Raw genomic sequence first — 57,671 nt, 5'->3', positions numbered from 1 at the left:
CTTTTAAGGATTTTAATTGCGGAATGGATTTCGCTTTTTCAATAAAATATGCTGACACTTCTTTAGTGTTTTCCAGTAACTGTTCTTCTTTTAGCACTTTAATCACAGCTAATGATGCTGCACACGCTAAGTGATTACCACCAAATGTTGTTCCTAATAAACCATAAGAAGCCTCTATGTTATTATTGATTAAAATGCCTCCAATAGGGAATCCGTTTCCCATGCCTTTTGCCATGGAAATGATATTAGGTTTAATACCATGTTTTTGAAAAGCAAAGAAATCACCTGTTCTTCCAAAACCAGATTGCACTTCGTCTGCAATTAGTAATACATGATACTTATTACATAATAATTCCAAAGCTTTATAAAATTGAGTTGTACTTTCATCCAAACCACCAACACCTTGAATACACTCTATAATCACTGCACATACATTTTCGTTTTGCAGTGATTTTTCAATTGCAAATAAATCTCCAAGCTCAATAAATTCTACTTCTTGCTGTGTATTAATTGGAGCAATAATTTTTGGATTATCTGTAGCGGCAACTGCAGCAGATGTTCTTCCGTGAAAAGAATTTTTAAATGCAATCACCTTACTTTTTCCTGTTTCAAAAGAGGCTAGTTTTAATGCATTTTCATTAGCTTCAGCTCCAGAATTACATAAAAATAAATTGTAATTTTCACAATTTGAAAACTCTGTAATTTGCTTTGCTAATTCTACTTGCAAAGGGTTTTGAATGGAGTTACTATAAAAACCTAACTTACTTACCTGATCACTGATGCTTTTTACATATTCTGGATGGGAATGCCCAATAGAAATGACAGCATGACCTCCATACAAGTCTAAATACTTTGTGTTTTTTTCATCAAAAACAAAGACATCTTCAGCCTTTACAGGAGTGATATCGAATAAAGGATACACATTAAATAAATTCATAATACCAATGTTTAAAAAAAGTTTGCTTTTAGCTGTAGTCCTTCAGTTTCTGGAAAACCAAACATTAAATTCATATTCTGAATAGCCTGTCCTGAAGCACCTTTTAAAAGGTTGTCAACAATGCTTGTAATCAATAATTTATTATCGTGCTTGTGCAAATGAATTAAGCATTTGTTTGTATTAACCACTTGTTTTAAATGAATATCTTCATCAGAAATAAAGGTGAAAGCGGCATCATTGTAATACTCTTGACACACTGCTTTTACATCTTCTAATGACCCTTCAAATTTGGTATAAATGGTTGCGAAAATACCTCTTGAAAAATTACCGCGATTAGGCATGAAAATAATATCTGAATTGAAGTCACTTTGCAGTTGTTTAACCGATTGGTTGATTTCTTCCAAATGCTGATGTGTAAAAGGCTTATAGTATGAAAAATTATTATCCCTCCACGTAAACTGTGTCGTTTTTGACAAAGAAGTTCCTGCTCCTGTTGCTCCTGTTACAGCATTAACATGTATGTCATCTTTAATTAATTTTACTTGTGCTAGTGGCAACAATGCCAATTGAATTGCTGTAGCAAAACAACCTGGATTAGCTATATACTTCGCTTTTTTAATCGCTTCTTTTTGCAATTCTGGTAGACCATAAACAAAGACTTTATCTTCAAGTTTTTTATCAACTTCTAATCTGAAATCGTTACTTAAATCAATAATCTTAGTTGAACTCGAAAATGTGTGTGCCTCTAGAAATGCTTTAGAATTTCCATGACCTAAACATAAAAACAAGACATCAACATCTGGATTAATTTCACTAGAAAACATTAAATCTGTAGAGCCAACTAAATCTTGATGTACTTTAGAAACTTTATTACCAGCATTGGATGTACTAAACACAAAATTGATTTCAGTTTCAGAATGATTTAATAACAACCTGATCAACTCTCCTGCTGTATAACCAGCGCCTCCTATTATTCCTACTTGTATCATAATTCTGAATTTACTTGGTGATAAATTTTATTCTGATTGCCAAGAATTTTAATAAATCCTTTAGCTTCATCTGCTGTCCAGCCTTTGTTTTCTTCACCATAACTACCAAACTTAGCATTCATTAAATCGTGATTAGAACTAATTCCGTCAAGCGAGAAATGATATGGTTTTAATGTGACCTTAACATCTCCTGAAACTGTTGCTTGACTACTTTCTAAAAACGCTTCAATATTTCTCATTACAGGGTCTAAATATTGACCTTCATGAAGATGCATTCCGTAGAAACTAGCTAGATATTCTTTATGTTGTAGTTGCCATTTGGTAAGTGTATGCTTTTCTAATAAATGATGTGCTTTGATAATGATTAATGCTGCTGCAGCTTCAAAACCAACACGTCCTTTAATACCAACAATGGTATCTCCAACGTGAATATCTCTGCCAATAGCGTATGCTGAGGCCAGACTATTTAAGACTTCAATATTGACTTCTGGATTATTTTCAACACCATTAACGGCAACCAATTCCCCTTTTAAAAAAGTTAAGGTAACTTTTTCTGGTTCAGCATGCTTTAGTTGAGATGGATAAGCAGAATCTGGTAGAGGTTTTTCAGATGTCAACGTTTCCTCTCCACCAACACTAGTTCCCCAAAGCCCTTTATTAACTGAATATTTTGCTTTTTCCCAAGACATATCAATACCGTTAGCTTTCAAATAATCTATCTCTTCTTGCCTTGACAGTTTATTATCTCTAATTGGTGTAATGATTTCTATTTCGGGTGCTAATGTTTGGAAAATCATATCAAAACGCACTTGATCATTTCCTGCGCCTGTGCTTCCATGAGCTATATATTTGGCGTTTATGCTTTTAGCATATTCTACTATCTCTATAACTTGAATGATTCTTTCAGCACTTACAGACAATGGATAGGTATTGTTTTTTAGCACATTACCAAAAATTAAATACTTAATTACCTTGTTATAATACGATGTAACTGCATCTATATTTTTATAGGTAGAAACACCCATTTTATAAGCATTTGACTCTATGTTGTTAATTTCTTCCTCAGTAAAACCTCCAGTATTTACACTAATTGCATACACTTCGTAACCTGCTTTAGATAGGCTTACTGCACAATAGGAAGTATCTAATCCACCACTGTAGGCAATAACTAGTTTTTTTATTTGACTCATAATTTGTTGTTTTTTAGGAACAAGTTTTGCTTAATACTTTTCAGCCTTAAAAAGACCTTTTCTTTTACTTTTCTAACTTCTTTAATATCTTTTGATTTTGGGTCGTACAACATCCCTGTGCACAAGCACATAGTTTGGTTGGTTCGTTGCAATACATCGTAGTTTTTACAAGTTTGACAACCATTCCAAAACGACTGGTCTTCTGTTAATTCTGAAAAAGGCACAGGTTTATACCCTAGTTGTGTATTTAACTTCATAACAGCTAATCCTGTTGTGATACTAAATATTTTTGCGTCAGGAAATTTATTTCGTGAATGTTCAAAAATTTTCTGCTTTATTTGTTTAGCCAACCCACGATTTCTAAAGTCTGGATGAACTATTAATCCGGAGTTAGCAACAAATTTGCCATGACTCCAAGCCTCTATATAACAAAATCCTGCAAAAACATCACCTTCTAAAGCTATAACTGCGTTACCATTTTCCATTTTAGTAATGACATACTCTGGTTTACGCTTAGCTATTCCTGTACCTCTTTTTTGTGCAGCTTCTTCAATAGTGCTGCAAATAGTATTAGCATAAATGCTATGTGATTTATTAGCAATAACAATTTTCATTGTTTTCTTTATTAAAATTATTTGATGTTAAAAATTCCTCGAAAACTGAACTGGACACACCTAAAGTTCAAAAAATAGTAGTACACCCTTAAGGGCGACGCAATAAAATACGACGCAAAGACCTTTTGTTATTTTTTAAAATAACTATTTTTTGATTTGTCGAAATGAAGTTTGAAGTGTACATGTGTGAATAAATAAAAAATTACGTAATTGATAAGGCGTTAATTGAAATATTAACGGCGACAATTCCTACAGCGCAAAACTGGAGAGGAAATACGTATTCTATTTTCTATTAAATTCATAGTACAAACGTACAAATATTTTTTAATAATTAACACAAAATAAAAATTATTTGTAAAAACATAACTCTCTAATAATCAAAAGGAACATTAAACCAAAAACTGAAACAAATCTGGTTTGTTATTCAGGTAATCACCATAAAAATTATGAAGTTTCATTTTAGTGATTAACGGTTGTAAATCGTTAGGAGATTTCAACTCTAAACCAACCACTGCCACATCATTTTCGCGGTTTACTTTTTTGGTGTATTCAAAATGTGTGATGTCGTCATTTGGTCCTAAAATTTCTACTACAAACTCTCTTAATGCTCCTGCTCGTTGCGGAAATTTTATAATAAAATAGTGTTTTAAATTAGCATGTAATAAAGCGCGTTCTTTTATTTCAGGTGTTCTGGTAATATCGTTATTACTGCCACTAATAAGGCATACTACATTTTTTCCTTTGATTTCATGAGCATATTGGTCTAAAGCAGAAATACTTAAAGCTCCTGCTGGTTCAACCACGATAGCGTCTTTGTTATACAACTCCAAAATGGTTTGACATATTTTACCTTCTGGTACTGTAATGACAGCATCTAAGTTTTGTTTACAAATCTCAAAGGTCTTATTTCCCACTTTACGTACAGCTGCACCATCAACAAAGCGTTCAATATTTTTAAGTTCTACTACTCTATCTTTATGGATAGATACTGACATTGAAGGTGCTCCTTCTGGCTCAACACCTATAATTTTTGTGTTTGGTGACAACTCCTTAAACAAGGTAGATAATCCTGATGCTAAACCTCCTCCTCCAACTGGAACGAACACATAATGAATTAGGTGCTGCGCTTGGTCAATTATTTCCAGTCCAACGGTTGCTTGACCTTCAATGACTTTTTCATCATTAAATGGGTGAATAAAGGTTTTATTCAAACGTTCGCATTCCAATTTTGAAGCTTCATAGGCATCATCAAAGGTATCGCCAACCAAAACCACATTTATAAAATCGCTACCAAACATTTTAACTTGCTCTATCTTTTGACTTGGTGTTGGTTCAGGCATATAAATTGTGCCATGTATTTTTAATAATTTACATGACAATGCCACACCTTGTGCATGATTTCCAGCACTTGCACACACAATACCATTTTCAGCTTCGACGTCGGTTAACGAAGACATTTTATTATAAGCACCTCGTATTTTGTAGGAGCGTACTTGTTGCAAATCTTCTCTTTTAAAAAGCACATTACAACCAAATTGATTTGAGTAACGTTCATTCTTAGATAAAGGCGTCAGTGAAACCACCTCTTTTAACTTTTCGGAGGCGGTTTCAACGTCTTTTATACTTGGGAAATATGTTGTTGTAGTTTGCATAATTTTTAAGCAAATACTTCTTGTTTAGCTTCAGTTTTAATGATTTTCATGTCTGTCATGGCTTGACGCAATACTTTTCCTGTGGCTTCAATTGGATGATTTCTAATGGCATTATTCACCTTAATCAACTCTAAATTATCAACTGCATTTGTTTTATAAAACGACTTACCAATCACATCAGTCTTTACAGTTTTCATAAAATCTACCAATAATGGCTTGCATGCATGGTCAAATAAATAACAGCCATATTCAGCTGTATCAGAAATAATTCTGTTCATCTCGAATAACTTCTTTCTTGCAACTGTATTTGCTATTAGTGGTAATTCGTGTAATGACTCGTAATAAGCCGATTCTTCAATAATTCCTGAAGCAACCATAGTATCAAAAGCCAACTCTACTCCTGCTCTCACAAAAGCAACCATTAATACACCATGGTCAAAATATTCTTGTTCAGAAATATGCTCAGCTGTCGCACTTGTTTTTTCAAAGGCTGTTTCACCAGTTTCAGCTCTCCATTTTAATAAGTTCGTGTCGTCATTAGCCCAATCCTCCATCATGGTTTGTGAGAAATGACCAGACATGATATCGTCCATGTGCTTAACAAACAATGGTTTCATAATCGTTTTAAGCTCTTCTGATAATTCAAAAGCTTTAATTTTTGCAGGATTAGACAATCTGTCCATCATATTAGTAATGCCTCCATGTTTTAGAGCCTCTGTAATTGTTTCCCAACCATACTGAATGAGTTTTGCTGCATAGTTTGCATCAATCCCTTCTTCGACCATTTTATCAAAAGACAAAATAGATGCTGTTTGAAGCACACCACATAAAATGGTTTGCTCTCCCATTAAATCACTTTTTACCTCAGCCACAAACGATGATTCCAGAACACCTGCTTTATGTCCTCCAGTTGCTGCAGCATAGGCCTTAGCTTGAGCCCAACCTTTTCCTTCTGGGTCGTTTTCAGGGTGGACAGCAGTTAATGTTGGAACCCCAAAACCACGTAAATATTCTTCACGAACTTCAGTTCCTGGGCATTTTGGAGCGACCATGATTACTGTCAAATCTTCACGTATTTGTTTACCTTCTTCAACGATATTAAATCCATGAGAATACGATAATGTTGCACCTTGTTTCATCATTGGCATCACAGTATCAACAACATTAGAATGTTGTTTATCAGGTGTTAAATTCAGTACTAAGTCTGCTGTTGGAATTAATTCTTCATAGGTTCCAACATTAAATCCGTTGCTAGTAGCGTTTTTGTACGACTGACGTTTCTCAGCAATGGCTTGTGCACGAAGTGCATAGGAAATATCCAACCCTGAATCTCTCATATTCAATCCTTGATTTAGGCCTTGCGCTCCACATCCAACGATGACTATTTTTTTTCCAATTAATGCGGAAACACCATCTTCAAATTCGGAGGATTCCATAAATCTGCATTTAGATAATTGTTCTAATTTTTGACTTAACGATAATGTGTTAAAATAATTTGCCATTTTAGTTTTTTATTAATTATTAAATGCGGCTAGCATTTCTGTTATTTTCATTTCATCTTTAGTGACTGCAATACGTCCTGAACGCACAAATTGCATAATTCCGAAAGCACTTAATTCTCTATGCAATAATTCTATTTCGTTTCTTCGTCCTGATTTTTCCAACACAAAAAACTCTTTATTTACAGTAACAATACGAGCGTTGCTTTCTTTAATAATATTCTGTATTTGACGTTCGTCAAACAGTAAATCAGACTTAATTTTAAACATACACGACTCTTGATAAATTGTTTCTTCATCTGTATGATAATAGGCTTTAATCACTTCAACTTGCTTTTCAATTTGACCAATAATTTTTTTCATTTGCTCTTCAGTCATGTTTACTAAAATGGTCCAACGAGTTACGCCTTCAATTTCAGAAGCTGATGAATTAATACTTTCAATATTGATATGTCTGCGTTGAAAAATTGCTGAAATTCGATTCAACAATCCTATGTTATTTTCAGTATAAACTGAAACTGTAAATTGTATAATTTCTTTCTCCATAATTACTCTAATCTTATATCTGAAACCGACGCTCCTGAAGGCACCATTGGAAATACATTATCTTCCTTTTCCACACAAACCTCTAAGAAATAGGCATCTTTACTCTGCATCATTTCCTCTACTACAGACGACAATTCCTCACGCTTAGTAACACGTTTTGCATTTACATAATATCCTTTAGCAATGGCTACAAAATCTGGGTTAGTCATTTCAGTTGACGCGTAGCGTTTATCAAAAAACAACTGTTGCCACTGACGAACCATTCCTAAGAAATCATTGTTTAAAACCACAATTTTTACAGGTACTTTGGTTTGAAAAATAGTACCTAACTCCTGAATGGTCATTTGGTAACCACCATCACCAATAACGGCCACAACTTCACGTTCTGGAGCAGCCATTTTTGCCCCAATTGCTGCTGGCAAAGCAAATCCCATGGTTCCTAATCCTCCAGAAGTAATATTGCTTCTACTGACATTGAATTCTGCATAACGACAAGCGATCATTTGATGTTGACCAACATCTGAAACAATGGCAGCCTCACCTTTGCTTTGTGTATTAATTTCATTCAGTACTTCTCCCATAGTCAGTCCTTCTTTAATAGGATGCAAATCATTTTTGATGACTTTTTCAAATTCAACAGCATATAAATCTTTGAATTTTTGCAGCCATTCTGTATGTGAGTTTGCATTTAAAAGAGGAAGTAGCTTCGCTAAACTTTCTTTTGAATCTCCCAATACAGCGACATCAGTTTTCACATTTTTATCTATTTCGGCTGGATCAATTTCAAAGTGAATCACTTTAGCTTGTGTTGCATAGTCGTCTAATTTACCTGTTACACGATCGTCAAAACGCATACCTATGGCAATTAAAACATCGCATTCATTGGTTAACACATTTGGCGCATAGTTTCCATGCATACCGACCATACCAATATTTAATGGATGTGACGTTGGTATTGCTGATGCTCCCATAATGGTCCAAGCCGATGGAATTCCAGCTTTTTCAATCACTGCTTTAAGTTCTTCCTCTGCTTTACCAAGAATAACACCTTGTCCCCAAATTATCATTGGTTTCTTGGCATTGTTTATTAAATCAGCTGCTTCTTCTAATTTAGAATCTTCAACTTTAGGAACAGGATTGTAACTTCTAATACCCTCACATTTTTTATATTGAAAATCAAACTCTTCGAACTGAGCATCTTTGGTAATATCAATTAAAACTGGTCCTGGTCGTCCACTTTTTGCAATGTAAAATGCCTTAGCCATGACTTCAGGAATTTCAGAAGCTTTGGTGATTTGATGATTCCATTTTGTAACAGGAGTAGAAATACCTACTATATCTGTTTCTTGAAACGCATCGCTACCTAATAAATGTGATGGTACTTGTCCTGTAATACAAACGATTGGAGTGGAATCAATTTGTGCATCAGCAATTCCTGTAATTAAATTGGTTGCTCCTGGTCCAGACGTCGCCATAGCCACTCCAACTTTTCCAGAAATACGTGCATAACCTTGAGCAGAATGCGTTGCGCCTTGCTCGTGTCTTGTCAATACATGATGAATTTTATCTTGATATTTATACAACTCATCATAAACTGGCATAATGGCTCCTCCTGGATAACCATATAGTACATCTACTCCTTCAGCCAATAAGCACCTCACAATAGCTTCGCTTCCAGAAATACGTTCTTTTGGTTGCTTTAGATATTGCTTTTGTTTTACCGTTAATGTTTCCATAATCATAATTTAAAATTCATCTGTTACACAACCTTTAGATGCTGATGAAACCGTTCTTGCATACTTATATAATACTCCGCGCTCAACTTTGAGTTTTGGTGCTTTCCTTTGTTGTTTTCTTTGTTGAAGTTCTTGTTCTGAAACTTCAAGTGTTATACTATTTGTTTCGGCGTCAATAGTTATCATGTCACCATCCTTAACCAAAGCAATTGCTCCACCTTCTTGGGCTTCAGGTGTGATGTGTCCTACCACAAAACCATGAGTGCCACCAGAAAAACGTCCATCTGTAATTAACGCGACATCTTTTCCTAAACCTGCTCCCATAATCGCTGCTGTTGGTTTTAACATTTCTGGCATTCCTGGGCCTCCTTTTGGACCTTCATAACGAATGACTACAACATCGCCTTTTTGAACTTTACCATCACGAATGCCATCGTTAGCATCATATTCGCCTTCAAAAACTTTGGCAGTTCCTCTATACTTTAAGCCTTCTTTTCCAGTAATTTTTGCCACACTACCTTCAGGTGCTAAATTGCCATATAACATTCGTAAATGCCCAGAAATTTTAATAGGATCTTCTATAGACTTGATGACTTCTTGACCTTCTGTTAAATCATCGACATCTAATAAATTTTCAGCGATTGTTTTTCCTGTGACTGTTAGACAATCACCATGAAGTAATCCTTTTTTCAATAAGTATTTTAAAACTGCTGGAATCCCTCCAACTGCATGAACATCTTCCATGAGGTATTTTCCACTAGGTTTTAAATCTGCCAAAAATGGTGTGTTGTCACTTATGTTTTGAAAATCACTTAAGGTAAACTCTATTTGTGCTGCTCTTGCAATTGCTAAAAAATGTAACACTGCATTCGTAGAACCTCCTAAAATAGTTACCAATCGAATCGCATTTTCAAGTGATTTTCTCGTAATTATATCTGAAGGTTTTATATCCTTTTCCAATAGCAATCGCATGGCTTCACCAGCTTTAATGGCTTCTACTTGTTTTGCGTCACCTGTAGCAGGATTTGATGAATTGAAAGGTAAAGTCATTCCTAAGGCTTCAATTGCAGAAGCCATAGTATTAGCCGTGTACATTCCACCACAAGCGCCTGCTCCAGGAATTGCTTTTTTTACAATGCATTCAAATTCTTCTTGCTCCATGGTTCCAGCGACTTTACTTCCCCATGCTTCAAACGCAGAAACAACGTCTAGTTTTTTTCCATTGTGACAACCAGAATCTATAGTTCCTCCATATACTAATATGGATGGTCTATTAAGACGAATCATTGCCATTAAAGCTCCAGGCATATTTTTATCGCATCCAACCACAGTTACCAAACCGTCATAACTCATGGCCTGAACTACTGTTTCCATGGAGTCTGCGATAACGTCTCTAGAAGGTAATGAATAACGCATTCCTGGAGTTCCCATTGAAATGCCATCACTTACGCCAATAGTATTAAAAATCAAACCAACAACATCTTCATTTAGCGTACCTTGCTTCACCAATTTTGCCAAATCATTAAGATGCATATTACATGGATTGCCTTCGTAACCTGTACTTGCAATACCAACTAGAGGTTTTTCAAAATCTTCCCTTGTTAAACCAATACCATGCAACATGGCTTGTGCTGCTGGCTGCGTTGGGTCTTGGGTGACTGTTTTACTGTATTTATTTAATTGTTTCATGTTCTGTTTTTGACGCTAAACATTAAAGTTTAGATATGTCGAAATTAGATGTTTACACTTTTTACTGATTAAACTTTTACTAAGTTGGTCTAAAGTCATATTCTATTAATTTTTTGTATTTACTTGATTATCTATTGTTTATATTTGTTTTTATATGATGTTCAGCACTTATAAATTCAATAAAAAAGCCTGAATCAAATTGACACAGGCTTAAATTTTGAATATAGCTTACTGCATCAACTCAACTTGAGTTAATAATGACAATAATTATAATATTAGCTATATATCTCATTTTATAATCCATAAAAAAACCTTCCGAAATAGGAAGGCTTCTAAAATATTATTTGAATTTTAAATACCATTCCTTTTAACGCTGTGAAATAATCACGACGCTAATAATAGAAATGATATGTAATAGTTGCTTTTGCATTTGTTAGTTCAAATATTAGTAAATTATTTTTAATAACCAAATTCAATCATTACAGAAAAATATTCGCCAAATTGATGTTTAAAATTCATATTGTAGATTATTTTTCGGTTTAACATCAATTTATACAAAAACCATTTTTTAGTTACACGATATTATTTACATTTGCCAACGAATTATACGAGGAAAAATTTGTTCTGATTGCAACCTCATTAAAAAATGCTAAAGCAGTAATCAAGATACTTCTCTAGCGACCAAGCAATCACAATTTTTCTTATTTTATTAAACAAAATAGTGATTTATGGCATATTTATTTACTTCGGAAAGTGTTTCTGAAGGACATCCAGATAAAGTAGCAGACCAAATTAGCGATGCTTTAATTGATAACTTCTTAGCGTTTGATCCTGACTCAAAAGTAGCTTGTGAAACTTTAGTAACCACTGGTCAAGTTGTATTGGCTGGTGAGGTAAAATCGAACACCTATTTAGACGTTCAAAAAATAGCAAGAGAAACCATTAATAAAATTGGTTATACCAAAAGTGAATATATGTTTGACGGTAATTCCTGTGGTGTATTTTCTGCAATACATGAGCAATCTGAAGACATTAACAGAGGTGTTGATAGAGAAAACAAAGAAGAACAAGGGGCTGGAGACCAAGGCATGATGTTTGGTTATGCGACTCGCGAAACTGAAAATTACATGCCTTTAGCACTAGATTTAGCGCACTTAATTTTAAAAGAACTTGCTGAGTTACGCCGTGAAAATAAAGAGATTACGTATTTACGTCCAGATTCAAAAAGTCAGGTAACGATTGAATATAGTGATGATAATATACCTCAACGTATTGATTCGATTGTGGTTTCTACACAGCATGACGATTTTGATACAGATGAAGCAATGCTTGCTAAAATTAGAAAAGACATTGTTGAGATTTTAATACCAAGAGTTATTGTCAAACTACCAAGCAACATACAAGCATTGTTTACGGATGATATAAAATACCACATTAACCCAACAGGAAAGTTTGTGATTGGTGGGCCTCATGGTGATACAGGTTTAACAGGACGTAAAATTATTGTAGATACTTATGGTGGTAAAGGTGCTCATGGAGGAGGTGCTTTTTCTGGAAAAGACCCAAGCAAAGTAGATAGAAGTGCTGCCTACGCTACACGACATATTGCAAAAAACTTAGTTGCTGCAGGTGTTTGCGATGAAGTGTTAGTGCAAGTAAGTTATGCTATTGGTGTTGTGGAGCCTATGGGGATTTTCGTAGATACTTATGGCACTTGTTCTTTTAATATGACCGATGGTGAAATTGCAGAAAAAGTCTCAAAGATTTTTGATATGCGTCCAGCAGCTATTGAAGAACGACTAAAACTACGTAATCCAATGTATAGCGAAACTGCTGCTTACGGACACATGGGACGCCCTCATGAAATTGTAAGCAAAACTTTTGAACAACCTAACGGTGACCCTATCACTTTAGACGTAGAGTTGTTTACCTGGGAAAAACTGGATTATGTTGATAAAGTAAAAGAAGCTTTTGGGTTGTAATCCAGAATAAATATAAATACTATAAAACCTCGTAATTAATTTTATGAGGTTTTTTGTTATTTGACTTTATGATAAAAAAAGACGAACTTCGTTCAATTACCATTAATTATGAAAAAAGCTTTTGTCCTACTTTTTACACTACTGATTTCAATAAAATCTTTTTCTTGTAGCTGTGAATGTACAGGTGATTGTTCGTTTAGTAATATTTCAAAAAGTTCTGAATTTGTAGCACTAGTGAAAGTAATTAAATATTCAGATTTTCTTGACAAACAGATTTATGGCTATGATGGAAAAATGCCTCTATCAATGACAGTAGAAGTTATTGAAAAGTATATTGGTTTGGAAAAACGCAAAAGGATAAAAATTTGGGGAGATAATGGAGCTTTGTGTCGACCATACATTGCCAACTTTGAAATTGGAAAATATTATTTAATTGCACCTTCTAAATTAACGGAAACGACTGAAAATGGTCTAAAAGACGACTATGAATTTTTTAGTTGCTTTACTGATTATTTAAGTGTGGATTTTGGCAAAAAAATAGCTTACGGAGAATATTCAAAAAAAGAAAATCAAGTTGCTCTAAAAGACTTTGAAAAAGAAATTAAAAGCATCGATTTAAAAAAAACTGAATGGTTTACAAATAATGAAAGAAAGGATTTCTATAAATCTGACTCTATTATAAATCTTTACAAAATTCTAAATAGAAAAGACGATTTTGTAAAATTGAACAACGGATTAATCAAAGCGGAACAAAATAAAAATAAAGACTTTACCAATTTAAAGTTTAATAGAAGTGGAAAACTAAATCTTACAGATACAAATATTGAGAATTGGACAGAAACTGAACATTTAGGGAATTGGAAATGGAAATATGATGATAATAATTACACCCTGACCTTTTTTCTAAATAATGAACCTTACTCAAAATTTAGGATAGTTTCTCAAGAAAAAGATTACCTGATTTTGAATACAGATGACAAAGTTCATTTTTATGTAATGAAATTAAAACGAATAAAAAAATAACCAATAGCAACAATTGCTATAAATAATTGCTCGTTTTCGCAGATTATCAGTTTATTGTGTACTTGCCTTAGTAAGTAAATATTCATAGTGAGACCGCTAAACAGACCCACAAAAAAGTCCTCTCAAATCGAGAGGACTTTTGTATTATATATTTTGTAATCTTATTACATACCTCCTTTACGTGTTGGCGAACGTTGAGTTGGCCATTCCGCTTGTTTTCCTGTTCTAGGGCTAATAGGCATCACTCTTTTTTCTCTAGAAGTTTTCTCTGGATCTTCAGAAGCCATATACGCTAAAATTGCTGTTAAAATAGCATTGTTACGCACATCGTCAAACACTACTTTGTCGTAGGTATCTCTGTTTGTATGCCAAGTATAATTCCAGTACGACCAGTTTAAAGCACTTAAGTTAAATCCTGGTGCTCCCGCTGCCAAAAACGCTGCATGATCAGTTCCACCACTACTAGGCGTTCCTGGGAAGTTTGTTTCAATATGTTGGGTAATATCTCTTGGTACAGCCGCTAACCATCTTCCTAAATAATCATAAGAATCTACAAATCCAGAACCTGAAATATTTACTACACGCCCTGTACCATTATCTTGATTAAATAATGCTTGCATATTTTTTACAATATCTGGATGATCCTCAACAAATGCTCTAGAACCATTTAACCCTTGCTCTTCACTTCCCCAATGCCCAACAATAATGGTACGCTTTGGGTTAGGGTAAAACTTCTTCAATAAACGCATTGCTTCCATCATTACTAGTGTTCCAGTACCATTATCGGTTGCACCTGTTCCACCATCCCAAGAATCAAAATGTGCTGATAATATTACATATTCGTCTGGTTTTTCAGTTCCTTTAATTTCACCTATAGTGTTAAATGTTGGAACTTCACCTAAATCTTTTGATTCAGCTACAATTTTAAGCACTGGTTTGTTTCCAGACTCTGCCAATCTATATAGCATTGTATAGTCTTCCAACTCTACGTCAACTGTTGGTATTTTTTTAGTTCTAGCACTAAATATTTTGTTAACACCAAAACCTCTAGACCAATTAGAAGCAATTAAACCTGCTGCTCCAGCTTCTTCTAAAGCTGCAATGATAGTACGTGTATTGTATCCCGTTCTACCTATATTTTCTCTCCATTCTTTGGTCATGGCATCGCGCTCATCTTTCATTTTTTGGAATGATTCTTCTGTGGCGAATTCTTCCCAGTTATAGTCTGGACGACCAGTTGGCTGGTTCATAGAAATTAATACAAACTTCCCTTTAACATTAGGCAACCAAGCTTTAAAAGCTTCGGCATCAGCAATATTGCTAGGTAATGTTATAGCTTCAGCTGTTACACCTGTACTACCAGTACTTGGATTCCAAGCTAATTGCATACCATCTAGCGATTGTACACGAGGAGACACCATATCTATATGTGTGATACCACGTTCCCATCCACGCCATGTTCCGTAGTTTTCTTTTCTTGCTGAAATTCCCCATTTAGCATATTGGTCTATTGCCCATTTGCTAGCATGCTCCATTTGAGGTGTTCCAACTAATCTTGGACCTACTACATCTAAAAGTTCGTGTGCTAATCGTTCTAACTGAGAATTTTCGTTAGCTTCTTTAATAATCCCATCTATTACAGGGTTTAAGTCTTGAGCATAAATATTGCTACTAAATAATAGCGCAAATGCTAACAATAGTTGAATTGTTTTTTTCATTTTAAAAAATTGATTGGTTGTAAATTCATAAATTAAGATGCCTAATATACAAATATGCCCTAAAAGTAAACGGTTTTAACATAAAGTTTAACATAAGAAGAGCCTGTAAATTACAGGCTCTTTTTTATTTTGATTTAAAGTTCGTATCGCAATCTAAAAGACACAAACCTAGGTTGAATAAAATACTCGGTAGCACTTACAGCTATTCCCGAATTACTGCTTTGGTTTTGCACTCGTGTGTCAAACAAATTAGTGGCTTTTATTTCATATTCAAATTTTGCGTCTTGATCTTTTCTATATGCCAAAGACGCATTCCAAAACTCATATGTGTTTATGGTTCTATCCTGATCGCTAAAGTTGTTATATGAATAATCTGTTCTAAAAGTAAATGCTTTAAAAATCAATGCATCTACCTCTACCGAAGGTGCTTTAGTATAGTATTTTAAATTGCCTCCTCTTCCTTGTTGGTTATCTTGAATTCTATAATTATATCCTATTTCTATATTTGGAGCAGTTCTAAAATTAGTTCGTATTTGTGCTCTATAGTTTTGGGTGAAACTCTTATTTACAGAAGGTATGTCTTGTATAAGTTGATTGAATTTTGAATAATTAAAATTTGCACTTAAAGTCCCTCTAATTTTATTAAACGTTCTTTGAAAACGACCTGATGCACTTAGGCTTTCGTCAGCAAAATCTGAATTAAATGGCGAGCTTATATTTATGACACTACCTGGTTCAAAGTTTGACTTATTTCTAATATTATCAACACTTTTATTATAGTTTATATTAGCAAATACATTGGTATAATTAAACATATTAAAGCTGTAATAGTTTAAACTGATGTTATGTGACAGAGCGTTTTCTAAATCAGGATTTCCCGAAAACAAAGCATTATAATTGTTTAACACTAAACCCCTAGCAAATTTAGATACATCGGTAAATTGTGTTTGCATACGATAGTTTAACACAATTTGTTCGCTCTTTTTTAATTGCATACGCATATTAAAATCTGGAAGTACTCTAAAGAAATTATCTGTTGTTTCTATTCCAAACTGATTATTTCTAGTACTGTACGCATGCGCAGACACTCCTGGTGTGAAGGTAAAAATACCAGATTTAAGACGATAATGAACAGCCAAATACACATCACTAAAGCTATAATCTATATTATTTGTATCTAAACCATCATTAATTGTTGGTGTTGGATTATATTCTGATCCATCATTTAGAACTTGAAAAATATTGGAGTCAAACTGCTGATTGCTAAGTATAGTTCCCAACGTAAAATTAATATCACTTTTGGTATTCAATATATTCCAATAATCCAGTTTAGCATCTAACTGATTAGACTTAATACGCTTGTCTTGACCAATGTTATAATCTAATTGTGCACCATCTAAGCCTAAATCTAAAGCTGTTTTATCATAAGCATCAGGGTCAGGAAGATTGTCGTCAGGATTAACAGGATTATTGTTATTTGTTGGATCATTATCTAAAATTGCATTATAGAAAGGATCTTCATCACTTAACAAATGTTGCGCTTCTAAAGCAAAGATATTGGTATCGTTTAGTGTATAATAGTAATTGAGATTTTGATTAATACTGAAAGGACTTGAAGTTTCTATTTGATTAACATTACCAATTTGTGAAGACAAAAGTCCTTGGCCTTGTCTTTCTTTTGAAACCTTTCCAAAAACATCATAATCTAATTGATTGCTTGAGTTTGGTTTGTACTTTGCAGACAATTTTAACATTGCCAAATCACTGTTTTGCAACGTGTTACTTTCGGTTCTCTCATTACGATCACTTGAATCGGGATTTACATATTGTAAATTTCTATTCTCCTGAATCTCAGTTTTATTATTAGAAAAAATAGCAAATCCACTTAAATCTAATGCTTTGTTTGGTGCCCAGCTAAAATTAGCTGCACCAAATTTGGTTTCAATATCTTTGGCTCTATTATTTTGAGTTGATAAAAATCCTAGGTTGTTGTTTCCTAAGTTAATGTTTGTTCCACTAGACCTACTTGGGCCTCTAAACCCTCCTGAGAAATTAAAATAGTCTCGCCTAGTAAAGGCTACTTCGCCCAAATTATTTAAATCGCCAATAACATTAATACTGTATTTTGGACTATAATAAAACAGCTTTGGTTGAAACATATACAAACCATCATTAGGCGAATCGCCTCCTCCTGCTGTAATATTACCGAACCAAAAATTAGTTTTTCCTTCTTTAAGTTTAATGTTTATTGCTACGTTATCTTGGTTATTGGTAACACCACTTAATTGACCAACCTCTGCATAATTTTTTAATACTTGCACTTTGTCAACAGCATTAGAGGGAATGTTTTTTGTTGCTAATTTTGAGTCGCCATCAAAGAATTCTTTTCCTTCAACCATAACTTTAGACACTACTTTACCTTCTACCTCTACTTGACCATCATCGTTTATTTCAACACCTGGTAAATTTTTCAAGACATCCTCAAGTTTTCGTTCCGTCCCTGTTTTAAAGGAATCTGCATTATACACCAAGGTGTCACCTTTTACCGAAACAGGCATTTCGTATGTCAATTCTACTGCATCTAAAGATCTATCCTCAAACAATGTAAAATCTTTATTAATGTTTTCAGATTTTGTTTCAAGAACTTCTTTGGCGGTTTTCATACCAATATAACTTACCTGAACTTCGTATTTAGCATTTTCTTTAAGGTTTAATTTGTAGCGTCCTTCGTTATTGGTAATGCCATAAGAATCTAAAATTTTAGTCTCCTGATTTATAGCAATAACATTGGCTAATTCTAAAGGATTTCCAATACTATCTTTTACAACACCTTCCACTCTCACTTGAGCATAGGTGGTACTTGCTACTAGCAATAAAATTGCAGTAATTAATTGTTTCATTTGTTAGTGTTTATTGATTGATTTTGATTAATGATTTTAATTTCTTCGACCTCCTCCTGATCTCCCTCTACCACGCATATTTATCATTTCCTCCATTTTGTCCTTAACTATTTGGGTATATTCCTTTTGTGTTACTTTCTTTCCTTTAGAAGGTCGCTTTATATCGTTTTTCTCCTCAGGATTTAATACAATTTTAGAACATAAAATAGTTGTTCTACCAGCACTAACTTCTAATATTAATCCTGGAAGTCCCCAATACTCTCCTGGCCCTTGGTTAATTGGTATTTGTGGTGTGTACCAAGCTGTTACTGTTTGCGTTTTAGGTATTTCTACTTCATTCTTTGAGTTGTTGATTTTTGTAGAATCGTTTGCTTTTGCGTTATCATTATTTCTATCTCTTCTTCTAGCACTCAAAAAATCAGTATTATCCAGTTCTACAATAGCTGTTGCTTTCATTGCCATGTATTTACCAATTTGCTTTGTTTCGGCAGTCATGACCCATTCTAGTTTTTTTAATTCATCATTTACTAAAAATTGTTTGCCAAAAAATTCCTGCTCAATAAGTAATTTATTTTCTTTTACGTTTTTATATTGGTCACCTCCTGTCATTGACATGCCTCCAAAACGCATTCCGCCTCTACCTCCAGCTGATGGCGCATCCAATTTTTCTTCTTCTTTATAAATGGATTCTTCTTTATTAAACGTTAGAATAAATGTTTTTTCAAACATGCTTTTCATTCTTTCAGCAAACATCTTCTTTTGTTGGTCACTCAATTGTCTCCCTCCAAAATTATCCATGTCCATGGTTGTTTTAGAAAAATAGTACGCCTTTCCCTGAAATTCTTGTCCATAAGAAAACACAGAGGTCATAATAGCTAAACAGCTAATTAATAGTTTAACAGAGTTTGATTTCATCTTTTTTTAGTCTAAGAGGTTAAATATGTATTTGACTATAAAAATGATGAATGGTTTAATGTGATAATGTTAGAGATTAATTTCCAATACGAATTTCAAAACTGTTACCATCACGACTTCTTCGGTTATCCCGCATACGCTCTCTCATTTCCTTCATTTTCTTTTCCATAATAGCATCGTATTTTTCTTGAGTGATTTTTTGTCCTTTTTTAGGTTCTTTTATTTCGATGGTTTTTTCTGAATTTAATACTACTTTACTACACATTAAAGTTTCAGTACCATCTGTAACTTCCAGAATCAAACCAGGCAAACCATGATAGTTTCTAGGTCCTGTACTTACTGGAATTTGTGGCGTGTACCAAGCTGTAATAGTAATTTCTTCCATTTTAGGTTCTGCTTCTTGATCTAGGTCTTTATCACCATTAATACTTACACCACTTTCACGAACCTCAACCTCTCTTTTTAAGGTAGCTTTGTAACAAGTATAATTGCCAATGTTTTTAGTTTCACTACCTAACTCCCATTTTAAATCTTCTAGTTTATCTTTAATTAAAAAGAGTTTACTAAACGATTCGTTTTGGTTGGTATAGCGTTTTTCTTTTGTGTTTTTATACAACACATCTGATCCTCCTGTAACATTCATTACTACAACCATTCCTTGAGGTTGTGGCGCTTCTAACTGCTCATCTTCTTTAAAAACAGATTCTTCCTTATTAAATGTAAGAAGATAGGTTTTCTCGAATTGCTTTTTCATCATATTCATCATACGCTTATGCATATCGGAATTCATTTGAGAGCTATCTAACTTAATATCTACTTTTCGGTGCGATTTATAAGTTGCTATACCTTGAAAATCTTGTGCTATAATGCTAGTTGCAACAAACAACATAGCTACTGTTAGTAATTTTGTAAACCTGTTCATTTTCTTTTTTGATTTATAATTTGACATTACAAATATGATTTACAATTTATAATTTTACCGTTAACTAGTGTTAACTAGTGTTAACCGATTGGCTTTATACCTTTTTAACATTTACATTTGAAGCATGAACGATAAAAGATACCAATGGGTTTTATATGTTATTGTGGTTGTAATCATAAGCACAATAGCCATACAAGTGTATTGGAATTTTAATAACTACAAAAGTAACGAACAACAATTGGTTAACGATGTGCAAGCAAGCTTAGACAATGCGATTGAAAAATACTACACCAATTTAGCTAAAGAAAAAACCTATGGATTTGCTTTTAGAACCTCCCTGAATGGAGACTCATTATTACAAAGCAAAAGCATAGACAGTGTTATGCATTATATAGATTTAGCAAAATCTAATATTACTAACATAGATAGTTTTGATATAGAATCTGGTGATGCTGTTAAGATATATAAAGGAATTAATATGGATTCGGTGTTTATAAATATTAACGAAAGTTTCCCTTCTAGAAGAAGCATACATAATGTTTTGAGTGACTCGATAATTGAAAAAGAAATGGGTTTTGAAATGCTTACTTCTAAAGTGCTTATTTCATTAACAAGCGATTCTTTACAATTACAAAAAATAGATTCTATTTTTAAAGTGGAAATCGCAACGAAAAGTATTGACATTAGCTATAAGTTAGATCTGTCTTTTAACGATACCCTTTTAGACTCTACATCTAACAAACTTATAGATTCTTCTGATTTAGTTACATTTTCCAAATCTCCTTTTTTACCACCTCACAGCAATTTATATGTTGGCTTTTCAAACTCAACTAAAGAAATTTTAAAGCGAATACTTACTGGTATATTAATATCTACACTACTTGTTCTTGCTGTTATTAGTTGCCTGTTTTACCTCTTAAAAATTATTAAGCATCAAAAACAGTTAGCCGAAGTAAAAAACGATTTTATAAGTAATATTACTCACGAATTTAAAACACCTATTGCAACCATTGGAGTGGCACTTGAAAGCATTAAAGATTTTAATGTTATTAATGACAAAGAAAAAACACAATCGTATTTAAACATATCAAGCAATCAGCTATCTAAATTAAATACTATGGTTGAGAAGCTTCTTGAAACAGCTTCACTAGACAGTGAAAATTTGCAGTTAAAAAAAGAACAAACCAATGTTACCAATCTAGCACAAAACCTTATTAACAAACACAGATTAGAATTAAAAGAGAAATCCTTAACATTTAACCATCCCAAAAATGATATTATTGCAAACATAGATCCTTTTCATTTTGAGAATGCATTAAATAATATTATAGATAATGCTATAAAGTATGGAGGCAAAAACATTGAGGTTTCTCTTAATAAAAACACCATTTGCTTCACAGTCTCTATTAATGATAATGGAAAAGAATTAAACAAAGAGAGTAAAGATAAAATTTTTGAAAAATTTTATCGTGTGCCTAAAGGAAACACGCATAACGTAAAAGGCTATGGAATTGGCTTGTATTACGCTAAAAAAATTATTGAAAAACACGATGGCATTGTGTTTTTAGACTTAGATAACAAATGGACATCTTTTAAAATTTCTATTCCTAATGGAAAAGCTTAAAAACACCATATTATTAGCCGAAGATGAACCAGCTTTAGGGCAAATTATTAAAGAAAGTTTAGAAACTAGAAACTTTAACGTACTACTTTGTGAAAACGGCGAAAAGGCTTATGAAATATACAAAAAAGAGCAACCAGAACTATTAGTTTTGGATGTGATGATGCCTAAAAAAGATGGTTTTACACTTGCAAAAGAAATACGAATGGAAGATGATAGTATTCCAATTATTTTTCTAACAGCAAAGTCACAAACACAAGATGTGGTCGAGGGCTTTACCATTGGTGGCAATGATTACCTAAAGAAACCTTTTAGCATGGAAGAGCTCATCGTGAGGATTCATAATTTGTTACAACGAACAACGCTTCAAAAGACATCAGATATTTTAAAAATAGGCGATTTTATATTTGATTTTCCAAAGCAAACATTACAATATAAAAACCAAGATAAAATACAATTAACACATAGAGAGTCGCATTTATTATTCCATTTAATAAAAAATAAAAACGAGGTTTTAGATCGATCGTTAATATTAAACAAACTTTGGGGAACTGACGATTTTTTTACCGCACGTAGTATGGATGTCTATATTACCAAACTTCGTAAAAAAATAAAACAAGACAGCTCCATACAAATTGTAAACGTTCGTGGTTTTGGCTATAAACTAATATGCTAAAAGTGGTTTGATTTTTGTACTTTTCAAGTCTATATGAAGTACGTTAGGTATATATCAATTTTAATATCATTTACACTTTTTGGTCAGCAAAACATTTCAACCAAGCTTATATCAAAACAAACGTTAGATGATAGCACTCTTATAAGCATTGATAAGTTCAACACGCATTACAACCTAAATAATACAACTCTTTTTTTAAAGGGAAGCAAAGGACGTTTTGAATATACTAATTTACAGTTAGGAGACATTACCTCTGCCAATACTTTTAATCCTTTAAAGATTAACCTTTTCTACAAAAGTTTTAATACGGTTATTATTTTAGACAATAGATTATCAGACATAAAAAAAATAGACTTTAATCTTTTATCGCCTTTAAGAATAGTTTCAAAAGTATCTTCGGCTAACGATAACTCCATTTGGATTTTTAATAGCAACACCCAACAGTTAGAACTTTTCAATTTTATAACTAACAAAACAAAACATATAACCCTTCCAACAGAAGGAAATATATTAGATTTAAAAAGCAACTATAATTTTTGTTGGCTTTTAACTGATGCTTTTATTTATACCTATAATTATTTTGGAAGTCTCGTCTCAAAACTACCAAATAATGGCTTTGAAGAATTAGCCGAAAGCAATGGAAATATTATTCTAAAAAGAGGTAATAACTTATTTTATCTAAATCGAGATTCAAAAAAGACACTTCCTATTTCGCTTCCAAATTTGTTAATAAATCGGTTTTTTGTAACCGATGAAACCTTGTATATTTACAACGGTGAAATGCTTCACCAATACCAACTAATAAACGATTAAAATTATGCATGTTGCAGTAGCTGGAAACATTGGTGCAGGAAAAACTACGCTTACAAAATTATTAGCTAAACATTATAAATGGGAAGCGCAACTTGAAGATGTTGTGGACAATCCATATCTAGATGATTTTTACAATCAAATGGAGCGTTGGAGCTTTAATTTACAGGTTTACTTTTTAAATAGTCGCTTTCGACAAGTTTTACAAATTCACCAAAGTGGCAAGGAAATTATCCAAGACAGAACCATTTACGAAGATGCTCATATTTTTGCACCCAATTTACATGCCATGGGATTAATGACTAATAGAGATTTCGAGAATTATTCGTCTTTATTTCAACTTATGGAATCTTTAGTAAAAGGCCCCGATTTATTAATCTATTTAAGAAGCTCAATTCCTAATTTAGTATCACAAATTCATAAACGTGGTCGCGATTACGAAAACTCTATTAGCATTGAGTATTTAAGTCGATTAAACGAGCGTTATGAAGCTTGGATTCATGGCTACGACAAAGGCAAATTACTTATTATTGATGTTGATAATTTAGACTTTGTAGATAACCCTGAAGACTTAGGAAGCATCCTAAACAAAATTGACGCCGAAATTCACGGTTTATTTTAACATAACAACCTCTCTTTTTAAAAGTTAGATTTATTATTTTAGTCTTTCAAACTAAAGTCTATATAAATTTCCAACCAATAATTATGAGAAAAATTACATTCTTGCTTATCCTTTCTTTAAGCACGACTTTCATCTTTGCTCAAGATGAATCTCAAACACCAACACCTAATTATAGATTAGCCTCAAAGTTTTCACCAGCAAATCTTGGTAAATTAGTACATTCTACTACAGTTCGTCCTAATTGGCTAAAAACAGGTAATCGTTTTTGGTATCAATACAAAACCACTGAAGGCTCTAACTACTACATTGTAGATCCTGATAGACGTACTAGAACGAAATTATTCGATAATGCCAAAATGGCAAAGTGGTTAACCGAAATCACGAAAGACCCATACGATGCACAGCATTTACCACGCTTTAACTTTGAGTTTGTAAAAAATGACACGGCCATTCGTTTTAGAGTAACTTCTACTGAAGAGGTAGAAGCTAAAGACGAGAAAAAAGATAATGAAAAAAAAGCAGATTCTACAAAAGCTAAAAAGAAGAAAAAACCTAAAATGGAGAAAAAGGTGTACTATCTTGAATATCGTTTAGGTGGAAATGGACTCACTATTATTGATAATTCTAAAGATGACGAAAAACGTATTCGTTGGGCAAATGTAGCACCTGATAGTTCGATTGTGTTATTCTCAAAAAAGCACAATTTGTACTGGATGGACAAAGAAAATTTCCTAAAAGCTGTTGAAGACGAAAAAGACTCAACCATTGTAGAACACCAATGGACTACCGATGGTGTTGAGCATTTCAGCTATGGTGGTGGCGGAAGAGGACAAACCAACGTAGAAAAAGAAAAGACCAAAGATGATAGAAAAAGTGTGTTTGGTTTATGGTCACACGATTCTAAAAAGTTTGTACTACAACGTACCGATTCTAGACATATTAAAGATTTATGGGTAATTAATTCGGCAACTAAAGATCGTCCAACTCTAGAGACCTATAAATATCACATGGCTGGAGAACAAGAGTTTTATAAGCCTTATGTGCACATTTTTGATATTCCTACTAAAGGAATGACAGAAGTTAAATTAGACACTACAGTTCAACAAAGTGTTGGATTATATTCGCACAGATATAAGAAAAGTGATGACAGCAAACATAAACCTGCAATGCTGCTTTCTAAAAAAGGAAAAATTTACTTCAACACGACTAGTAGAGATCGTAAACGATTTGATGTGCATGTTGCTGATATTAATACAGGTGAAGTAACCACATTAATCGAAGAACATTTTAACACCTATATTGAAAGCAGAGGAAAAAGCATTCGATTATTCAATAACGAATCTGAAATCCTATTTTGGTCCGAAAGAGATGGTTGGGGACATTATTATTTATACGATGCTAATGGGAATTTAAAACGACAAGTAACCAATGGAGAATTTCATGTAGATACGTTTCAAGGTATCGATGAAAAAGAACGTGTCTTGTATTTTACAGCCAATGGTGTAGATAAAAACATAGACCCTTACTATGCACATTTATATAGAATTAACCTTAATGGTACAGGATTTAAAAGTTTAAATCCAGGTGATTTTAATAGTGATATAAATGTATCTGATTCAAAAAAATTCTTTGTTAGTAACTATTCCAGAGTAAATACAGTACCTAAATCAGAATTAAGAAACAGTAACGGTTCACTAGTTATGAAATTAGAAGAAGCTGATTTATCACAACTAATGGCTACTGGCTATCAATTTCCAGAACCTTTTAAATTTAAAGCAGATGATGGTATTACAGACATTTATGGAGTAATGTACAAACCGTTTAATTTTGATGAAAACAAAAAATACCCATTAATTCAATACGTATATCCTGGACCACAAACTGAAGCAGTAAATAAATCATTCTCTCCTAGAATGAATAGAACCGATCGTTTGGCTCAAGTTGGGTTTATTGTGGTTACCTTAGGAAACAGAGGTGGTCATCCTGCACGTTCTAAATGGTATCATACCTATGGCTACAATAATTTAAGAGACTACGGTTTAGCAGATAAAAAATATGTAGCAGAGCAACTAGCAGACAAACACACATTTATAGATATTGATAAAGTCGGTATTTTTGGTCACTCTGGTGGTGGTTTTATGAGTACAGCAGCTATGTTGGTATATCCTGATTTCTTTAAGGTTGCTGTATCATCATCAGGAAATCACGATAATACAGTCTATAATAGTTGGTGGAGTGAAACACACCATGGGATTAAGGAAGAAAAGGATGCTGACGGAAAAATTAGTTACAAGTATATGATTGATAAAAACCAATCGTTAGCAGAAAATTTAAAAGGACATTTAATGTTAACTACTGGAGATATTGATAATAATGTGCATCCAGCTGGAACTATTAGAATGGCTGATGCTTTGATAAAAGCCAATAAGCGTTTTGACTTTTTCTTATTTCCAACACAACGACATGGTTATGGAAATATGACGGAATATTTCTTCTGGCAAAAAGCCGATTATTTTAGCGAGCACTTATTAGGTGTTAAAGTAAGTGATGTTGATATGATTGAAATGAATAGAGAGACTCCAAAAGATGATTAAATATCATTTTTAGACATAAAAAAACCACGCGATTTGCGTGGTTTTTTATTTTATATAACATTTGAAGTATTAGTTTTTCTCTTCTTCTACTTCATCTACAACTTTTTTAATCATCTTCTTTTTGTCTTCTACCTTAGTTTCTACATCTTCCAAAGCATCTAACTGTGCTTTAACTTCTTCTAAAGCGCCTTCATATACTTTATCTTCAGTAGTCGTTTCACCATTTTTAGTAGTGGTCGTTGTTACAGTAGCTCTTGCAGTACCATCGTCATTCTTTTCAATATTGACTTTCACTATTTTTTCAGCTTCTTCAGTTAACATTGCCATATCTTCACCTTTAACAATATGTTTTTTTCCGTCTTGATCAATCCAAACTTTTTCATTTGCTTCAACCGCATAAGTACTATCTCCAGTTAAAGCAATACTTGGCGCAATAACTAATGCTACAACAGACATTAACTTTAATAAGATATTTAATGATGGTCCTGATGTATCTTTAAATGGATCTCCAACAGTATCACCTACAACAGCTGCTTTATGAGCCTCTGTTCCTTTACGACCTTCTTCCTCTATAGTTTTCTTAGCATTATCCCAAGCACCTCCAGCATTCGATTGGAAAATCGCCATAAGCACACCACAAGTAGTTACACCTGCAAGTAAACCACCTAGCATTTCTGCTCCCCCAATAAATCCAACGGCTACAGGAACAACGATTGCTAACAAACCTGGTAATACCATTTCTTTAATTGAGGCTTTTGTAGAAATATCAATACATTTTCCATAATCTGCAACGCCATCCGCTGCATCAAATATTTCTCTATCAGCATCCGACGCTTTAGACATATCACTGTCATACTTACGCATTACTTCTAAAGCTGCTCTTAATTGAGGAATATCTCTAAACTGACGTCTAACTTCTTCAATCATTGCCATTGCAGCACGACCTACAGCATTCATTGATAAGGCAGAGAATACAAATGGCAGCATACCACCTACTAATAATCCAGCCATAATTTTAGGCTGAGAAACATCAATTGCAGTAACACCTGCTGTTTGCATAAAAGCAGCAAACAATGCTAACGCTGTTAACGCTGCCGAAGCAATAGCAAACCCTTTACCAACAGCTGCAGTTGTATTACCAACAGCATCTAATTTATCCGTACGCTCACGTACTTCGCTTGGCAATTCTGCCATTTCTGCAATACCTCCAGCATTATCACAAATTGGTCCATAAGCATCTACAGCTAACTGAATTCCTGTATTTGCTAACATACCTACAGCCGCAATAGCGATACCGTATAATCCTGCAAAATGATGAGAAACAATAATAGCTCCAGCGATTAAAATAATTGGAATTGCAGTGGACATCATACCTACACCTAACCCAGCGATAATGTTTGTGGCAGACCCTGTTTCAGATTGCTTTACAATAGACATTACAGGTTTTTTACCTGTTGCCGTATAATACTCAGTTATTTTTCCAACTGCTAAACCAGCTATTAAACCAGCTATTACAGCTATAAAAACACCTATGGATGTATAATCTATCCCATTTAAGCTAAATGTCTCAGGAATAAATTCTTGAATTAAAAAATAAGTTGCAACTGCCATTAAGCCAGCTGAACCAAATTCACCAATATTTAATGCTGTTTGCGGATTACCACCATCTTTTACTTTAACGAAAAATGTTCCTACGATAGACATAATTATTCCTACAGCCCCAAGAACTAGGGGTAAATAAACAGCTCCTAAACCATCAAAATTAGGTGTTATAATAATAGCTCCTAATACCATAGTACCTATAATAGACCCTACATATGATTCAAATAAATCGGCTCCCATTCCAGCAACATCTCCAACATTATCTCCAACATTATCTGCAATAGTTGCAGGGTTTAAAGGGTGGTCTTCTGGAATACCAGCTTCTACTTTACCAACAAGATCCGCTCCAACATCGGCTGCTTTGGTATAAATACCACCACCAACACGTGCAAATAAAGCTATTGATGATGCTCCTAAAGAAAATCCAGAAAGTACATTTAGTACCATTGGAATATTTTCAGCTCCTGGCCACATCATTTGATATACCATAAATAAGCCACTTAATCCTAAAATACCTAAGCCTACAACACCTAGACCCATTACTGAACCTCCAGCAAAAGCAACTTCTAATGCTCTTCCTAATGATGTTCTAGCAGCTTGAGTCGTTCTAACATTTGCTTTGGTAGCGACCTTCATTCCAATAAATCCAGCTAATGCCGAACAAATAGCTCCAACTATAAATGATACAGCTACCATCCAGTTTGAACCTTCTTCATTGTTACCTTTAAAGAACAATAAGACTGCTACAGCTATAACAAAAATTGCAAGAACCTTGTACTCAGCCTTTAAAAATGCCATTGCACCATCTGCAATATTTTTGGCTATACGAGCCATTTTTTCGTCACCTACTTCTTGTTTGGATACCCAAACATTTTTAACAAATACAAATAGTAATGCTAAAACTCCAAATGCAGGTAAAAATTTTACTAATAATTCCATATGTTAGTTGTTTATTTTTTGAACTCCGCCAAAAATAGTAAAATATGGTAGATAAAAAAAGCCACTCTCAATTTATAAAGAATGGCTTAGCTGCTTTTGTTGAAGTACTATTTATATGGTAAAAGTGCGGTTCTTTTTATGCTCACTATCATCATAACGCTTTTCACATTTATGAAATATCTCTATAGCTTCTGAAGCATTTCCCCAACCACCTACATCAACTTTTTTCTTTTCTAGATCTTTATATACTTGAAAGAAGTGTTCAATTTCTTTTAACCTATGTGAGCTAATATCAGCTATATCATTGTGATTTTGCCAAATAGGATCGTTCATTGGTACACAAATTAACTTCTCGTCTGGTCCCTTTTCATCAGCCATATGGAATACACCAATAGGTTTTACTTCCATGACACACATAGGAAATGTTGGTTCTGCACCTAATACCAAAACATCTAATGGGTCGCCATCTAATGCTAAAGTTTCAGGAATAAATCCATAATCTCCTGGGTACATCATTGACGAAAACAACATTCTATCAAAACGAATTTTATTTAAGACAAAGTCATACTCGTATTTATTTCTACTACCTTTTGGGATTTCGATTAACACATCGAAAGTCACTTCTTTTTTCTTGCTCATAATTATCCATTTTTCGGGTGCGCAAAGGTAGGCATCCTTTTAGCTTTTAACAACAAAAAACACATTGATTTTGTAAGAAAAAAAAACTAACTTGGTCATCTCCAAGATTTGACTTAATCAAAACTCATTTTAATATTTAAAACACTAAAAACCAACCATTATGAATCGTATATTATACATCCTCATTATTTTTGTTCTAGTTAGTTGTAAAAACGAAAACAAACTAGCAGATGAAGAACAACGTTGGCAACAACATGCCGAAAATGTAGAAATTATTAGAGACGACTTTGGTGTACCTCACATTTATGGTAAAACTGATGCTGATGCCGTGTTTGGTTTATTATACGCACAATGTGAAGATGACTTTAATCGTGTAGAGCGCAACTACATTTGGGCCATTGGAAGATTGGCAGAAATTGAAGGAGAAGCATCAATTTACAGTGATTTAAGAGCTAGGTTATACATGACCAAGGAAGAAGCGATTGAAAACTATAATAACAGTCCACAATGGTTAAAAGATTTGTGCAATGCTTTTGCTGATGGTATAAACTATTACCTTAAAACACATCCAGAAGTCACACCAAAACTGTTAACTCGTTTTGAACCTTGGATGCCAATGTATTTTAGCGAAGGCTCTATTGGTGGTGATATCGAAAGAGTGTCCACTAGAAAAATTAAAGATTTTTATGATGCATCAGAAGATAACACAGTTACTGTAAACGATGGATTAATCAGATTAAAAGATGATGAACCACGAGGCTCTAATGGTTTTGCTATTTCTGGTGATAAAACAAAATCTGGTGATGCGATGCTACTTATAAATCCGCATACATCATTTTATTTTCGTGGCGAAGTACACGTAGTTAGTGAAGAAGGCTTAAATGCTTATGGTGCTGTAACCTGGGGACAATTTTTCGTATATCAAGGATTTAACGAAAAGACAGGTTGGATGCACACTTCAACTGGAACAGATATTATTGATGAATTTGAGGAGACTATCGTAAAAGAAGATGGAAAAACATCCTATAAATATGGTGAAGAACTGCTCCCTTTAGATTCTTTGGAAGTAACTTTAAATTACAAATCGGCTGATGGATTAAAAAATAAAACATTTACAATGTATCGCACACATCATGGACCAGTAACGCATGCTAATGGTGACAAATGGGTCTCTACCGCATTAATGTGGAGTCCAATAAAAGCTTTAGAGCAATCGTTTACTAGAACCAAAAAATCGAATCATGATGAGTTTTATGAAATGATGGATATTCGTACCAACTCATCAAACAACACGGTATATGCCGATGCTGACGGAACCATTGCCTATTATCATGGAAACTTTATTCCAAAACGTAATGAAAACTACGATTATACAAAACCTGTTGATGGAAGTAACCCTGAAACAGATTGGGATGGACTTCATCCTCTTGAAGACAATATTTTGGTGCTAAATCCACCAAATGGCTGGATACAAAACTGTAACTCCACACCATTTACAAGTGCTGGAGAATATAGTCCTAAAAAAGAAGATTATCCAGAGTATATGAGTTCGTATCCAGAAAATTTTAGAGGCATGCACGCCATTCCTTTATTACAAAAAGCAAACGATTTAACGTTAGATTCTTTAATCGATTTAGCTTACGACACGTATTTACCAGGAGCCGATTTATTAATTTCTGGTTTATTAAAAGCTGCCGAAAAAACACCAGCAAAAACACCAGAAGCTAAGGAAGCTATTGCCTTATTAAAGAACTGGGATTTTAGAGTGTCTAAAGCATCAGTTGAAATGACACTCGCTCAATTTTATTTAAACGCCTATTATAAATCAGGAAACATTCCAACCATGACAGGTAATAAACGAATTACTAGATTAGGACGCTTTGATTATATGAGTAAAACTGCTACCCCAGAAGAACGTCTAGAGGTGTTCCAAACAGCTTTAGATAAACTAGTTGAAGATTTTGGTTCATGGAAAACACCTTGGGGAGAGTTTAACCGCTTTCAACGTTTGGATGGTAAAATCAACCAAGAGTTTGACGACTCACAACCAAGTATTGCTGTAGGTATGGCATCTGGTTCTTGGGGAGCTTTAGCCTCGTATGGAACTCGTTTTGGAAAAAACACCAAGCGACAATACGGAACTTCTGGAAATAGTTTTGTTGCTGTAGTGGAGTTTGGAGATAAAGTCAAAGCAAAGTCTATGTTAGCAGGAGGCCAAAGTGGCGATCCTGATTCACCTCATTTTGATGACCAAGCACAACGCTACGCAGATGGTGAATTTAAAGATGTAGCGTATTACAGAGAAGATGTTGAAAAACGAGCTACTAAAACTTATAAGCCAGGAGAAAAACAATAGGTTATGCCAAAGAACTTTATAAAATTAATCACTATATGTTTTGCAGTAGCACTTTTTCAATTATGTAAAGAAGATGTTAAAATCCCAGCCGATTCGTTTATGGTATCAGGTACCATTAAAGGCTTAGATACAGACTATATGAGTAGAAGCTATAGAGATGCCGAAGGTAATCGTGTATCAGATTCTATTTTTGTTGAAAATGGCAGCTTCTCTTATACTGCAAAGATTGATGATACAGAGCATATTATTTTTTGGCCAAATGTAGAGCGTACTATTAAACGAAGTGGTCGAGGTTATTATCCAGCAAAATCTTCTCAGTTCGCTTTTTTGGCTAGTCCTGGCAACCATATTGTTTTTAATGGAGAAGTCACCGATTTTATAAACGCTTACCCGAGTGGTACTAAAGCCAATGAGGATTTAGCAAGGATCAATAGTAAGATTTTTCCTTTGATGAACACATCGGTAAACTTGTTATTGGAAAAGAACAAGTTAAAAGAAGACGACCCTCAATTTAAAGTATTAGAAGATTCTATAAAAAATTTAGATAAAGAGGTTATTAAGTTGAAAAAAATCTTTGTAATGGAAAACCCTAAATCTGAAGCTGCAGCATGGTATTTATCTGATATGATGTTACGAAGTCAAATCACTAATGATGAAGCCATTACTACATTTAACAGTCTGGGTGACAATTTAAAAGACTTTCCTTTTTATAGAGCAGTCGCAAAACGTGTTGCTGGTATAGAAGCGACGTTAATAGGAAAAACCATTGAAAACTTCATCACCAACCACACCTATTCTGGCGACTCGTTTGAGTTTAATTCGTTGCGAGGAAAGTATGTGCTCATTGATTTTTGGGGAACGTGGTGTGGACCATGCATTGCCGAAATGCCAAAAGTTAAAGCATATCAAGAAAAGTATAAAGATAAATTGGCTGTACTTGGAGTCAATCAAGGTGACACCAAAGAGCAAGTTGAAAAGTTTATAACACCAAACAATTATACTTGGACACATTTAATGAATGGCAAAGGTAATGACGATTTTGTGTTAAAATTTAATGTAGCTGGGTTTCCTACCAAGTTTATTATAGATCCTGAAGGCAAAATTTTACATCGTTTTGTAGGTGATAGCGAAGAATCGTTTGCTGTACTAGATGGACTTTTGGAGTAAAGGCTAATAATTAAAATAAATGGACACCACACCTTTTATAGAATACATAAATAAATATGTAAACTTAACTTCTAAAGAAGAAACACTTTTGCTTTCTAAAATAGTCTTTAGGAATTATCTAAAAGACCAATATATTATTCAACAAGGTGATGTTTGCAAAAGTGTAAATTTTATTATTTCTGGTTGTACTAAAACATTTTACATGGATTTAGAGGGTCAAGAACATATAGTTATGTTTTCTATTGAAGATTGGTGGACATCAGACTTAGGAAGTTTCATAACCCAAACTCCTGCCGATTTTAATGTTCAATGCCTAGAAAACACTAAAGTAGCTCAATTTACTTTTGATAACTTAGAAAAGCTATATGCTGAAATACCTAAGCTTGAGCGTCTTTTTAGAATGATTGTAGAACGCGCTTTTGCAGCTTCACAAAAAAGAATTATTAGAAGTTTTAGTCTTACTGCCAAAGAACGTTACCTAATTTTTAGAGAAGCATATCCAAAAATAGATCAGCGTGTTCCACAATACATGATTGCTTCATATTTAGGTATTACCAAAGAGTTTTTAAGCAAAATTAAAAGCCAACTCATCTATGACCAGTAAATGTTAATCTAGTTTAACATCATTTCGTAATCTACTTCATTTTATAAAGATTCATTGTTTTAGACATTTGTCTCATAATATTTAAAACAAAAACAATGAACACACTTTTAGAAAAAATCAGCACAATTAATGACATGATACTTCAAGGACAAGCCTTAGAAGCCTTTGATAAATTCTATCATGAAGATGTTATAATGCAAGAAAACGACAACCCAGTTATTGAAGGAAAAGCAGCTAACAGAAAACGCGAAGAAGAATTCTTTGATGCAATTACAGAATTTAGAGGCGCACAACCTTTAAAGGTAACTATTGGAGAAAATACGACTATGGTAGAATGGCATTTTGACTATACTCATAAAGATTGGGGAGTTAAAAATTACACTCAAGTTGCTGTACAAGATTGGAAAGACGGAAAAATAATTAAAGAAAAATTTTATTACGGAGAATAATTCTTAAAAAAGAAGAACAATGAAAAATTCAATTAAAAATTTAGCAGCCATTGCAATCGTTGCTTTTATGACAATGTCATTTACTACAGTTGATAATAAAAAAGTAGTAAACACAAAAAACAGTAAGATTACATGGAAAGGTTACAAGGTAACAGGTTCTCATCAAGGAACAATTGGTATAAAATCTGGGCACCTGAATTTTAATGGAGACAAACTAACTGGTGGCGAGTTCACTATAGACATGTCATCTATTACTAATACAGATTTGTCTGGCGAATATAAAGACAAACTAGAGGGTCATTTAAAATCAGATGATTTTTTTGGAGTAAAAAAATTCCCAACAGCACATTTAATGTTTACAAAAGTAAAATCCGTTGGTAAAAACTCATATAAAATTACAGGAAACATTACAATTAAAGGAAAAACAGAAACCATTAAATTTGATCTTTCAGTATATGGAAATAAAGCAAATGTGTCTTTAAAAATTGACAGAACAAAATTCGATGTACGATATGGTTCTACAAGCTTTTTTGACGGACTAAAAGACAAAGCTATCTATGATGAATTTGACTTAATTGCCGATTTAGAATTTTAAGCTGGTAAATTATAACATAGCCAATAGAACAGCTAGTAAAGCACAAGTTAAGTAACTTGTGCTTTTTTTTTATTACTTCTTTTCTTAATATTAAAAAAGGCAAAGATGTGAACAAATGCTCTAAAAATGAAATCCAAAGGTTCCTGTAATACCAAATTTTCTAGCATCAGGGTTGTCAAGATAATTTCCTCTAAAGTTAAAGTCTAAACGGAAAATTTTAAAAATATTACCAACGCCTAAACTGTATTCCCAATAAATTTCATCATCAGGTGCAACTAACGGTATATTTGTTGGACTGTTTAAGGCTATATTACCATTTGAAAGTGATCCCCAAACACCACGCACACTTATTATTTCACGTAAGTTGAGTTTACGTAATAACGGTATTCTAGAAAACAAACGACCATTAAAGTTATGTTCTAAATGTAACGATGCATACGTATCTGTAACAAACTCGTAAAAATCTAGCTGTGAGAATGTATTATAAATTGAGAAATACGATTGATTTCCAGGAATCACACTTAAGAGTCCAAGTGGCACATCACCAAAAGTTTTTCCTGCTTCAACAGTAGTTGTTAAACGCCCAAAGCCGCCTATTTGCCATGGCTGTAAGTACGAAAATTGTAACTTTGTATAATTAAAATCACTATTAAACAAGCTTTTATCTCCTTTACTTATTTGCGCAAAAATACGCGCAAAATCGTCGTTTGCTTCGTAACGCTCCACACCAAAACCTGTCATTTTTCGTTTTGGAAAATAAGACAATGAAAATGTGGTTTCAAACTGCTCAATTTTAGACGCAATTCCTGTTGGTATATTATAATCTAAACTAAAGGTTGGCGATGCCGATTCTAAGGTTCTATAATTTCCTCCCAGTCGCATTACAAAATTGCGCCAAGGTTCTATTTCAATCGCAGCGCTCGTTAAGTTAATTGAGGTTAATTTATCGTTAGCACCTGTTCCAACTACTGATGAGGATGCTAAGCTTCGTCCTAGCACATCGGTTGATGTAGTTAAACTTGCTCCTATTTGTTCTACATCTCGACGGTTTCCACCAGAAATAATGAGTCTGTTTTTTTTATCAATCAACCATTTTCCTGAAATACCATATTTAAACTTATCGTCTCTAAATCCGTAAGCTAAAAACCCTTCGAGTCGCCATATATCGTTGCGTCCAAAATAGGTTCTAACTCCTGTGCGTAAACGCAAGCCTTCTACTTCATTAAACCCAAAGGTTGAAAAAATAGGACCATAATCTAAAGGCAAGCTGTTAAACTCTATATATCCCGAAGCTAAAATACTTCCTAAGTTATACAAGCGTTTAAACTTTTTAACGGTTTTTAGGGTATCTAACATTTTATAGACGCCTTTTTCGTCTTTACTTAAATCTTCTAAACGATTAGAATTCCAAAATTCGTCATCACGATCATATATATCCTTATCGTAATAATAGACTTCTTCATCATAGAATTTTTTATCCTTCTGTATATCGAATTGATAATTATTAAATAAGGTGGTACGCTTACCATAAACGCCTCGCGATTTTTCTTTTTTATTAAAGGCAAAATCCGACAGCATATAATCTCGCTTTACTAGAAATAACGAGTCATTAAGCACTTCAAATTCTTGCTCGATGTAAATTTCTTTTACCCAATTAATGTTGGCACTTTTGGTTGCTTGTAGATTAATTTCTTTAATCGCATAGGTGGAATCATTCACCCAAAAATCGCCTTTAAATGTCAGTTCATTTTTTCGTCTTGGATAGTAAATAATATTGTAGCACCATTTGTTGTCTATAAAAGCACTATCAGATAACACATAGTTGTAAGTTTGTATTCCTGTTCTGGAAAGTGGACTCACAAAACTTTTATCGAAAAATTTTAAGTAATTATCATAGACATTAAAATCAGAATACAAATCACCTACAAAATCAATAATAATCTGGTTATCGCTAAACCCTGAGTTTTTATTGCCTTGTAATACTTCTTTTTCCTTGTTGATAGTATTATCACCATATACTTTAGACACAGCTTCGTTAATAAACATAGGCAAATAGGTTTTACCTGTCACACTTGAGGTGTCCACTTGTTCAAACACAAATTCCATTCCTCTAAATAGTTTGCTATTTATAAGTGCACTATCTATGGTATTAATATCAAATTCTACTTTTTCGTACTTATCGTACTCGTATTGTTTAAATTGTTTGAGTCCGTTTTTACGCTTGTGTTCCCATATTTTTCGTAAAATATCTATTGCTGGGTTGTTCTTTTTTGGTTGCTTTCCTGAAATTAAAACTACGGCATCCAATTGTGCTGTTTCTTCTTTTAAAGTAATTTTTAAATCGAAACTTACTTTTTTATCGAGTTGTAGTTCTAAAGTTTCATATCCAACAAAAGAAAATATAAGTGTTTTCCATGTTTCATCAGATTCTAAATAAAAGCGTCCATTCTCATTGGTAATGGTACCTTCGGAAGAGTTTTTAAAGATAACATTTGCAAAAGGTATTGGTTCGTTATTTTCATCAAACACGTGACCACTAACTTTTGTTTGCGATAATCCAGAACCTATTCCGAATAAAAAAAGAAAAACTATTAATCTATATCTCATATATTAAGAAAAAACTTCATCAACAATCGTGCTAATGAAGTTTTATAACGTAAAAATAACGGTTTATTTTATTGGTAAAGCACCTTTTTTACTGCTTTTACAACATCGTTACTATTTGGCAACCACTCTTCCAACAACACAGGTGAATATGGTGCAGGTGTATCGGCAGTATTAATTTTTTGAATTGGAGCATCTAAATAATCAAATGCTTTTTCTTGTACTTGGTAGGTGATTTCGGTTGACACATTTCCAAAAGGCCAAGCTTCTTCAAGAATAACCAATCTGTTTGTTTTTTTAACCGATTCTAGTATGGCGTTAATGTCTAAAGGACGTACTGTACGTAAATCAATAATCTCACAAGAAATACCTTCTTTCTCTAAATCGTCAGCAGCTTTATAAGCTTCTTTTATAATTTTACCAAACGACACTATAGTTACATCTGTTCCTTCTCTTTTTATGTCAGCAACACCAATAGGCAATACATACTCACCTTCAGGTACTTCACCTTTATCACCATACATTTGCTCACTTTCCATAAAAATCACTGGATCGTCATCTCTAATAGCAGCTTTTAGCAATCCTTTCGCATCGTAAGGATTTGAAGGAACAATTACTTTTAATCCAGGGCAATTGGCATACCAACTTTCAAAAGCTTGCGAATGTGTTGCTGCTAATTGACCTGCAGATGCAGTAGGACCTCTAAATACAATTGGACATTTAAATTGTCCCCCAGACATCTGTCTGATTTTTGCTGCGTTATTGATTATTTGATCTATACCAACTAACGAGAAGTTAAAGGTCATAAATTCTACAATTGGTCTGTTACCAGTCATAGTCGAGCCAACAGCTATTCCAGCAAAACCAAGCTCTGCAATTGGTGTATCAATAACTCGTTTTGGTCCAAATTCGTCTAACATCCCTTTTGAAGCTTTATAAGCACCATTATATTCTGCCACTTCCTCTCCCATTAAGTAAATACGCTCGTCTTTACGCATCTCTTCGCTCATTGCTTCACAAACGGCTTCTCTAAACTGAATTGTTTTCATTTATCAAGTTTTAATCGAACAGCAAAAGTAATAATTATTAGAAAATTAATAGAGATTCTTCGCTTTAAAAATTTCCTATGCATGCATAGGAAATTAATTGAATTTTAATTACCTTCGTAACCTCAAAATTTTATACTTAAAAAATCAAATACATAAGATGAAAATATTGGTATGCATTAGCCATGTGCCAGATACAACTTCAAAGATTAACTTCACTGAAGGTGATACAAAATTTGACACCAATGGCGTTCAATTTGTAATAAACCCTAATGATGAATTTGGGTTAACAAGAGCCATGTGGTTTAAAGAGAAACAAGGAGCTAGCGTAGATGTAGTTAATGTTGGAGGCCCTGAAACTGAGCCAACCTTACGTAAAGCTCTTGCTATTGGTGCCGATAGTGCTATTAGAGTTAACACTGAAGCAACTGATGGCTTTGCAGTAGCAAAACAATTGGCAAAAGTAGTTCAAGATGGTGGTTACGATTTAGTAATTGCAGGACGTGAGTCCATAGATTATAATGGTGGAATGGTTCCAGGAATGTTAGCTGCTTTAACCGACGCTAATTTTGTGAATAATTGCATTAGCCTAGAAGTTGATGAATCAAATGCTACAGCAACTAGAGAGATTGATGGCGGAAAAGAGACTGTTACTACCAGTTTACCCTTAATAATTGGAGGGCAAAAAGGATTGGTTGAAGAAAGTGATTTACGTATTCCAAATATGAGAGGTATTATGATGGCTCGTAAAAAACCTTTAAACGTTGTTGACCCTGTTGATGCTAACGCAGAAACCACTGCTGTTAAATTTGAAAAACCAGCGCCTAAAGGCGCTGTTAAACTAGTATCTCCAGATAATCTGGACGAATTAGTAAACTTACTTCATAACGAAGCGAAAGTGATTTAATCATCCTCAAAATTTAAAAGAACATGTCAGTTTTAGTATATACAGAATCAGAAAACGGAAAATTTAAAAAAGGAGCACTTGAGGTAGCTTCTTATGCCAAAGCAGTTGCTTCTCAAATGGGAACCTCGGTGACAGCTGTAGCTTTTAATGCAAGTAACGCTTCAGAATTGAGTAATTATGGTATAAACAAAGTATTAAACATCACAAATACTGATGAATTTAATGCAAAAATCTATGCTAATGCTTTAAAGCAAGCTGCAGAAAAGGAAGATGCTAAAGTAGTTGTAGTTAGCTCAAGTGCAGATGCCAAATATTTAGCACCTTTATTAGCAGTTGGCTTAAACGCAGGTTATGCCTCGAACGTTATTGAAGCACCTTCTAGCACAGTGCCTTTCACTGTTAAACGTACAGCATTTACAAACAAAGCGTTCAACTTTACCGAAATTAATACAGATGTAAAAATTGTTGGTGTTTCTAGTAATTCATTTGGGCTAGTTGAAAGCTCAGGAAATGCAACAGTAGAAGATTTTTCACCAAGTTTAACAACATCAAATACAAAAGTTCAATCGGTTGATAAAGCTACAGATAAAGTATCTATTGCAGATGCCGATATTGTAGTGTCTGGTGGACGAGGTTTAAAAGGTCCTGAAAACTGGGGAATGGTTGAAGAACTAGCAGAGGTTTTAGGTGCAGCAACAGCTTGTTCAAAACCAGTATCAGATCTTGGTTGGAGACCACATAGCGAGCACGTTGGCCAAACCGGAAAACCAGTAGCGTCTAACTTATACATTGCCATTGGTATTTCAGGAGCAATACAACACTTAGCTGGAGTTAATGCTTCTAAAGTAAAAGTAGTTATTAATACAGATCCTGAAGCACCTTTCTTTAAAGCTGCAGATTATGGTGTAGTTGGTGATGCTTTTGAAGTAGTTCCGCAATTAATTGAAAAATTAAAAGAATTTAAAGCGCAAAACGCATAATTTTTTTAACTTTAAATATCCAAGAACTGTTTAAATCCCCTTTAAAATGATCTTAACTTTTCAAATTTTTCACTTTTAGCGAAATTTGAGGTTAATTCATCTTAATTCTGCCTTTGGTAGTTGGTAAAGTCTAAATTTAAACAGTTCTTTGTGTTATAAATAATTATGAGTTTAGTAAGACTTAACATAAAAGGAATCTCTTATAGCCAAACACAAAATGGTGCATATGCACTTATTTTGAGCGAAGTTGATGGAGACCGAAAACTTCCAATAGTTATTGGAGCTTTTGAAGCACAATCTATAGCCATTGCTTTAGAAAAAGAGATTAAACCTCCAAGGCCACTAACTCATGATTTATTCAAAAATTTCTCTGACAGATTTGATATTGTTGTAAAGCAAGTTATTATCCACAAGTTGGTAGATGGTGTTTTTTATTCAAGTTTAATCTGCGAACGCGATAAAATTGAAGAAATTATAGATGCACGCACCAGTGATGCAATTGCCCTAGCTTTACGCTTTCAAGCACCTATATTTACTTACAAAAACATTCTAGATAAAGCTGGAATTTATTTAAAAGTAAACAAAGAAGATGAACAAAAAGCCGATAATATTTTAGTAGATGAAGTTCTGGCCGAAGAAATTGAAACCTCAGCTGGTCAAGATAATTTTAAAGGTAAGACTTTAAAAGAACTTCAAAAAATGCTAGATCAAGCTGTTACAAACGAAGACTACGAAACTGCTGCTAGAATTAGAGACGAAATCTCAAAACGTTAGAACTCACATTAATCTCGCATCAAAACAAAATAAATCCTTATCTTGCTTTTTGAATATTCATTGAGTGCTTTAATTGCCATGATATTTCATAGTCTATAAATTTACTTTTATGAAAAAATGTTTCTTAGCTTTTGTAGCTATTTTTTTTGTGATTACACCATCTTTCGCACAAGAAGCGACAACAACCATAATACCAAGTGAAGGTGTTACTTTCACTAGCATTTGGCGAGGTGTTTTAGGAATGATTTCTTTGGTTTTCATTGCCTTTCTCTTCAGCAGTAATAAAAGAGCTATTAATTGGAAAACGGTAGGTATTGGTCTATCATTTCAATTATTAATAGCTATTGGCGTCTTGAAGGTTGGGTTTATAAAAAGTGCATTCGAAGCTGTAGGGAAGGTATTTGTAAGTGTCCTTGACTATACAAGAGCGGGAAGCCAATTTTTATTTGAAGGTTTAGTGGTAGATATGGATACTTTTGGCTTTATTTTCGCTTTTCAAGTATTACCAACCATTTTATTCTTTTCGGCTTTAACTTCAGTTTTATTTTATCTTGGAATCATTCAAAAAGTAGTAAAAGCTTTTGGTTGGTTACTATCTAAGCTATTACAAATTTCTGGTGCTGAGAGTTTAAGTGTAGCTGGAAATATATTTTTAGGTCAAACTGAAGCCCCTTTGTTAATTAAAGCATATTTAGAGAAGATGAATAAATCTGAAATGCTTTTAGTGATGATTGGTGGTATGGCAACCGTAGCTGGAGCGGTATTAGCAGCATATATCGGATTTCTTGGAGGAGACGATCCTGCATTACGATTAGTATATGCAAAACACTTACTTGCCGCCTCTGTTATGGCAGCACCAGGTGCTATTGTGATTTCAAAAATATTATACCCCCAAACTGAAGACATAAATACAGATGTTTCCGTTTCACAAGAGAAAATCGGAACAAATTTACTTGATGCCATTGCCAATGGTACAACTGAAGGTTTAAAACTTGCAGTAAATGTTGGTGCTATGCTGCTAGTTTTTGTGGCTTTTATTGCAATGATAAATGGTATTTTAGGTTGGGTTGGAGATGTAACTACCATCAATGACTGGATGGCTGCAAATACATCTTATCCTAAAATATCGCTTGAAGCTATTCTTGGAACTGTCTTTGCTCCACTAATGTGGCTCATTGGTGTGGCTTCTGAAGATGTCATGATGATGGGACAATTACTAGGAATAAAACTAGCAGCCAGTGAGTTTGTAGGATATATCCAATTAGCCGACTTAAAAAATATAGCTAATGAAACACATTTAACATATAACAAATCAGTTATTATGGCAACTTATATGCTCTGTGGATTTGCTAATTTTGCATCCATAGGCATTCAAATTGGTGGTATTGGTTCGTTAGCTCCAGGACAACGTAAAACCTTATCAAGGTTTGGAATAAAAGCACTTATTGGAGGCACTATCGCATCACTTATTTCAGCAACAATTGCAGGAATGATTATTGGCTAGTGGCGAATCGCCACAGATAAATTATTAATGTCTATACGCACAAAATTGGTTAATAACTTTTTAAATAAATTTAAGCTCTCAACGTTTCTGTTTAGAGCTTTTTTTTACTTTTATTTCCACCAAATTTTATCATTCTATGAAGCAATATTTAGATTTAGTAAAGCACGTTTTAGAAAACGGAAATGAAAAGGCAGATCGTACAGGAACTGGCACCAAAAGTGTTTTTGGTTACCAAATGAGGTTCGATTTAAGCAAAGGATTCCCTATGGTAACTACTAAAAAATTGCACTTAAAATCTATTGTGCATGAATTGCTTTGGTTTTTAAAAGGTGACACTAACATAAAGTACTTAACCGAAAATGGTGTTAGAATCTGGAATGAATGGGCTGATGAAAATGGAGACTTAGGACCTGTGTATGGGCACCAATGGCGTAATTGGAATAATGATGAGATCGACCAAATACAAGAAGTTATCGATACTCTAAAAAATAATCCTGATAGCAGACGCATGTTAGTATCCGCCTGGAATCCTTCCGTATTACCTGACACTTCTATATCTTTTAGTGAAAATGTAGCTAATGGAAAAGCAGCATTACCACCATGCCATGCATTTTTTCAATTTTATGTAGCAGACGGTAAACTGTCATGCCAATTATACCAACGAAGCGCCGATATTTTTCTTGGTGTGCCTTTTAATATCGCTTCTTATGCTTTATTTACTATGATGATGGCTCAAGTTTGTGGTTTTGAAGCTGGTGAGTTTATACATACAATTGGAGATGCACATATTTACTCGAATCACTATGAACAATTAGAGCTACAGCTATCTAGAGATCCTAGACCATTACCTAAAATGACTTTAAACCCAGATGTTAAAAACATTTTTCATTTCGCTTTTGATGATTTTACACTAACAGATTATAACCCTCACCCACATATAAAAGGTGTCGTAGCTATTTAACAAGTAATTTGCTAAGCAATTGTTAATCTTTTCTTGTCCCTAAAGCATAAATAGCTTAACTTAGTAGCTTATAACCCTTGATTTATAAACATCAAACACTAATCTATGAAGAAACTATTACCCATTGGTGTATTTTTAATTTTAGCATTTGTTGCTTTTACTTTTACATCAGAGAAAGAGCAAAACATCTCAACTTCAAATGTAACAAGCAATAAACTAAAAACCTCAAAAAAAACACCAGAACAAAGGACATTATTTGCAGAAGAAAGAGCACGTTATGAATACAAATTACAAGCAAATCCTGCTACTGGCTTAATACCATTAGAAGAGAAAGAATTAGAATTCAATAATTCAAAAAAAGCGAAAATACGTTTTGATGGAGGAGACAATTTAAGAGCACCAGATGCATCCTTTATAAATAGAGGTCCTTCAAATCTTGGTGGAAGAACAAGAACAATCGTTCCTCATAGAACTAATCCAAACATAATACTAGCTGGAGGTGTAAGTGGTGGTGTATTTAGATCAACTGACTCTGGTGCTTCATGGACAAAAGTCTCTGCAAATGACGAGATTCATAATGTCACTGCCATTGTACAAGATCCTAGATTAGGTTTTGAAGATACTTGGTATTATGCAACTGGTGAGTTAAAAGGTAACAGTGCAAGCATTGGTGCTGATGTTTTTAACATAAATAGTAATAGTTACTTAGGAAGAGGTGTTTGGAAATCTACTGATGGCGGAATAACTTGGTCAAACCTAGGAACTAGAGGTGGATCTCAAGAGGTTTTTGATGACACTTTTGATTATATAAGTAATCTTGCAGTTGACCCAACAACTGGATATTTATTTGCGGCAACCGTTGGACGAATATATTTTTACCTTCCAAATGATACAGATCATCCACCTAATCTAACAGGCTGGTATTTTCTTGACGGAGTAACTTCTTGCTGTAGCACTACGCAAATGACAGATATAGCAATAACATCAACTGGTATAATTTATTATTCTATTGGCGGTGGTGGTCCAAATGCTGGAGTTTATAGTACTACTGATGCTAAAATTTGGAATGGAACTCCTGCAACAAAAATTAGCTCAGGTATTTTTACTCCTCCTGATAGAATTGTTTTAGGATTAGCTCCATCTAATACGAATAAAGTTTATGCTATATATAATAACGGTACTTCATCTGACTGTTCTGGTATCGCAGCACCAGAAGCTGATTTAAAAATGTGGGATCAAGCTGCCGCTGCTGGCGTTGGAGCTTGGACAGACTATTCAAACAAAATGCCAGATGAATCAGGCTGTAGCAATGGTAACGACCCATTTGCCGTTCAAGGTGGTTATAACTTAACCGTTAGTGTAAAACCAAATGATGAAGATTTTGTAGTTATAGGTGGAGTAAATGCCTATAGAATTACCGATATAGTTAATGATGCAACTTTTGATAGAATAGGTGGATATGCCAATACAAGCGGATATTCTCAATACGCAAATCATCATCCCGATGTGCATGCATTAGTTTTTAACCCACATAATAATAATGAGCTATTTTCAGGTACTGATGGTGGTATACATAAGACAAGTAACATAAATGCTGGTACTGTAGCCTGGACAAGCTTAAATAACAATTACCAAACACAACAGTATTATCATGTTGCTATTGATCCTTTGAGTGGTTCAGATTTTGTTCTTGGAGGACTTCAAGACAATGGGACTAATCAAGGAGGTTTGAGTGCAGGACAATCTAATCTTACAGAACAACAAAATATTTTTAGCGGTGATGGTGTAGCTGTTGCAATTTCTAGAGATAATGTAAACATTCCAACTTTTGTAGGCACTCAATATGGCAGCATATACAGACGTAATAAAAATCTTGGATCTGGTTTTATAAATGCAAACATTAAACCTACAGGAACACCTGATGGTATTTCCTCCCCTAGAGCTGAATTTGTTACTTACTTTTATCTAGACCAAGATAATAACAATGTTCTTTATTATGCAGCTAATGAAGATCTTTATAGAACAAATGATGCAAGCAACTCAACATCAACTGTTGGCACTGGCACCTCAGATTGGAATAATTTAGGTACTCCTACAAGCTTTGGATCACAAAGCATACGTAGATTAACCTCAACTTGGGGAACATACAACGCTGCAACAAGTTATTTATTAATTGGTGGAGAAGCTGGCAAAGTAGTAAGACTTGATGACCCTCATAATGCTACCCTAGCTTCTTCTGGAATTGATATCACTCCAAGTGGAGCCACAGGATATGTGTCAGATATAGCCATTCACCCAACAAATAGAGATATTGTATTATTGACATATTCTAATTATGGTGTAACAAATATCTACATTACTACTGATGCCACAGCAGCTTCGCCAACTTGGTACAATGCTGAACTCAATTTAAGTTCTCACTCTATTAGGTCTGCTGCTATTACAACTAATACTGCTGGTGAAGCCTTGTATGTTGTTGGAACAGCTAGAGGCCTGTATAGTTCAACAAACCCTATTGGAGCTCCTTTAGGAGGTTCGACAGTAAACTGGACTAGAGAAGCACCAAACTTAATTGGATATGCCGTTGTAAGCTCTATGTCTTATAGACCTGCTGACAATAAATTACTTATTGGCACACATGGTAATGGCATGTTTGAAGCCACTATTAATCATGTTTTAGGTCTTGAAGACAATGAGTTTAGTGAAAGCATTAAAGTGTATCCTAACCCTGTTAAGAATACTTTAAACTTAAATATATCTAATGAATTAAGTAAAGATGCAACCTTTATAATAAACAATGTTCTTGGACAAAACGTTATGGAAGGGACAATAGAAAACAATCAAGTAAATGTTAATAATTTAAATACTGGAATTTATTTTATACAAATTTCTTCAAATGGTAAGAAAGGTGTGAAACGCTTTATTAAAAAATAAAATAATTTAGCTTTTAAAAGAAAGGGTTTTGACAATGTCAAAACCCTTTCTTTTTCTTAATCTATTTGATTAAATTTACAGTTATTATTCATACCACTTAAAGCGTATTGATATGTTTGGAAAAAAGAAAAACACCCCCTCTATAGATAGTGAGCAGTTGGAGTTAATACAAAATGCTCAACGACGTATAAAGCAAAAAAAACGTTTATATGTTCATTTTGTAATCTTCTTGATTGGATCTATTTTTTTAATATTAGCAAATACTGTTTTAGGAATTGGTGAAGACGTTAAATTCTTTGGTAAGGAATGGTTTTTGTTTGCAATTTTTATTTGGCTCTTTCTTTTTTTATATCATGTATTTAATGTATTTATCACTAATAAATTCATGGGGAAAGATTGGGAGAAATCTCAATTAGAAAAACTTGTTGCGAAACAACAAAACCGTATAGAAAAACTAAAAAAAGGGTTTGAGAAAGAAGAAAAATTAATGGCTCAAAGTCAAGTTTATAATCAAGCAAAACCTCAAACTAAAGTACCTTTAGAAAAATCTGGGCATAAACAAGACCTTACTATTATTGTTGCTGCTGCCGAAAATGATGCCATAGGAAAAAACAATCAGCTTATTTGGCACTTAAGTGATGACTTAAAACGGTTTAAAGAACTTACAAATGGACATCATATAATTATGGGAAGAAAAACTTTTGAAAGTTTTCCTAAACCACTTCCTAATAGAAAACATGTAGTAATTTCGAGACAAGAAAATTACAAAGTTCCTGAAGGCGTTATAGTAGTAAATTCATTGGCTAACGCTATAGATATGGCAAAAAATGATTCCCAACCGTTTATTATTGGTGGAGGCGAAATATATAAACAAGCTATGTTATTTGCCAACAAAATAGAGTTAACAAGAGTGCATCATAGTTTTGAAGCAGATACTTTCTTTCCAAAAATTGATACTTCAACATGGAAAGAAACCCAAAACAGATATCATGACAAAGACAATAATCATGAGTATGCCTTCTCTTTTATAACCTATGAAAGAAAATAAAATTCCTATTTTTGCACTCTAAAACAACACTAAATGAACGCATATATTTTTCCTGGTCAAGGAGCCCAATTTTCAGGAATGGGTTTAGATCTTTACGAAAACTCATCTTTAGCTCAAGAATTATTTGAAAAAGCTAATGAAATTTTAGGTTTCTCAATAACCGACATTATGTTTGAAGGTTCTGCTGATGATTTAAAAGAAACTAAAGTTACTCAACCAGCAATCTTTTTACACTCTGTTATTTTAGCAAAAACATTAGGAGACAATTTTAAACCAGATATGGTAGCTGGACATTCTCTTGGCGAGTTCTCAGCATTAGTTGCTGCAGGTGCATTAACCTTTGAAGATGGTTTACGGCTTGTATCTCAGCGTGCTTTGGCTATGCAAAAAGCTTGCGAGCTTCAACCAAGTACAATGGCAGCAGTTTTAGGCTTAGATGATGATATTGTTGAGAAAGTGTGTGCTACTACCGAAGGGGTTGTAGTTGCTGCCAACTATAATTGCCCAGGGCAATTGGTGATTTCTGGAGAAATCGATGCCATTAACAGAGCTTGTGAAACTTTAAAAGAAGAAGGGGCGCGTCGTGCTTTAGTATTACCTGTTGGTGGTGCATTTCATTCACCTATGATGGAACCTGCAAGAGAAGAATTGGCTGCAGCTATTGAAAACACAACTTTTAGTAAACCAAGTTGTCCGATTTATCAAAACGTAACTGCAAATGCAGTTACTGATGAAAATGAAATTAAGGCTAACTTAATTTTGCAATTAACTGCTCCTGTACGTTGGACACAATCTGTACAACAAATGATTAGCGATGGTGCTACTCTATTTACCGAAGTAGGTCCTGGTAAAGTATTACAAGGATTAGTAAAAAAAATAAATCGAGAAGCGCAAACTGCTTCTGCAACTCTAGAAGCGTAACCTAGATGAATATTTCTCGTAACACTTCAATTATTTTGTTGGTCATAGCTAATATTGCGGTTGATCAAATATCTAAGTTTTGGGTTAGAGCTACTGTAGAGGCAAAAAGTAGTTCGTCAATTATTGGCGACTATCTCACCTTAAGAAATGTTGAGAATGATGGTGCTTTTCTAGGTATGGGAGGTGATTTAAATCCAACATTAAAATTGTTTGTTTTACTAATCATTCCTTCAGCAGTTCTCTTGTTTGTTTTATACTATATGTTTAAAGAAAAACACATGGACAAACTCTCTTTAACAGGTTTTTCGTGTGTTGTAGGTGGTGGTATTGCCAATGTTTTTGACAGGTTTATATATGGTTCTGTAACCGATTTTCTTTTTATTGATTTGGGCTTTGTAAGAACTGGTATTTTTAACCTAGCAGATTTGTCGGTGACCACCGGAATGATTTTAATTTTATGGTCTAGCTTAAAACATCGTAAAAAAGATAACGTAAGTTCTTAAAAAAAGAGCCTCAAATTATTGAGGCTCTTTTTTTTATCTTGCTAAAACACAATCTTCACAGTCTTTTACTTCACCATAATAGGTTTCTCTATACTTATGGAGTGTTTTGTAAGGAATATTTAAAAATTGTTTTTTAATGTAAGTTACCTTAATAGACAACGCTCCCATTTTTCTTGTAAACCTTGTTTCAGGTTTAGTTTCTCTTTTAATACTAATCAATTTCATTGTAAATCATTTATCATTAGCTACAAAGAAACACAAGCTTATACCCAATTCCAAATTTAAAATATTAAATCATTGTTAATCAATATGTTAATTATTGATTTAACAATCTTAAGCTATTATGGTTGAGATATTGTTAAGTAAAAGCTCTAATCATTAATGAAAGTTAAATGACTATTACCTCAAATTTGGGTGTTTTTACGAATGCTTTGTTCCCATTTCCAAGCAGAAGCTAATGCATCATCTAAACTAGATTCTGCTTTCCATCCTAAAATAGTATTTGCCTTTTTTGTGTTAGCATAGGCTTCAATAACATCGCCAGCTCTTCTATTGGCTATTTTATAATTTAGCTTTTGTCCAGAAACCTTTTCAAAAGACTTAATAACATCTATTACGCTACTCCCCTTTCCTGTGCCAATATTAAACGTTTCGTAATTAGTAGTGTTCTTGTTATCTAACAAACGTTTTAGTGCTACAACGTGCGCTTTCGCCAAATCAACCACATGAATATAATCTCTTATACAGGTACCATCATGTGTTGGGTAATTATTTCCAAAAACAGATAATTGCTCTCGTAAACCAATAGCTGTTTGTGTTATAAATGGCACCAAGTTTTGAGGCACTCCAATTGGTAATTCGCCAATGTTAGCACTTTCATGAGCACCAATTGGGTTAAAATAACGTAAGGCTATGCCTTTAAATTCACTGTTTATTTTGCAAACATCTTGAATGATTTCTTCTCCAATTTGTTTGGTATTTCCGTAAGGTGATTCCGCTTTTTTAACAGGAGCATCTTCGGTTATTGGCATTTCATCAGCTTGACCATACACTGTACAAGACGAACTAAAAATAAAATTAGCTTCATCTAGTTTTTGCATTTCTTGAAGTATATAAACTAAGGTGTTTATATTGTTTTCGTAGTATAATAATGGTTTTTCTACGCTTTCGCCTACTGCCTTACTTGCCGCAAAATGGATAACGCCTTGTAAATCGTTATGCTTATTAAAAAAGGATTGAACTCTGGTTTTTTCCTTTAAATCTAGTTTTTTAAAAATTGGCTTAACTCCAGTTATAGACGTAATTCTATCTAGAACATCTTCAGAGGAATTTGATAAATCATCAATGATAACCACTTCAAAGCCTTCATTTTGAAGCTCTACTACTGTATGAGACCCGATAAACCCTAATCCTCCTGTAACAAGTATTTTAGCCATTTACAAAATTGATTACTGTGCTTGTTATAAATGCTATTTGTTCATCATCTAACTCAGTATGCATAGGTAATGAAATTACTTCTTTGATAAGCTGATTGGTTACCGTAAAATCTGCTTCATTATACCTTGAATCTTTGTACGCTTCTTGTAAATGTAATGGTACTGGATAATACACACCACATGGAATTCCGTTAGCATTTAAATGCTCCACAAGCGCATCTCGTTTTCCATTCGTTATCTTTAAGGTATATTGATGAAACACATGATTATCATCTGCTCCATTTCTAAAAGGCGTGGTTATATTATCTATTCCTTTAAAAGCCTCATCATATTTGCTAGCAGCTTCTTTTCGACTTTCATTATAAGCATCTAATTTTGGAAGTTTTGCATTTAACACCGCTGCTTGCATGGAATCTAATCTAGAATTTACACCTACCACATCGTGATAATAACGTCTGTACATACCATGATTTACAATACCTCGAATGGTATGCGCTAAATCGTCGTTATTTGTAAAAATAGCACCGCCATCACCATAACAACCTAAATTTTTAGAAGGGAAAAACGAAGTTGATGCTACATGACCAATCGTTCCTGCTTTTTGTTTTGTTCCATCTTCCGACGTGTAAGTTGCTCCAATGGCTTGCGCATTATCTTCAATGACATATAAATTATGTTCCTTAGCAATGTCCATTATAGCATCCATATTGGCACATTGACCAAATAGGTGCACAGGCACAATCGCTTTGGTATTGGGCGTAATGGCCTTTTTAATAGCATTAATATCTATATTAAAAGTATCAGGCTCTACATCAACTAAAACTGGTGTCAAACCTAGTAAGGCAATGACCTCAACCGTTGCCGCAAAAGTAAAATCGGCAGTGATAACTTCATCTCCTGGTTTTAAACCTAAACCCATCATTGCTATTTGAAGCGCGTCTGTACCATTAGCACAAGGTATAACATGCTTTACACCTAAATAATCCTCTAATTTTTTTTGAAACTCATGAACCTTAGGCCCATTAATAAAAGCTGTAGAATCTATAACTTCTAATATTGAAGAATTGACTGTGTCTTTAATTTCTTCATACTGACCCTTAAGGTCTACCATTTGTATTTTTTTCATCAGTAGAATTTGAAATTCTTTGACAGCGAAAATACAAAATTCGTAGGTTTTTACGAATGTATTTTAGATTAAACAATGTATTTTAGCTCTATACAAATTACTTTGAAAAGACTTTACAACATATTAACTCATATTGCGGCTTTTCTCATAAAAATAGCTGCGCTTTTTAATAAAAAATTAAAGCTTGGTGTAAAAGGTAGAGCAAAAACTTTTTCTGTTTTAAAGAGTGAAATTAGCGATAAAGACAGTGTTATTTGGTTTCATTGTGCATCGTTAGGCGAGTATGAACAAGGTCTTCCTGTATTTGAGGAAATAAAATCTTTAAACCCTAATCATAAAATTGTACTTAGTTTTTTCTCTCCATCAGGTTTTGAAATACGAAAAAACACACCTATTGCCGATTGCGTTGTATATCTACCACTAGACACCAAGAAAAATGCTAAACAATTCCTAGACTTGGTTCACCCTGAATTAGTAATTTTTGTGAAGTATGAAATTTGGCCTAACTATCTTTTTGAAATTAAACGCAGACAAGTTAAAGCCATTTTAATTTCGGCTTTATTTAGAAAAAAACAGAGTTTCTTTAAGTTTTCTGGAAAGTGGATGCAAAAAGCACTATTCACTTTTAATCACATTTTTGTTCAAAATGAGGAGTCTAAAAAACTACTTGAGCAAATTGATTATGCTGAAGTAACTGTGTCTGGAGACACACGGTTTGATAGAGTTTCGAATCAATTAAATATTGACAATTCATTAGACTTTATTGAAGTATTCAAGCAAGATAAACTCTGTGTTGTAGCTGGCAGTACTTGGCCAGAAGGAGAGAATTTATTAATCCCCTTTATTAATAACGACAATACTAACACTAAATATGTTATTGCACCTCATAATATAAAAAGCGGTCAGATTTCTAATTTAAAAACAAAACTAACCAAAGCCACTGTTTTATATTCAGAAAAAGAATCTGTAGAAATATCAAACGCCCAAGTTTTTATAATTGATACTATTGGTTTTTTATCTAAAATATATAGTTATGCTGATATTGCTTATGTAGGAGGCGCCATAGGAACCACTGGTTTGCATAATACTTTAGAGCCTGCTGTATTTGGTGTGCCGATTATTATTGGAGATAATCATGAAAAATTCCCTGAAGCTAAAACTATGATTGACAACAATGGCATGTTTAGCATTAAAAGTCAAGAAGAGTTTAATTCCATTTTAAATCAATTAATTCAAAATGATAATTTTAGAACTACCTCTGGAAAACACAATGCAGAATATATTTCTAAAAATAGAGGCGCTGTAACTTCAATAATGGCTTACCTTAACAAACGTTAAAGCCTTTGTTTTGTTTGGATAATATCTAAATATAAAATAGGTTTGTTAGGTATCCATAATTCAATGGATATATTCATAATTACAAACTAAATTCACACACATTATGTTTAAAACCAACCAATCATTATTCAAATTATTTTGGATATGTATGTGTCTCGTTTCTGTAAACGTCTTTGCGCAATCAGATTACAGAAATAATAACGAGTTAACAAATGCGCTAAAACAGCTTAAAAGTAAGCACTCAGCTAATGTAAAGCTACAATCATTAACAAAAACTATTGGAGGACACGATATTTGGGCCTTAACTTTATTTAAAGGCAAACCTGAAGATAATCCTGCTATAGCAATAGTAGGTGGCGTTGATGGAAGTTTATTACTAAGCAGGGAAATGGCTGTAAATATTGCTGAAAATATTTTAACAAACCATAAAGATGTTTTAGATAATACTACGTTTTACATTTTTCCAAACATGAGTCCAAATGCGTCTGAGCAGTATTTTTCAAAACTTAAATATCACAAACTTGGTAATGCAAAAAAAACAGATGATGATAGAGATGGTTTAACAAATGAAGATACTTTTGAAGATTTAAATAATGATGGATTAATCACATTAATAAGAGTTGAAGATGTCACTGGAAATTATATAAAACTTAAGGAAGATGAGAGAGTCATGATTAAAGCCAATCCACAAGAAGGAGAATTAGGCACACACAAAGTTTTTAGTGAAGGAATTGATAATGATAAAGATGGAAAGTATAACGAAGATGGTGATGGAGGTGTTCATTTCAATAAAAATCTTACTTACAATTTCCCATACTTTCAACCTGGTGCTGGTGAACATGCTGTTTCCGAAAAAGAGCATCGCGCACTTTTAGATTTTCTATACGAACAATGGAATATTTATGCAATATTAACTTTAGGACCTGAAAACAACTTATCAAACCCTCTTAAATATAATGCAGCAAATGCTAGAAAAAGAGTTGTGGCGAGTATTTTAAAAGATGATGAAGCACTAAATAAGTTCCTCTCAAAAAAATACACTAAAATTACTGGCACAAAGGATGCACCTAATGCCAACGGAAAAGGTGGAGACTTCTTTGAATGGTCTTATTTCCACTTTGGGAAATTAGCCATGAGCACTCCTGGTTGGTGGGCGCCTAAATTTAAAGGAGATTCCACAATAAAAGCCAAAAAAAATTACAAAGCAAATTTTTTACAGTGGGCTGAAGCCGAAGACTTATCAAACTACTTTGTAGATTGGAAAGAAGTAAATCATCCCGATTTTCCTAATAAAAAAGTTGAAGTTGGAGGTATTGCTCCATTCGTAATGACCAATCCTCCTTATAGCATGGTTGAAGATATCAGTAAAAAGCATACCGATTTTGTCTTAGAAATCTCTAAAATGCAACCTAATATTTCTATTGAAAACGTTACTACTGAAAAAGTTGACAACGGACTTACAAGAGTTACCCTTAACATTCACAATAAAGGATTATTACCAACACACACCGAAATGGGAAAACGATCTAGATGGTTAAGGCGCATTAAAGTTGACGTTAAATTGGATAAAAGTCAAGAAGTGATTTCTGGAAAAAAGATCCAACTTATAAATAGTATTGATGGTGATAGCTCAGAGGAATTAACATGGCTAATTAAAGGCAAAGGCTCTCTAACTATTGAAGCAGGGGCAGCGCATACAGGAGCAGATAAAACAACTATCAACTTAAAATAAGAATCATGAATACACATAACAAAATAATAATATTTCTTGCGTTTATGTTAATGGTTCCATTAGCAATTAATGCACAAAAAGCAGAAGACATTTTTAGAGCAGCAGGCTCACCTCATAATCCAAAAGTTCAAATCTCTTTCAATAAATATTATACCGCTGAAGGATTAGCAGCCATAAGCAAAAAAATAGCTGAAGCGCATCCTAACTTGGTTAGAAGAGAATCCATTGGAAAATCAACCGAAGGAAGAGACATCTGGATGATGGCAATCACCAATTACAAAGTAGGTGATGCCGACAGAAAACCAGGTTTTTATATTGATGGAAATATTCATTCTAACGAAATTCAAGGTGCCGAAATAAGTACTTACACCGCTTGGTACTTAACTGAGAATTTTGGCGATGTTGACTATGTCACGAATATGCTTAACGACCGTATATTTTATATTGTTCCAACTATCAATCCTGATGCAAGGAACAATTATATGAAAGAAGCCAATACAGGGAGCAGCCCAAGAGCAGGTATGATTCCTCTAGATGACGATAGAGACGGATTGTTTGATGAAGATGGTTTGGAAGATTTAGATGGTGATGGTTCGGTTACAAGAATGCGTCGTAAAAACCCTAATGGTAATATGATTGTTGATCCTAAAGATCCACGAATGATGATTCAAATTGGTCCTGATGATATTGTAACGACGCAACGTTATGAGTTTCTAGGATCTGAAGGTATCGACAACGATGGTGATGGACTTGTAAATGAAGATCGCCCAGGATATTACGATCCAAATAGAGATTGGGCTTGGAAATGGCAACCAGATTACATTCAACGTGGTGCTTACAAATATCCATTTTCTGCTCCAGAAACTAGAGCAGTTGCTGATTTTGTATTAAAACACCCTAATATTGCTGGTGCTCAAAGTTTTCATAATTCTGGTGGTATGATTTTAAGAGGTCCAGGTGCCGAAGAAGATGCTTCCACATACAACAGAGCTGATGTTGCCATTTATGATGCCATTGGTAAAAAAGGTGAAAAAATGTTACCAGGATATCGCTATATGGTAGTATATAAAGATTTATATTCTGTATTTGGAGGTGAGTTAGATTGGTTTTATGGAGGTAGAGGAATCTACACGTTTACAAACGAAATTTTTAGTTCTTTTGCTTATTACAAAACAAAAGACAGAGACCCTAACCAAATGTATAACTTCGAAAAAGATTTACTAATGGGTGACGCCTTTACAGAATGGAAACCTTACAATCACCCAACTTATGGGGAGATAGAAATTGGCGGTTTTAGAAAAAATATTGGTCGTGCAACCCCAGGATTCATGTTAGAAGAAGAACTACACAGAAACATGGCATTTACATTTTATCATGCCTTCCACATGCCTCTTTTAAGTATTGACTCTATTAAAGAGAAAAAACTAGGTGGTGGTTTAACTGAGGTTACAGCTTACATAAAAAATTCACGTTTAATGCCTACACATGCAAGTCAGGATTTAAAATACAATATTACAAGACCAGACTATATATCCATAAAAGGAGCAAAAGTAGTTGCAGGTATGATTGTTACGAATGAGGATTTTGGTGTTACTGAAGAGCAAAAAACTAACCCAGAAACATTAAGAGTTAGAAATATTCCTGGAAACAGTATTGTAAAAGTTCGTTGGATTATTAAAGGAAATTCTAGTTATACAATTACTGTCGATAGTGAAAAAGGTGGTATAGTTTCAAGTAAATAAAGTAGAAGTTTAATATTTTCGAAAAAATTAAAAAAGCTCTAAATGAAATGTTTAGAGCTTTTTTTTATATATTTAAGTAAATAATATTTGGCTTTAACAACGTAAGTATAAGCTAAAAAATACAAATTTATGTTAGCTGATGGCTTAAAAATGATGCTCGCCATGGCTCTCTTTTTTGGAGCTATGTATTTATATGCTTGGATGCCAGAAATTATTGCTGCTCGTAAAGAGAAACAACGCGAAAAAGAAAAACTACAAAAAACAGTAAATAGAGAAGCTAAAAAACTAGAACTACAAAAGTTAAGAGAAGAAAAATTCCAAACAGTTCAAGAAAGACGTGCAAAAATTAGAGAACACTTTCAATGGCTTGAGAAAATGAATAAACAAATTGAACAGATTAAGAATAAATAAGATTTTACATAACAGTAATACATTTTGTTTTTAAAAACATCCAGAATCATTTTAATTACGTAAATATATTTAAATTATACTCTATGATTAAAAAGGGTTAATTAATAATATAAAAAACTAAAAATCACTAAAATGAAAAAATTATTTTTAAGTATTGCATTTGTTTTAGCACTAGGCTTAACATTCACATCTTGTAAAGACAAAAAAGCTTCAGAAGAAGTTGAAGAAACTATGACAGAAGTTGTTAAAAATACTGAAGATGTTATGGATGATGCAAAAAACGCTGTTGATAATGCTAAAGAAGCTGGAAACGAATTAATTGCTAATGCTGAAAAAGCATTAATGGAAGCTCAAGAAGAAGCTAAAAATGCCGTTGGAGATGCTAAAATAGCTGCTGAGAAAAAAGTAGAGGAAGCTAAAAAAGCACTTGAAGAACTAAAAGTACTTTCTAAAGAATCTATAGAAAAAGCAAAAAATGCTATGGATGATACTAAAAACGACGTTAATAAAGCAGCTGATATGCTTGAAAACAAGAACTAATTTAAGCTCAAAACTAATTAATAAAAAACTCTAGGATTTCTAGAGCTTTTTTTATTGAGTCGTCCTAAAATAGGTTGACAGTTTATAAATAAAAATTAGATAGGACCAGTGAAGTTAACTTCACTGGTTTTTTTGTTGTGTACAAAGTTAGGTGTTTTGTAATTAAGGCTCAAATGTG

46 protein-coding genes (1 of these 46 running past the window's edge) are annotated in these 57,671 nt (G+C 33.6%); 26 read left to right on the top strand and 20 right to left on the bottom strand.

Going from position 1 to position 57,671, the window contains the following annotated elements:
• The 9 genes from E5167_RS03205 to ilvD all read right to left on the bottom strand — a co-directional run.
• Positions 1-937, bottom strand: partial view of an aspartate aminotransferase family protein gene (locus E5167_RS03205; protein ID WP_136841000.1) — the 5' portion only. Its footprint begins 191 nt before the window's first position; 937 of the gene's 1,128 nt are visible here — the first part of the coding sequence; the start codon lies at positions 935-937; its stop codon lies off the left edge, out of view.
• Positions 938-948: 11 nt separating this feature from the next.
• Positions 949-1,926, bottom strand: coding sequence for an N-acetyl-gamma-glutamyl-phosphate reductase (gene argC / locus E5167_RS03200; RefSeq protein WP_136840998.1), 978 nt, complete (start codon positions 1,924-1,926; stop codon positions 949-951).
• Entirely contained in the window at positions 1,923-3,107 is a 1,185-nt protein-coding gene (locus tag E5167_RS03195; RefSeq protein WP_136841875.1) for an argininosuccinate synthase, read from the bottom strand. The genes argC and E5167_RS03195 overlap by 4 nt, the downstream gene beginning before the upstream one ends.
• Positions 3,108-3,112: 5 nt before the next feature.
• Complete coding sequence (locus tag E5167_RS03190) at positions 3,113-3,730, bottom strand: GNAT family N-acetyltransferase (RefSeq protein WP_136840996.1); 618 nt, start codon at positions 3,728-3,730, stop codon at positions 3,113-3,115.
• A 389-nt stretch (positions 3,731-4,119) separates the two neighbouring features.
• The gene (gene ilvA / locus E5167_RS03185) at positions 4,120-5,382 is read right to left on the bottom strand and encodes a threonine ammonia-lyase IlvA (protein WP_136840994.1); all 1,263 of its coding nucleotides are present in this window, start codon (positions 5,380-5,382) and stop codon (positions 4,120-4,122) included.
• 5 nt (positions 5,383-5,387) lie between these two features.
• Entirely contained in the window at positions 5,388-6,884 is a 1,497-nt protein-coding gene (ilvC, locus tag E5167_RS03180) for a ketol-acid reductoisomerase (protein WP_136840992.1), read from the bottom strand.
• A 12-nt stretch (positions 6,885-6,896) separates the two neighbouring features.
• A complete protein-coding gene (gene ilvN, locus E5167_RS03175) occupies positions 6,897-7,427 on the bottom strand; it encodes an acetolactate synthase small subunit (RefSeq protein WP_136840990.1) in 531 nt (176 codons plus the stop codon).
• A gap of 2 nt (positions 7,428-7,429) precedes the next feature.
• The gene (gene ilvB / locus E5167_RS03170; protein WP_136840988.1) at positions 7,430-9,163 is read right to left on the bottom strand and encodes a biosynthetic-type acetolactate synthase large subunit; all 1,734 of its coding nucleotides are present in this window, start codon (positions 9,161-9,163) and stop codon (positions 7,430-7,432) included.
• Between the two features lie 9 nt (positions 9,164-9,172).
• Positions 9,173-10,852, bottom strand: coding sequence for a dihydroxy-acid dehydratase (gene ilvD / locus E5167_RS03165; RefSeq protein WP_136840986.1), 1,680 nt, complete (start codon positions 10,850-10,852; stop codon positions 9,173-9,175).
• 728 nt (positions 10,853-11,580) lie between these two features.
• Between ilvD and metK the strand changes: the two genes are divergently transcribed.
• Both metK and E5167_RS15475 read left to right on the top strand, forming a co-directional pair.
• Positions 11,581-12,834 carry a methionine adenosyltransferase gene (gene metK, locus E5167_RS03160; protein WP_136840985.1) on the top strand — a complete coding sequence of 418 codons (1,254 nt, stop codon included), beginning with the start codon at positions 11,581-11,583 and terminating at the stop codon, positions 12,832-12,834.
• Positions 12,835-12,942: 108 nt separating this feature from the next.
• Complete coding sequence (locus E5167_RS15475) at positions 12,943-13,857, top strand: hypothetical protein (RefSeq protein WP_211242127.1); 915 nt, start codon at positions 12,943-12,945, stop codon at positions 13,855-13,857.
• A gap of 164 nt (positions 13,858-14,021) precedes the next feature.
• Here the strand turns inward: E5167_RS15475 and E5167_RS03150 are convergent, their stop codons facing one another.
• From E5167_RS03150 to E5167_RS03135, 4 genes are all read right to left on the bottom strand, one after another.
• The gene (locus tag E5167_RS03150; RefSeq protein ID WP_136840983.1) at positions 14,022-15,575 is read right to left on the bottom strand and encodes a M20/M25/M40 family metallo-hydrolase; all 1,554 of its coding nucleotides are present in this window, start codon (positions 15,573-15,575) and stop codon (positions 14,022-14,024) included.
• A gap of 134 nt (positions 15,576-15,709) precedes the next feature.
• The gene (locus E5167_RS03145; protein WP_136840981.1) at positions 15,710-18,475 is read right to left on the bottom strand and encodes a TonB-dependent receptor; all 2,766 of its coding nucleotides are present in this window, start codon (positions 18,473-18,475) and stop codon (positions 15,710-15,712) included.
• A gap of 36 nt (positions 18,476-18,511) precedes the next feature.
• Entirely contained in the window at positions 18,512-19,390 is an 879-nt protein-coding gene (locus E5167_RS03140; protein ID WP_136840979.1) for a GLPGLI family protein, read from the bottom strand.
• Positions 19,391-19,466: 76 nt separating this feature from the next.
• Complete coding sequence (locus tag E5167_RS03135; RefSeq protein ID WP_239021934.1) at positions 19,467-20,339, bottom strand: GLPGLI family protein; 873 nt, start codon at positions 20,337-20,339, stop codon at positions 19,467-19,469.
• A gap of 97 nt (positions 20,340-20,436) precedes the next feature.
• Here E5167_RS03135 and E5167_RS03130 point away from each other — a divergent pair, with 97 nt between their 5' ends.
• From E5167_RS03130 to E5167_RS03110, 5 genes are all read left to right on the top strand, one after another.
• Positions 20,437-21,936: a sensor histidine kinase gene (locus E5167_RS03130; protein ID WP_136840977.1), complete on the top strand. Its 1,500-nt coding sequence runs from the start codon at positions 20,437-20,439 to the stop codon at positions 21,934-21,936.
• Positions 21,923-22,609 carry a response regulator transcription factor gene (locus tag E5167_RS03125; RefSeq protein WP_136840975.1) on the top strand — a complete coding sequence of 229 codons (687 nt, stop codon included), beginning with the start codon at positions 21,923-21,925 and terminating at the stop codon, positions 22,607-22,609. The genes E5167_RS03130 and E5167_RS03125 overlap by 14 nt, the downstream gene beginning before the upstream one ends.
• Positions 22,610-22,642: 33 nt before the next feature.
• Positions 22,643-23,422: a hypothetical protein gene (locus tag E5167_RS03120; protein WP_136840973.1), complete on the top strand. Its 780-nt coding sequence runs from the start codon at positions 22,643-22,645 to the stop codon at positions 23,420-23,422.
• Between the two features lie 4 nt (positions 23,423-23,426).
• Positions 23,427-24,041: a deoxynucleoside kinase gene (locus E5167_RS03115; protein ID WP_136840971.1), complete on the top strand. Its 615-nt coding sequence runs from the start codon at positions 23,427-23,429 to the stop codon at positions 24,039-24,041.
• Positions 24,042-24,124: 83 nt separating this feature from the next.
• Positions 24,125-26,635: a S9 family peptidase gene (locus E5167_RS03110; protein WP_136840969.1), complete on the top strand. Its 2,511-nt coding sequence runs from the start codon at positions 24,125-24,127 to the stop codon at positions 26,633-26,635.
• A gap of 69 nt (positions 26,636-26,704) precedes the next feature.
• Here E5167_RS03110 and E5167_RS03105 read toward each other — a convergent pair whose 3' ends face one another.
• Both E5167_RS03105 and E5167_RS03100 read right to left on the bottom strand, forming a co-directional pair.
• A complete protein-coding gene (locus E5167_RS03105; protein ID WP_136840967.1) occupies positions 26,705-29,176 on the bottom strand; it encodes a sodium-translocating pyrophosphatase in 2,472 nt (823 codons plus the stop codon).
• Positions 29,177-29,287: 111 nt separating this feature from the next.
• Entirely contained in the window at positions 29,288-29,815 is a 528-nt protein-coding gene (locus E5167_RS03100; RefSeq protein ID WP_136840965.1) for an inorganic diphosphatase, read from the bottom strand.
• A 160-nt stretch (positions 29,816-29,975) separates the two neighbouring features.
• On the opposite strand from E5167_RS03100, the gene E5167_RS03095 reads away from it, so the two are divergent.
• The 5 genes from E5167_RS03095 to E5167_RS03075 all read left to right on the top strand — a co-directional run bounded on the left by E5167_RS03095 (position 29,976) and on the right by E5167_RS03075 (position 34,986).
• A complete protein-coding gene (locus tag E5167_RS03095) occupies positions 29,976-32,171 on the top strand; it encodes an acylase (protein WP_136840963.1) in 2,196 nt (731 codons plus the stop codon).
• A gap of 3 nt (positions 32,172-32,174) precedes the next feature.
• On the top strand, positions 32,175-33,338 hold the full coding sequence (locus E5167_RS03090; RefSeq protein WP_136840961.1) for a TlpA disulfide reductase family protein: 1,164 nt from the start codon (positions 32,175-32,177) through the stop codon (positions 33,336-33,338).
• Positions 33,339-33,357: 19 nt separating this feature from the next.
• Positions 33,358-33,942: a Crp/Fnr family transcriptional regulator gene (locus E5167_RS03085; protein WP_136840959.1), complete on the top strand. Its 585-nt coding sequence runs from the start codon at positions 33,358-33,360 to the stop codon at positions 33,940-33,942.
• Positions 33,943-34,037: 95 nt separating this feature from the next.
• A complete protein-coding gene (locus tag E5167_RS03080; protein WP_136840957.1) occupies positions 34,038-34,391 on the top strand; it encodes a nuclear transport factor 2 family protein in 354 nt (117 codons plus the stop codon).
• Between the two features lie 19 nt (positions 34,392-34,410).
• Positions 34,411-34,986, top strand: coding sequence for a YceI family protein (locus E5167_RS03075; RefSeq protein ID WP_136840955.1), 576 nt, complete (start codon positions 34,411-34,413; stop codon positions 34,984-34,986).
• 120 nt (positions 34,987-35,106) lie between these two features.
• Here the strand turns inward: E5167_RS03075 and E5167_RS03070 are convergent, their stop codons facing one another.
• Together E5167_RS03070 and E5167_RS03065 are read right to left on the bottom strand one after the other, a co-directional pair.
• Positions 35,107-37,593, bottom strand: a complete 2,487-nt coding sequence (locus E5167_RS03070; RefSeq protein WP_136840953.1) for a DUF5686 and carboxypeptidase-like regulatory domain-containing protein — start codon at positions 37,591-37,593, stop codon at positions 35,107-35,109.
• A 68-nt stretch (positions 37,594-37,661) separates the two neighbouring features.
• Complete coding sequence (locus E5167_RS03065; RefSeq protein WP_136840951.1) at positions 37,662-38,639, bottom strand: pyruvate dehydrogenase complex E1 component subunit beta; 978 nt, start codon at positions 38,637-38,639, stop codon at positions 37,662-37,664.
• Positions 38,640-38,796: 157 nt separating this feature from the next.
• Between E5167_RS03065 and E5167_RS03060 the strand changes: the two genes are divergently transcribed.
• From E5167_RS03060 to lspA, 9 genes are all read left to right on the top strand, one after another.
• Complete coding sequence (locus E5167_RS03060) at positions 38,797-39,543, top strand: electron transfer flavoprotein subunit beta/FixA family protein (RefSeq protein ID WP_136840949.1); 747 nt, start codon at positions 38,797-38,799, stop codon at positions 39,541-39,543.
• 23 nt (positions 39,544-39,566) lie between these two features.
• Positions 39,567-40,523, top strand: a complete 957-nt coding sequence (locus E5167_RS03055; RefSeq protein WP_136840947.1) for an electron transfer flavoprotein subunit alpha/FixB family protein — start codon at positions 39,567-39,569, stop codon at positions 40,521-40,523.
• 165 nt (positions 40,524-40,688) lie between these two features.
• Entirely contained in the window at positions 40,689-41,297 is a 609-nt protein-coding gene (locus E5167_RS03050) for a bifunctional nuclease family protein (protein ID WP_136840945.1), read from the top strand.
• Positions 41,298-41,406: 109 nt separating this feature from the next.
• Positions 41,407-42,801: a NupC/NupG family nucleoside CNT transporter gene (locus E5167_RS03045; protein WP_136840943.1), complete on the top strand. Its 1,395-nt coding sequence runs from the start codon at positions 41,407-41,409 to the stop codon at positions 42,799-42,801.
• Between the two features lie 136 nt (positions 42,802-42,937).
• On the top strand, positions 42,938-43,762 hold the full coding sequence (locus tag E5167_RS03040; protein WP_136840940.1) for a thymidylate synthase: 825 nt from the start codon (positions 42,938-42,940) through the stop codon (positions 43,760-43,762).
• A gap of 105 nt (positions 43,763-43,867) precedes the next feature.
• A complete protein-coding gene (locus tag E5167_RS03035) occupies positions 43,868-46,696 on the top strand; it encodes a T9SS type A sorting domain-containing protein (protein WP_136840938.1) in 2,829 nt (942 codons plus the stop codon).
• A 112-nt stretch (positions 46,697-46,808) separates the two neighbouring features.
• Entirely contained in the window at positions 46,809-47,744 is a 936-nt protein-coding gene (locus E5167_RS03030; protein WP_136840936.1) for a dihydrofolate reductase, read from the top strand.
• Positions 47,745-47,777: 33 nt separating this feature from the next.
• Positions 47,778-48,665, top strand: coding sequence for an ACP S-malonyltransferase (gene fabD, locus E5167_RS03025; RefSeq protein WP_136840934.1), 888 nt, complete (start codon positions 47,778-47,780; stop codon positions 48,663-48,665).
• Positions 48,666-48,670: 5 nt separating this feature from the next.
• Positions 48,671-49,168 (top strand): signal peptidase II, encoded by a 498-nt coding sequence (lspA, locus tag E5167_RS03020; RefSeq protein WP_136840932.1) that lies wholly within the window; start codon positions 48,671-48,673, stop codon positions 49,166-49,168.
• 33 nt (positions 49,169-49,201) lie between these two features.
• Here lspA and E5167_RS03015 read toward each other — a convergent pair whose 3' ends face one another.
• The 3 genes from E5167_RS03015 to E5167_RS03005 all read right to left on the bottom strand — a co-directional run bounded on the left by E5167_RS03015 (position 49,202) and on the right by E5167_RS03005 (position 51,730).
• On the bottom strand, positions 49,202-49,393 hold the full coding sequence (locus E5167_RS03015) for a hypothetical protein (RefSeq protein ID WP_136840930.1): 192 nt from the start codon (positions 49,391-49,393) through the stop codon (positions 49,202-49,204).
• Between the two features lie 179 nt (positions 49,394-49,572).
• On the bottom strand, positions 49,573-50,604 hold the full coding sequence (galE, locus tag E5167_RS03010; protein ID WP_136840929.1) for a UDP-glucose 4-epimerase GalE: 1,032 nt from the start codon (positions 50,602-50,604) through the stop codon (positions 49,573-49,575).
• Entirely contained in the window at positions 50,597-51,730 is a 1,134-nt protein-coding gene (locus E5167_RS03005; RefSeq protein ID WP_136840927.1) for a DegT/DnrJ/EryC1/StrS family aminotransferase, read from the bottom strand. The genes galE and E5167_RS03005 overlap by 8 nt, the downstream gene beginning before the upstream one ends.
• A gap of 102 nt (positions 51,731-51,832) precedes the next feature.
• Here E5167_RS03005 and E5167_RS03000 point away from each other — a divergent pair, with 102 nt between their 5' ends.
• From E5167_RS03000 to E5167_RS02980, 5 genes are all read left to right on the top strand, one after another.
• Complete coding sequence (locus E5167_RS03000) at positions 51,833-53,068, top strand: 3-deoxy-D-manno-octulosonic acid transferase (RefSeq protein ID WP_136840925.1); 1,236 nt, start codon at positions 51,833-51,835, stop codon at positions 53,066-53,068.
• Positions 53,069-53,171: 103 nt separating this feature from the next.
• Entirely contained in the window at positions 53,172-54,800 is a 1,629-nt protein-coding gene (locus tag E5167_RS02995) for a M14 family metallopeptidase (protein ID WP_239021933.1), read from the top strand.
• A gap of 5 nt (positions 54,801-54,805) precedes the next feature.
• Positions 54,806-56,542, top strand: coding sequence for a M14 family metallopeptidase (locus E5167_RS02990; RefSeq protein WP_136840923.1), 1,737 nt, complete (start codon positions 54,806-54,808; stop codon positions 56,540-56,542).
• Between the two features lie 129 nt (positions 56,543-56,671).
• Positions 56,672-56,953, top strand: a complete 282-nt coding sequence (locus E5167_RS02985; RefSeq protein WP_136840921.1) for a hypothetical protein — start codon at positions 56,672-56,674, stop codon at positions 56,951-56,953.
• A 132-nt stretch (positions 56,954-57,085) separates the two neighbouring features.
• Complete coding sequence (locus E5167_RS02980) at positions 57,086-57,493, top strand: hypothetical protein (protein ID WP_136840919.1); 408 nt, start codon at positions 57,086-57,088, stop codon at positions 57,491-57,493.
• Positions 57,494-57,671 lie beyond the last annotated feature (178 nt).

It is taken from the genome of Pontimicrobium aquaticum (genome assembly GCF_005047595.1).
GTDB lineage: Bacteria > Bacteroidota > Bacteroidia > Flavobacteriales > Flavobacteriaceae > Pontimicrobium > Pontimicrobium aquaticum.
Note: the sequence above shows the minus strand (reverse complement) of the source record. Positions and strands in the feature narration are given on the sequence as shown.

Bases quoted from the DNA above. Each gene is read 5' to 3' on its own strand.
- argC (WP_136840998.1), bottom strand. From the start codon at position 1,926: ATGATACAAGTAGGAATAATAGGAGGCGCTGGTTATACAGCAGGAGAG.
- E5167_RS02985 (WP_136840921.1), top strand. From the start codon at position 56,672: ATGTTAGCTGATGGCTTAAAAATGATGCTCGCCATGGCTCTCTTTTTT.
- E5167_RS02990 (WP_136840923.1), top strand. From the start codon at position 54,806: ATGAATACACATAACAAAATAATAATATTTCTTGCGTTTATGTTAATG.
- E5167_RS03035 (WP_136840938.1), top strand. From the start codon at position 43,868: ATGAAGAAACTATTACCCATTGGTGTATTTTTAATTTTAGCATTTGTT.
- E5167_RS03105 (WP_136840967.1), bottom strand. From the start codon at position 29,176: ATGGAATTATTAGTAAAATTTTTACCTGCATTTGGAGTTTTAGCATTA.
- E5167_RS03130 (WP_136840977.1), top strand. From the start codon at position 20,437: ATGAACGATAAAAGATACCAATGGGTTTTATATGTTATTGTGGTTGTA.
- ilvA (WP_136840994.1), bottom strand. From the start codon at position 5,382: ATGCAAACTACAACAACATATTTCCCAAGTATAAAAGACGTTGAAACC.
- E5167_RS03070 (WP_136840953.1), bottom strand. From the start codon at position 37,593: ATGAGATATAGATTAATAGTTTTTCTTTTTTTATTCGGAATAGGTTCT.
- E5167_RS03135 (WP_239021934.1), bottom strand. From the start codon at position 20,339: ATGTCAAATTATAAATCAAAAAAGAAAATGAACAGGTTTACAAAATTA.
- E5167_RS03080 (WP_136840957.1), top strand. From the start codon at position 34,038: ATGAACACACTTTTAGAAAAAATCAGCACAATTAATGACATGATACTT.
- E5167_RS03050 (WP_136840945.1), top strand. From the start codon at position 40,689: ATGAGTTTAGTAAGACTTAACATAAAAGGAATCTCTTATAGCCAAACA.
- E5167_RS03125 (WP_136840975.1), top strand. From the start codon at position 21,923: ATGGAAAAGCTTAAAAACACCATATTATTAGCCGAAGATGAACCAGCT.
- E5167_RS03150 (WP_136840983.1), bottom strand. From the start codon at position 15,575: ATGAAAAAAACAATTCAACTATTGTTAGCATTTGCGCTATTATTTAGT.
- ilvC (WP_136840992.1), bottom strand. From the start codon at position 6,884: ATGGCAAATTATTTTAACACATTATCGTTAAGTCAAAAATTAGAACAA.
- E5167_RS03140 (WP_136840979.1), bottom strand. From the start codon at position 19,390: ATGAAATCAAACTCTGTTAAACTATTAATTAGCTGTTTAGCTATTATG.
- E5167_RS03060 (WP_136840949.1), top strand. From the start codon at position 38,797: ATGAAAATATTGGTATGCATTAGCCATGTGCCAGATACAACTTCAAAG.
- E5167_RS03100 (WP_136840965.1), bottom strand. From the start codon at position 29,815: ATGAGCAAGAAAAAAGAAGTGACTTTCGATGTGTTAATCGAAATCCCA.
- E5167_RS03190 (WP_136840996.1), bottom strand. From the start codon at position 3,730: ATGAAAATTGTTATTGCTAATAAATCACATAGCATTTATGCTAATACT.
- E5167_RS03145 (WP_136840981.1), bottom strand. From the start codon at position 18,475: ATGAAACAATTAATTACTGCAATTTTATTGCTAGTAGCAAGTACCACC.
- galE (WP_136840929.1), bottom strand. From the start codon at position 50,604: ATGGCTAAAATACTTGTTACAGGAGGATTAGGGTTTATCGGGTCTCAT.
- E5167_RS03015 (WP_136840930.1), bottom strand. From the start codon at position 49,393: ATGAAATTGATTAGTATTAAAAGAGAAACTAAACCTGAAACAAGGTTT.
- E5167_RS02995 (WP_239021933.1), top strand. From the start codon at position 53,172: ATGTTTAAAACCAACCAATCATTATTCAAATTATTTTGGATATGTATG.
- lspA (WP_136840932.1), top strand. From the start codon at position 48,671: ATGAATATTTCTCGTAACACTTCAATTATTTTGTTGGTCATAGCTAAT.
- E5167_RS03045 (WP_136840943.1), top strand. From the start codon at position 41,407: ATGAAAAAATGTTTCTTAGCTTTTGTAGCTATTTTTTTTGTGATTACA.
- E5167_RS03055 (WP_136840947.1), top strand. From the start codon at position 39,567: ATGTCAGTTTTAGTATATACAGAATCAGAAAACGGAAAATTTAAAAAA.
- E5167_RS03005 (WP_136840927.1), bottom strand. From the start codon at position 51,730: ATGAAAAAAATACAAATGGTAGACCTTAAGGGTCAGTATGAAGAAATT.
- E5167_RS03095 (WP_136840963.1), top strand. From the start codon at position 29,976: ATGAATCGTATATTATACATCCTCATTATTTTTGTTCTAGTTAGTTGT.
- ilvD (WP_136840986.1), bottom strand. From the start codon at position 10,852: ATGAAACAATTAAATAAATACAGTAAAACAGTCACCCAAGACCCAACG.
- E5167_RS03120 (WP_136840973.1), top strand. From the start codon at position 22,643: ATGAAGTACGTTAGGTATATATCAATTTTAATATCATTTACACTTTTT.
- fabD (WP_136840934.1), top strand. From the start codon at position 47,778: ATGAACGCATATATTTTTCCTGGTCAAGGAGCCCAATTTTCAGGAATG.
- E5167_RS15475 (WP_211242127.1), top strand. From the start codon at position 12,943: ATGAAAAAAGCTTTTGTCCTACTTTTTACACTACTGATTTCAATAAAA.
- metK (WP_136840985.1), top strand. From the start codon at position 11,581: ATGGCATATTTATTTACTTCGGAAAGTGTTTCTGAAGGACATCCAGAT.
- E5167_RS02980 (WP_136840919.1), top strand. From the start codon at position 57,086: ATGAAAAAATTATTTTTAAGTATTGCATTTGTTTTAGCACTAGGCTTA.
- E5167_RS03075 (WP_136840955.1), top strand. From the start codon at position 34,411: ATGAAAAATTCAATTAAAAATTTAGCAGCCATTGCAATCGTTGCTTTT.
- ilvB (WP_136840988.1), bottom strand. From the start codon at position 9,163: ATGGAAACATTAACGGTAAAACAAAAGCAATATCTAAAGCAACCAAAA.
- E5167_RS03040 (WP_136840940.1), top strand. From the start codon at position 42,938: ATGAAGCAATATTTAGATTTAGTAAAGCACGTTTTAGAAAACGGAAAT.
- E5167_RS03085 (WP_136840959.1), top strand. From the start codon at position 33,358: ATGGACACCACACCTTTTATAGAATACATAAATAAATATGTAAACTTA.
- E5167_RS03110 (WP_136840969.1), top strand. From the start codon at position 24,125: ATGAGAAAAATTACATTCTTGCTTATCCTTTCTTTAAGCACGACTTTC.
- E5167_RS03030 (WP_136840936.1), top strand. From the start codon at position 46,809: ATGTTTGGAAAAAAGAAAAACACCCCCTCTATAGATAGTGAGCAGTTG.
- E5167_RS03115 (WP_136840971.1), top strand. From the start codon at position 23,427: ATGCATGTTGCAGTAGCTGGAAACATTGGTGCAGGAAAAACTACGCTT.
- E5167_RS03065 (WP_136840951.1), bottom strand. From the start codon at position 38,639: ATGAAAACAATTCAGTTTAGAGAAGCCGTTTGTGAAGCAATGAGCGAA.
- E5167_RS03090 (WP_136840961.1), top strand. From the start codon at position 32,175: ATGCCAAAGAACTTTATAAAATTAATCACTATATGTTTTGCAGTAGCA.
- ilvN (WP_136840990.1), bottom strand. From the start codon at position 7,427: ATGGAGAAAGAAATTATACAATTTACAGTTTCAGTTTATACTGAAAAT.